Source organism: Phaeodactylibacter luteus (genome assembly GCF_007993045.1).
Lineage (GTDB): Bacteria > Bacteroidota > Bacteroidia > Chitinophagales > Saprospiraceae > Phaeodactylibacter > Phaeodactylibacter luteus.
Genome location: NZ_VOOR01000016.1, coordinates 1 through 57,671 on the forward strand (window position 1 = coordinate 1; position 57,671 = coordinate 57,671).

Here is a 57,671-nt window from a genome sequence, read left to right on the forward strand (position 1 = left end):
AGAAAAACCAGAACACCAAAACACCGGAATAAAGGATAAAGCTTCCAAGGTTAAAGTACCAACGCCAGGAAAACCATAACACCAAAAAATCCCCTCCTACCGGTTACGAATCGCTTCCAGGTAGCTCTGCAAATGATCGGTACGATTGAGGCCCAGCTTTTGACGGACCCGATAGCGGGCATTATCAATAGCCCGGACAGACTTATCAAGAAGAGCAGCTATATCTTTGGTTGTATAGCCCGACCGGATGAGCGCAGCCACCGCCTTTTCGTAGGGCGTGAGGGGCTCCTGAGCACGCTCGTTGAGCCGTGCCATGAATACCGGCAGTTGCTCATTGAGCTCAGTTTCCATATCCTGGCTTTGGCGGAGGGCACGGAGACGCTCCTGCTCCACCTGAAGATGGTTGAGGAAGCGCTCCTGATCTTGCTCCACGGACGAGTTTTGTGCAAAGGCCACCGCCTCCTCAAACAATTGACGGATGTGCAATTGCTGGGTAAGGGTAAAGTGCAGCTTCTCCTCTTTTTTGGACAGCTCATCCTCCAGCAATGCCATTTTTTGGGCAGCAACCTGTTTACTTTCTTCCCGAAGGGCCTTTTCCTCAATAGCCAGCTTCCTGGCTTTGCGGAGATTAAACAGAAACAGGAACCCAACGCCCAGGCTCCCCAGCAACAACCCGAAAAGGGTAAAGGTAATGATCCGGTTGCTGCGCAGCTCGTTCGTCCTATCGAGTAAGTCTTCCGACAAAGACACGACCTCTTTTTTCAAACTGCTGCTGCGATATTGCTCTGCAAAATCCGCAAACTGTGAATTTCGGAGGCTGTCTTGCCAAATCGCCCCCACCTGATCAGCCTCCCGAAGCCATTTATGAGCTTTTTCCCAATCGCTTTGCCGGGCAGCAATTTCACTCTTCAGGTGCAGCAGTTCATAGAGCTGCCGGGGTGTTTTACGGTCTGTATTTCGCTCCACACAGCGGTTGATCAGTTGTGTATCCAGCAAGAGCACGCCCTGCTCCGTGAAGTAAGCCTCGAATTCCGGCAAAGCATGGATATAGCGGACATCAGGGTCTTCCGCCGCAGCAGCAGCGATTTGAGCCAGTTGCTCCCTTACCAACGGCCAGTCAGCAAACGCAACGCCTCCTTCAGCAATAATTTGCAGCGTATGACCCGTCAGCTGTCCGTCCTCATAAACATAAAGCGAGTCGAGATAGCGGTAAAACTGTGTTTTTTCTTCTCGTGCCCCTCCTATGGCAAGCAGGTTCGCATAAACCAGGGACTTCAGGTAGGGGTTTTCTGCTTCTGCCTCCAGCTCGCGAAGGATTTGCCAGGCATAGTCATAAGCCTCCATATGCTGAAGCGCTACGGCTATGTTCAGGCGGGTAATGCCCAATTGAAAAGGAGTGGCATCCGGTTCGTCTTTTAGAATTTCATAAGCCCGGCTCAGGTGCTTAAAAGCGGACTGAGCATACTGTACAGCAATGTACCCCGCTCCTAAATTAGCACGGATACGCCCTTCGGCGGAAGGGCTCAACGCTGCTGCTCCGGTAAGCGACAGGGCTTTCTTCCATACCGAAACCGCTTTATGATAGTCGCCTTTGAAATAAGGTATTTTCCCTTGTTCCATGTAAGCCCTAAACAGTAACTGCGTATCCCGGCTGCGGCCGGCCTTAACTATAGCTTCCTGATAGGCTGCTTCTGCACGGTCGAATTCCCGCAGCACTCGTGCACTATCGCCTTCTTCTAAATCGGACCAACCAGGGGAGCGATGCTCCTTATCCAGTGTAACTTGTAGCCTTGTGGAATCCGCCAACTCTTCACCGTAGTATTCCGGGCGATTAGCACAAGGGGTACCGTAGGTGGTTTGTAAAGGGAGGAACAACGTACCAAGCAATAGCAGTAAAATCACGTAAAACCGAATGGCATGCTTATTGAGTTTCTGCCTGTTGCAGGGCAGGCTTACGTTACCTGATGTCCGCCTTTGCGAAGCCACACTTACCGGAGCAAGGCTGGAATCTGAAGATAGCTGCCCAACCCTATTATGTCTAAAAGGGCACATACAAATGATGTTAGTTGGTAAATAAGGTTTAGAGCGTGCTAGGACTTTAGTAATCGGTCTGTCCCAATAGACAGCAGGACACTTTTTCGCTTATACTTCGCCCCGGAAATCCTCCCCGCTTTTGTGCGTAAAAAGCGGGACTTGGCTAAACTCCGGTTTTCGGGCCTCGGCTAATCAAAAAATTGCTAGTGGTCTGTCAAGGCTAAAACTAGGGGTTGCCTGCGGCGACTTTTGAGGCTACTCTTCGTTGGACAACCCCTTACGTAGCGCTGCTATGCGCGGGAACATCCGCCTTGATTTAGCCTCAAAATCCGCTCCCACTCAACCCATAAATTAACACTTGACAAACCACTAGTGCCTTAAGTCATAAATATCTGATACTTAAGTTGAAGTTGTTTTCCGACTAATCAAGGCGAAGGTTCGCGACTTTAGCCCGAGGTTCTTCAACGAAGAGTAGGCGGAAAAGAACGAAACTTGGGGTGTCAAGGATTTATGGCTTGAGGCACTAATTTTCGGCTAGAAGACCAAAATCCCAACACGCTCTTATAGTCCGCCAACCCAAGATTTGTGATTTTTGACTGGCTCTTTTTCCATCTCGCTGCGCCTGCTTGCGCACCGCAGACAAGTTCAAAAGCTTCGCCGACTGCATCGTGGAACCTCTTATCCCCACGCTTCGTGGAGGCGTCGCCTACGTTTTTCGCCTTGCGAGCCGAAAAAATAGCTGCACCATAATTTCACACCACGCAGTAGACGCGGAGCGAAACCTTAAGTTGTTGGACTATGAAGGTGTACCTGCCGGTTAATCGTAAAAGTATACTAAAGTAGTAGGACAGAGAAAATATCCTAAACGGAGTTTGCAACTTTTTACTTGACCCTCACATTCCCAACCGGTTACAGCGGGCCCCGGCATATCTGAAGATCAACGATGTATGCCACAAGAACGGATACCCCTACCCTGCCAGCGTGCTACCGGCTACCCTTCGGCCGGATCGCCAAACGCAAAGAAATGATATGCGAATAAGTGCTCTCCTCACTGCCCAAGTCCGTATAGGCGTAATCCACCACAAACTTGGATATGCGGAAGCCCACGCCCAAGCTGGGGCGCATCCGCAGCTGTTCGCTGCCTTCAAAATCGGTGAACTGCTGGAATTGGCTAACGCCAGCACGCAGGAAGAGAAAGTTTTTGTAATCGGCCTCTACCCCTCCGGCCAGGTCCATGCTGACGGGGTCGGCTGAAACCAGGGTATTGCGCTGCCCATCCGTGGTCAGGATGAAGTTCACCTCTGGCGTTAAGCCGATATTTTTTACAGCAAAGCGGCGCGCAGCCCCTAGTACCACTTGCGGGCGGGTAATCTCTACGCTATTGATGGGCACCTCGTTGTTGGTCAGGGCCAGAGTCTCTTTCTCCGCTTCGGTAAAGCTGAACGACCAGGCGTTGAAAGTAGAGGTGATGTCCTTTGCAACCAGGCCAAAGCTCCAACCTTTGATATGGTACTGCAGCCCGGCATCTAGCCCGAAGCCCCATGAATTGGCAAAAGGGCCGATCCGGCGGTGGATGACCTTGACGCTGCCGCCTGCCAGGAGCTCCCCTTTTTTCACCTTCAATGGCTTGGCATAGCTGACCAGGAAAGCGTAGTCGGCAGCTGAGAACTCCGTGACTTGATCGAAGTTGACGGTGCCATCGCTGTTGTAGAGGGATAAGGTATTCGGGATGCCATCTATGCCAAAACGCACCAGGGAAAAGCCCAGACGGGCACCATTGCCTAGCGGTGGGGTAAAGCCCAAATAGTCAAATTTGGAAACCCCGGCAAACCACTCAGCGTGCATCGCACCAAGCTGCAGCCCCTCAGCAGTATCAATTTGGGCCAGCCCTGCAGGGTTCCACAGCCCAGCAGTGACATCGCCTACGGTGGCGGCCACGGCAGTGCCCATGCCGTGTGCCCTTGCACCTACACCTATGGTCAAAAACTCGTTGCTGTATTTCTGAGCCTTGCCGGCTATGCTCGCACCAAGCACCATCAGTACAGCCCACAGCAAGCGTAATCGTCCAAACATAAATTCCTTTTTTTCCGCAGCCGCATGAGGCTCACGCCGCCGCTGTTCAGGTTTGATAACGCAAGTATACGGCTTTCCGTATTCCCTGCCCATTTCCTAACACCTGCAGCAGTCATTCTCGCTCTTCTGTCTGCCTACTGACGCACCACGGGGAAGGCCTGCCCAGCAAGCGCCCCACTGCCCTGCAAGTAGTACAGCCCAGGGGAAAGCGCCCGCATATCAATTGGCCAGCTGTTCCATCCGGCTTGTACGCCCACCTCTTTTTCCCAAACCACCTGCCCCCTGATATCCAACAGGGACAGCTGCCCACGCCCTGCCTGATGCGAACGGCACCGCAACTGCAAAGTGCCCGAAACGGGGTTGGGGAAAACCGCCCCTTCTAGGCGAGCCGTATCTTCCTCGGGCGCAGCGGTCACAAAGCCGCTCGTTTCTGTGAAACGGTAAGATTGATCTGCAGCCAGGCCTTCATAGGCTTCTACCTCGCCCGAAGGCCAAAAAATTTCCAACCGGTCTATGACAGCTGCCGCCCCTAGCCCAAAGTGGAGCGCAAAACTATTTTGGGAAGCATAGCCCGAGCCTGCACAGACCTCATCCATCTGACGGTGCCCGCCTGCCTCCACTACCACCCGTGCACCTATTGCAGAGCGGTTGCTGAGCGTGCCCTCCAATTGCACCTTGACGAAATGATTGTTGCCTTGTGCCATATTCAGCAAAAGCTGATTGCCATCGTTTGACCCGGCATTGGCCAGCACCAGGTCTGGGAAACCGTCTGCATTCACATCCCCTGCTGCAACGCCATACCCCGCTAGCGGGCTTTCCACAGGGCTTCCAGCACCCACTGCCTCAAAAGTGCCCCCACCAGTATTCCGGTAAAGCACATTGTAAAAGGGAGCAAAATAATAGTCGTTGACCGCGTACAGGTCCGTCCAGCCGTCGTTGTCGTAATCAAGGAATACGGTGCCCCAGCCCATGCCTAAATCGCCTACCCCCGCTTGGGCGGTAGCCAGGGAGAAGGTGCCGTCCCCATCATTGAGCAAAAGCTCATTGCTGTAAAGGTTGGTAATGTAAAGGTCAAAATAGCCGTCGTTGTTGACATCGGCAAAGTCTACGCCCATGCCCTGAGCAGCAATATTGGCCCCAGAATAGGCAGAGGTGTTCTCAAAATGGCCGCTCCCGTCGTTACGGTACAAAATATTGGGCTGATTGGCATCATGCGTAAGGTAGAGGTCAAGATCGCCATCGTTGTCGTAGTCAAAAAACAAGGAGCCCATCGCTACGCCATAATCCTGAGCATTGGCTTGCTCGACTATATTGGTAAAGGTACCGTCCGCGTTGTTGTGGTAAAGGAAATTGGGAGCGTTCATATTGGCCACGTAAAGATCAACCCAACCATCGCGGTCCACATCCCCAAAGAGCACTGCCCGGGTGCGGAAACCGCTATTGACCCCAGCCACAGCGCTGATATCCGTGAAAGTGCCGTCACCATTATTCCGGTAAAGGATGTTGTCCTCGTCTCGGTTGCCCAGGTAGAGGTCGAGGTCGCCGTCGTTGTCTATGTCCGCAAAAGTGCTCACGGTCGTAGTGCCGGCATGAGCTACCCCGGCAGCCTGCGCCACCTCTTCAAACCTGCCCTGCCCTACTGCCCGGTAGAGCAGGTTGGGGGCATTGTGGCGGGAGATGTAAATATCCTCTCCCCCGTCCCCGTCAAAATCCCCGAAAGCCACGCCATAGTTCCGCCCAGGGTGGCCTATGCCGGCAGCAGTGGAGCCATCTGAGAATGGGGGCTGTGCAGAAAGGCTAGATGCTGGCCACAAGGCGAGCAGCAATAGCTTAGCGCAAAATTGCTTCATTGTGCCTACTTGTTTTGTGCCTTTAAAAATACGAAGTTCTGTGCTCATCCGGCTGCCGGCTGCCAGCAAGTTTTTTATGGGCCTCCCCCTGCCTAACGGCACGGGGCCGCTATGCTACGGGGCTCGCTCCTCGCTCGGCCCTACCGGGCTTGCACCCCTCCGCAGCGCTAGTCCGATGCTGCCGCCGAAAAAGCATTTCAAAGTTATAGGGCTCAAGGCCAAAACAAGATGAGGGGCGCTTCGAGCGTGTTGGGACTTTAGCAATCGGTCTGTCCCGCTAGACAGCGGGACACTTTTTCGCTTATACTTTACCCCGAAACTTTGGCTAAATTCCGGTTTTCGGGCCTCGTCTAATCAAAAATCTGATACTTAAATTGCTAGTGCCTCAAGTCATAAATCGTTGAAGTTATCTTCCGGCTAATCAAGGCGAAGGTTCGCGACTTTAGCCCGAGCTAAAGGAGCGGTTCTTTAACGAAGAGTAGGCGGAAAAGAACGAAACTTGGGGTGGCAAGGATTTATGGCTTCAGGCATTAGTTCTCGACTAGAAGACCAAAATCCCAATACGCGCTTAGTTGGCATATTTGCTGATCTGCCGGCTGATGCCGAGGTAGTCGTCGTCGGCTTTCCCATCGCCGTCCCAATCTAGCTGTGCCCTGAATTCTGCCAAGCCATTGCCGGGCAGGGAGACCACGTATTGGTAGGTCGTATTTTCTTCGATCATCATGAGCGTATCGCTGAAGGTGTTCCATATCCCTCGCGTAGTGCTCAGTTCTTCATTGGTCAGGCTTGTATATACCTGCCGATATTTGTTGTCGGCCTCATAAAACGTTTTGACCGGCAGGACGCCCAGTTTTTGCACCCATAGCTCTTCGGGCACATCAAAGACATAGGAGGAGTCAGTATCCATAGCGGAGTTCACCTTTACATTGATCGAAACGGCTTCCCAAGTGCCGGGGAGGACTTCCTTTAGCGGCGGCTGCTCTTTTTCTTGTGGGGCTGCGGGCTGGCAGGCGGTCAAAAATAGGCCGGTGGCGGCCAGGAACAATAGGATAGTCCTCATTTTATAAGGTATTGATGATGCAATAGCCCGCAAATTTAGAGCTTGTCCAAGTTAATTTGCTAAGCGGGCCTCAGTTATTTTATGGCAGGTTGGGCTAGGTGGGGGAGCGCTCAGCGGCGCAAAGGCACGGTGATGGCAGAGAGCTGATGGGCGCGGCAGTGCGCCCATCAGCTGTGCGTAGGCCAAAGAATGGCAAGTTATCCGCTGTTTTATCATGGGGTTGGACTAGCGCTGCGCAGGGGTGGCAAGCCCGTCAGGGCCGAGCGGATAGCGAGCCCCGGAGCATAGCGACCCTTGCCGCGTCAGGCAAGGGGAGGCCCCAAAAACAACAGGTTTTATGGCTTTTACGGTTAAGCAGTGGCCAGTTCTTCCTGTTTTCTGGGCGGGGATTTCTGGATAGCCCGGTTGGCTCTTCTAAAGGTTTCCGCTTTTTTCCATGCGAACCAACGCTTGCCAAAGAGGTAGCGGAGGGCTTCATCGAGGTGCGTGATGAGCCCGACGTTCAGCAGGCCCCGCAGGTAGCGTTGGGTGTGTGGGCTCCAAGAGCGGAGCGCCATAGCGAAGCCGCCTTCGAGGTAAACGATATGGTGCCAATAACCGGAGGGGATGAAGAGGGTATCCCCGTTGTTGATTTCGGTCTCGTAGCCTTTCACATGGTGGAGGCCAGGGTAGGTCTCATAGTCTGGGTGTTCTACATCGACCGAACTGTGCACGCCGAAGGGGTAGCGATAGAGCAGGTCGGAGTAGCTGGGGTCGAACAAGATAACGCGCTTGGCGCCGTGGAACTGGGTGAGGAAGACATTGGCCATGTCCATGTCCTGATGAATGCGCACCACAGAGTCTTTTCCTCCAAAGAAAGTGAACCTGAAGTTTTTGTTCCAGTTTTTGACGATGTCCGGGAAGACGACGTCCTTTTTCAGCTCCGGGCGGTGCTTGAATAGGTTGAAGAGGAAGATGCGCTTGTTGGTCGGTTCCCGTTCGATAAGGTCCAGGTATTCTCCAAACTTCATGTGGAGGTCGGGAGATTTGAAGGAGCGGTCTTCTTTGCCGGGGATGTCATCGAAGATGCCGACCTGTAGCTCTCCCATTTCCTTGCGGAAAAAATCCATGGACCATTTGTGGTAAGCGGCGGACCCTTTGAGCAGCCCTTCGATGACCACTGGGCGGTTGGGAAGGAGGAACTCCTGCTCGAAACGTTCGCGGGTAAGGTCTTCTGCTTTTACACGTGGGACGGGCCTGCTGTAATCTATAGGCATGGTTTCTAGTGTTTTGTTGAAGGTAATAGGGCACGGGAGCGTACACATGCGTGGACAGCGTGCCCACTTTATAAAGCTATTGTATTCAGATTTTAGGTGTAACGCATGGAAGCACGGTGCAGTTCTTGTTGCTGTGCCAACTTTTTTGATTTTTAACTTTTGTTTAATGTACTTACAGGGGCAATGATAGCACGTAAGGCGATAACGCCTTAACTTTACCGGCCAAAAGCCCTGATTATGAGATGTACCCGCTTATGCTCTACCCTTATGCTGCTTGCCCTTTTTTTGCTGTCCTGTAGTTCCGGAACAGACACCTTGCAGCAGCCTTTGCCGGGAACGCTGCCGGCCTTGCAGGGGGAGTGGGTTAATATGGTTGTGGAAATCCCAGCCGGGACCAACAAGAAGATAGAATATGATAAGGCTTCCGGGCAGTTTAGGGCAGATCAGCGCAACGGTGCCGACCGCATCATCGATTTTCTCCCTTATCCGGGCAACTACGGCTTCATACCGGGCACAGCTCTGCCCGTTGCTGATGGTGGAGATGGGGATGCCGTGGATGTGCTGCTCATTTCAGAATCCCTGCCCACGGGTACTCAGATCGTGGTGCGCCCGGTAGGTGCCCTCCGGCTGCTAGACGAAGGCCAGGTGGATGTGAAAGTGATTGCTATCCCTGCTGACAGCGCACTGCAGGTCATTTCGCCAGCAGACTTTACGGACTTCAGTATCCGTTATGATGGGGCGAGGCACCTGATCGAATCTTGGTTTTTGCAATACGACGGCCTAGGGGCACACCAATTGCAAGGGTGGGTAGATGAGGAGCGGGCTTTGGCCTTCATAAAAGCTTCGGTGGCAGAATAAACCGGGAGATGGCTTTATCCCTATAAAACTATGTTGGGCAAACCTCTGTTTTGCCCTTGAACGTTCAGAACTTTCCTTTTATGAAATATGCTACTGCTGAAAAGCGAGCGAAGTGCCCATTGTACCACTCGGTGCAACAGTGGGTAGCACCCTCCTCTATTTGCGATTCCGCACCTGCCCCTCAGGCTTCCGCTAAAGGCAGCCTGTTGTCTTGGCAGTTGCAAGACCCTGGCTTTCAACTTCACTTGTATGAGAGCGCTGAAGCCCTTCCTGCCGTTTGGGATACGCTGTTGGAGGAAGGGCAGGTTTTTCTGAGCCGTGCCTACCTGATGGCTTTTGAGGCAGCAATGCCGAGGGGTGTTTCTCCAATTTATTTGGTGTTGAAGGAAAAGGGCAAGCCGGCTGGTGTGATGATGTACCAGTTGGTTGATTTTGTAGTTGGGCAGCAGGTACAGAGCTTAGGGCAGGCCCCTGCTGGCAGCGGCTGGCGGGAGCGGCTCTGGCACAGGCTGCTGAAGGCCGTGCTTAGGCCGGCTTCATTCCGGCTGCTCATTGGGGGGGCGGCGCAGGCAACTGGGGAGTATGCCTATAGTATGCCGGGCTACGCTCGGGCAGCCGCTTGCCGTTTGTACCAGGAGAGCACCAGCCTGCTTTGCAGGCACCTTTACCTTTCTGGCCGCAAAGCAGCCGCTATCATGGCCAAGGATTTCCATGCTGGGGATGAGGAAGCTGCTGCCCACTTTAGGGCGGAGGGTTTCCATCCTTTCTACTTCGAGCCGGAGATGTTGCTCCCTATCGACCGCGGCTGGGCCTCATTTGATGATTATCTGGGCGCTATGACTTCCAAGTATAGGGTCCGTGCCCGGCGGGCGTTCAAAAAAGCGGAAGGGCTGTTCCGGCATGAACTGTCTTTGGAGGCGATCGAGCGGGAGGAGCCTGTTTTGCACGGGCTGTACGAGAAAATCGCAGAGGGGGCAGATTTCAGTATGATACGTTTGCCAGAGGGGTATTTCAGTGCATTGAAAGCTGCCTTTGGCGCGGGCTTTAAAGTCATTGGGTATTATACAGCAGAAGGTGAGCTGGCTGGATTTTGTACGGCTTTGAAAAATGGGGCTGTCACAGAAGCCCATTTCTTGGGGATGGAAGAACGGTACAACAGTTCCCATCAGCTGTACCTGAATATGCTCTACGATATGGTCCGGATAGGTATTGAGGATTGGGGGAGCAGGGAAGTCAATTTTGCCAGGACGGCCACGGAGATCAAAAGCTCAGTAGGAGCGGTAGCAGTTGAGCGGCCGGTGTATGTCCGGGCGCGCAATCCATTGCTCAATCGCATGCTACCTTATATCATCCGGCAGGTGAGCCAGCGGCAGGCCTACCGTATACGCCACCCCTTCAGCAAGCAAACGCAGTAGGGTAAAGCATTGGGCAAGGCAGTGGCTAGTGGTCTGTCAAGTGTTAATTTATGGGTTGAGTGGGAGCGGATTTTGAGGCTAATCAAGGCGGATGTTCCCGCGCATAGCAGCGCTACGTAAGGGGTTGTCCAACGAAGAGTAGCCTCAAAAGTCGCCGCAGGCAACCCCTAGTTTTAGCCTTGACAGACCACTAGGCGAGCTAAGCAAACTTAGGCATCCACAAGGTGATGGAAAAGCCTTTGCTGTCTTTGTCCACTTTCACTTTGGCCCCCAGCCTTTGTGCCCTCATTTCCATATTGGCAAGCCCCTGCCCTGTTTTTTGCCTTTTCTTGCCCTGCCCATAGTTCAGCTTAGATTGGCCCCTGTCGGTGAGCGAAGCGCCGGCCTCGGCGAGGGATTCCTGCCGCTGCCGAAGGATTTCTAGGCCGTTGTCCTCAACTTGGAGGATACATTGGTTGCCAATATTCCGGAAAGTGATGTTCACTTCCGTTGCCCAAGAGTGCTTCGCTACATTGTTGATGGCCTCTTTGAAAATAAAGTAGAGGTTCTGGCGCAGGGTCACGCTGATTTTCTTATTCCGGTCCAGCTTGCCAGCTTGGAAACGGTATTGGATATTGAGGGGGGCAAGGACCTCTTCGGTATGCTCCCGCATTCGGAGCAGCAAGTCTTCGACACGGTCTTTTCTGGAGTCGATAGACCAGATGACATCGCTCATTTTAGACATGGCTGTCCGGCTCACTTCCCCCATTTTTTTGAGTTTCTCCTTGCTGTTGTCGTCTTTGACCATCAGCTGCAGCAAGTCCGTTTGCATAGCAATGCCGGCGAGCAGCCCGCTGACCTCATCGTGGAGGTCGCTGGACAGCTTGGTGCGGATGCGCTCCACTTCGAGGCGGCGTTCGAGCCGGTGGTGGAAGTAGGCATAGAGGAGTGCCGCTATGGCCAGGGCGCAGAGCAGGAAAAAAAACGGTGTCCGGTAGAAAGGAGGGTTTACGGTCAGGGGGATTGAGAGGGCTTGCTCGCTCCAGTTGCCGTTGGCGTCTGCCCCTTTAATGTGGAGTACGTACTGCCCAGGCGGCAGGCTGTTAAAGCGAGTAGATGCTGCGGTGCCCTGGTATATCCAATCTTTATCATACCCTTCCAGCCAAGTCTTGAACTGGTTCCGCCTTGGGCTTGCATAGTTGGGGATGGTGTAGGAAAGTGAGATATAAGTATCGTAAGGGGAGATGGAGAGCTCTTGAATGCCATTAAGCCCGGCATACTGTACCATGGTGCTGTCCAGCCTGCTGTTGAAGCGGGTGATGCTGGTCAGGATAGGGGGTGGGGTTTGGTAGTTGACGAGAAGGTCTTCTGTGCGGAAGACGTTCATACCGTTGACGCCCCCCATGTAAATGTTGCCATAGGAGTCTTTGTAGTAAGAGAACCGGTTGAACTCGTCGTGGCTCAGCCCGTCTTTTTGGTAGAAATTCCGGAAGTTGCCTACAGCGGCATTGAAATAAGACAAGCCATTGAAGGTACTGATCCAGTAGTTGCCGTTTTGGTCTGGCACAAAACCGCAGACGATATTGCTGGCCAGCCCGTTCTGCTGGTTGAAGTGCCTGAAAGATTCAGTGGCGGGGTCAAAGATATTGAACCCGTTGGTAGTGCCGAGCCACAGCTGTTTGTTCTCATCTTCGTGGATGGTATAAAGGATATTGCTGGCCAGGCCGGAGGCCTGCCCGGTCCGGGCACGATAGACTTTTGACGAACGCTTGGCGGGGTCCACTGCGTAGAGCCCGTTTTCGGTGCCTATCCAAAGCAGCCCTTCTGAGCTTTCCAAAATGAAACGGGGGCTTGCTTCCCGGAGGGGGTTTTGCCCTTCGGAGTCATTGAAAACGGAAAAGGTTTCTTGAGCAGTATCAAAGTAGACGAGCATTCCGCTCGGGTTGGGCGGCTCGGCGACCAGCCATATCCCGCCATGCTGCCCGGGGGTGAATGCTGTGAACTGGAAGTCGAAGGTGTAGGTTTTCACCGTACAGTTTTGGGGGTCATAACGGTGCAGGCGGCCATTGCGCTGATTGAGGCAGGAGATGCCCCATAGATAGCCATCGCTCCAGGCGATATTGCGCCCACAGCTTAGCGCGACCGGCTCACCTGTTGCTTCCTCTAGCAGCTGCAGGGTGTCCAAGAGCCCGGTAGAGGGGTCAAAGGCATACCATGCGTCTACTTCCCGGGCAAAGTAGACCTGTCCGTTTTCATCTCCAGTTACCCCACGCATCACGGCCCCCCGCCGGTCGGCCCCTACATTCTCGGCCAAGTACTTTTTGATGGAGGAGTGTTTGTTCTGTACGATTTTGAGCCCGGTGTCAATCCCAAGTATCAGGTTTTCGAAAAAGTCATTGCTAAAGGCACTGACAATCCAGCGGCTTATGCCGAGGATTTCATCAAACTGTACCACCTTATAGTCGGGCTGAATGCAGACTATCCCTTGCAAAGGGTACACTTCGCTATGGTTTTTGGAATTGCACAGCAGGAGCTGCCCGGATTCGTCTTCCCAGAGGCGGGTGAAATACTGCCATCGGGGCAGCCCTTCTGCGTAGGACAGCAGGTGTTGGTTGGGGTCGTAATGGCACATCCCCCTTTGCCCTTGCAAGGCGACCCAGACCCGGCCATTGGCATCTTGGTGCAGTATGCTGCATATGCCAGGATAGTTGTTGCTATGCTCCAGCCCAGGGAAGGATGCGGCATCCGCTTTCCAGAGCAGCTGGCCTGAAGCATCGAAGTGCCTAAGCCCCAGCTCACTGTCGTTGATGAGGAAGGTGCCATCGTTGAGGGGGAGGAGGCTGACGGAAGCACTGAGCTGCCCATGCGCTTCAGGGCGGGCAAATAGGAGTTCGAAATTGCCGTCAGGCCTATACCCGAACAGGTAGGTTGTGTCTCTGCTTACCGAAAGGGCTACGATATCCCCCTGAGGGGTTGCCGCAATATCACGTGGTATGCCCCTCACGCCGGTACCGGGCAGCAGCCGCACCACTTCCCGCTCATGCGTATGAGGGTCGAGCCGGTCAAAAAGGGCATAGCTGCTGTTAAAGACAATAATGATGTGGCCCGCCTGGTCGAGGAACAACTCCCTGATGTTGGAATCTGACAGCTGATGCGAGTTGCTGGGGTGGCTGTCAAAGACGAGGAAATTGTACCCGTCGAAGCGGTTCAGCCCGTTGACGGTGCCCATCCAAAGCAGCCCGTCAGGTGTCTTTAGGATATCTGTTATGGCGCGGTCTGAGAGCCCGTCGTTGACGGAGAAGTATTCTGAAGGGAGTGTGCCTTGCGCCCAATTGGGAGCGGTAGGCAGTAGGGCGAGGAGCCCGGCTGTGAGGAAGAGCGCAGCCTTACGAAGATGGCAAATTTCTAGAAGCATATTGGGTGGACTGCAAGTATTGATCCGGGTTAGATTTCTCCGCTCATCCGTTTCCGGATCACTTCCGCTTTGCTGTTGACATGCAGCTTGCGGTAAATTTTTTTGATATGGTCTCGGACGGTTTCCACCGAAATGGTGTACTTGTCCGCAATCATTTTGTAGCTAAGGCCCTCTACCAGGCCTTCCACAATTTGTTCTTGGCGCGGGGTAAGGGCTTCTTCCGCTTGGCCGTTGTGTTTGCGAGCGGCCTGGGGCGCAAAAAAGTCAAACACTTTACGGGCTATGCTTGGCGACATGAAAGACCCGCCGTTGTGCACGGTAACAACGGCTTCTTTGATCGCCTGCAAAGTAGAGCGTTTGACGAGGTAAGCGTCTGCTCCGGCATGAAGGGCCCGGAAGATTTTGTCAGGGTCTTCGTAAGAAGTAAGCATAATGATGCTGACCCCTTCAAATTGTTGTTTGAGCATGCGTATGCCATCAATACCCGATATGCCCGGCAGGCCGATATCTAGCAGCAGGATATCAATAGCGCCGGCAGGCACTTCGGTTAGGAACTCCTGTACAGAGGCGGCTACGTAGACGAGGTGTGTATTGGGCAGGGCATCGAAAAAGACGCTCAGGTTTTCTTGTACCAAAGGCTCGTCTTCAATAATCCCCAATTTTATGATTTGCATGGGCAAAGCAGGGTTTTCAAGGAAGTTAGCAACGTTATCAATTTCGGTGTTGGGACAGACGGGCGCAAACCAGATTGTCGTTTTTTTGGTGGCCTGCCCCTACCGTTAGGATGAGGGGGCCTGCCCCTGCCTAAAGGGCAGGTGCCGCTATGCTACGGGGCTCGCTGTCCGCTCGGCCCCTCGCCCTACAGGCGTCGGGTCTGGCCTTCAGCCACCCCTTCGCAGCGCTAGGCCAATGCCAGGCTAAAGCCCGGAAAGATTAAACGCCTGCGGCATTTTGGTCCATGCCAGGACAGGCTGGTAGGCAGTAGTAAGCTGGTGCTTTTTATCAACTGGGGCAAGGCACTAAAGATAGGGATTGCGAGCTAGAGGGGCAAACGAAAGGCTTTGAAATTGCGGAAGGGCCATTCCGTCTCCGGGGCAGCCGGCAAAATGCATTTGGGGAATTGCAATAAAATTTCGATTTTCACAGCATGCTATAAAGGATTATCTTTTCAGTCCTGATCAACCAAATTTCCATAAAGATCAAATCAAAATATGCTGCGTTCAAAGATTGGAGGTATAGGGTACTATGTGCCTGAGAAAGTAGTCACCAATGACGACTTGTCTAAAGTCATGGATACCAATGACGAATGGATACAGGAGCGGACAGGGATAAAAGAGCGCCGCTACGGGAAAAAGCACGAGGAGACTACGGCCACTATGGGCGCCCGGGCTGCTGAAATTGCGATAGCGCGGGCGGGCATCGCCAAAGAGGATGTCGACTTTATCATTTTTGCCACCCTTAGCCCTGATTATTACTTCCCTGGCTGTGGCGTGCTGCTGCAGCGCGAGCTGGGGATCACTGGCAATGAGGCTGGTGCGCTCGACATCCGCAATCAGTGCAGCGGCTTCTTATACGGCCTTTCTGTAGCCGATCAGTTTGTGCGTACCGGGATGTACAAGAACGTGCTCTTAGTCGGTGCGGAGATGCATTCTATGGGGCTCGATTATACTACACGCGGCCGCAACGTTACCGTTATTTTCGGGGATGGTGCAGGGGCTGTGGTCTTGCAGCCCACCGAAAAGGAAGGGCAGGGCGTACTGAACACCTGCCTGCACTCTGATGGCACTTATGCGGAGAAGCTGGCGTTCATCAACCCCGGCTCCCACGGCGGTTATCACCAACGGCATACTGGCGAAACGCCGGACTACGGCTACAGCGATGCGGAGTATGGGGATATCTTCCTCAACAGCCACATGCTAGAGCACGGGCAGATTTTCCCGAATATGGAAGGGCAGTTCGTTTTTAAAATGGCGGTGCAAAAGTTCCCGCAGGTCATCATGGAATCTTTGGGCAAAGCAGGGCTTCAGCCTTCAGATATTGATATGCTCATCCCACATCAGGCCAATTTGCGCATCAGCGCTTTCGTGCAGAAGAAGCTGGGCTTAAAGGATGAGCAGGTTTGGAATAACATTCAAAAGTTCGGCAATACCACAGCCGCATCTGTGCCCATTGCGCTTTGCGAAGCATGGGAGGCAGGTAAAATCAAGGAGGGCGACCTCGTGTGCCTGGCTGCGTTTGGCAGTGGGTTTACTTGGGGCGCCGGGCTCATACGCTGGTAGGCCTCCTCATCCAAGGAAGTTGTATTAACTTTTTCATAGCACATTTATTTTGAGGTCCCCACAGGTTGCTGTGGGGATTTTTTTTTGGGGATTGGGTATACTTGCAGGGCCAACTCTTGCATTTATAGTCTTACAGCCCCTGACTCCTCGCCCCTGTATGCTAAAATTGGCCGTGTGCGGAGCGCGCGGGCTGTTGAATGGCGGTTTTGCCGCCGATAAGGAAAACGGAACCTATGTACAAGCAATTATTATTCCTAGCCCTCGGATTGGCTTTTAGCCTTAGCCTTACTGCACAGCGGCCCCCGGAGACAGCCCAAGAGTATGACAAAAATTACCGCCGCCGCATTCAGCAGGAGTATATCTATGGGGTGTACATCCCCTCAGACCTTGGCGATGCCTTCAATCAGCTGAATCAGCTCACCGACCGGGAGTCTGTACAGAAATTCAGGCAGGCTGATGAAGAAATGGCGGTGCGGAAGCTCCACTTCAGCCTTGGGCGCTGGATCATCCACAATTGGGGCTTTTACGAGGGGTCTAGGCTTTCTCACAGCCTGAAGCAGATGGGGCTGCACCACCCTGATGATATGGCCAGGTTTATCATCCGGTCTTACCACCGCAGCCTGAATAAAAAACCGATAGGGGCGAAAGAGCAAGTGGAGGCACTTGCTGAAGCCCGGCAGGCTGCTCATTTGCAGCGGCTAACGCAGGGGAAGGTCTTGCAGGAGGAGCGAAAGCCCGGAAAAGATTCTACCCTGCAAGGGCAGTAGGGCCACCGCTGAGCATTGGGCCGGACGGTCTACTTAGCGCAACAGGCCTGTCCTCAGTTGGGAGCAGCCGGTGCAAGGCCAATCCGCTAGCTCAGATTAAGAGATGCTATGTTAACATCCAAGCAGTTCTTTGAAAAAATTGCAGTTTGCAGACCGATTGCTAAAGTCCCAACACGCTCTACGCCCTCCCGCAAAGCATGACGCAAAAGGCCCGCAAGCGCATACGTGCTCGCGGGCCTTTTACAGCTGGCGTTTGTTAGGTAGCTTAAGGAGGCCCTTAGGCCACCCCTGCTGTGCCGTGTAAAACCTCGCGCTGTGCTTTGATTTTATCCGACCGCAGATAGTCGTCGTAATCCATCAGGCTGTCAATGACCCCGCTAGGCGTCACCTCCACAATCCGGTTGGCCACAGTCTCCGTAAGCTTGTGGTCATGGCTGGTAAAGATCATATTGCCTTCAAAATCGCGCATAGCATTGTTGAGCGCAGTGATCGACTCGAGGTCAAGGTGGTTGGTCGGCTCGTCCATCAGGATGAAGTTGGGGTGTGCCAGCATCACCTTAGACAACATGCAGCGCACCTTCTCCCCTCCGGAAAGTACAGAGGCTTTTTTCTGGACCTCTTCCCCTGAGAAAAGCATACGCCCGAGGAAGCTGCGGATGAACTGCTCATCTGGGTTTTCAGAATATTGCCGCAGCCAGTTGATGAGGTCAATATCGCCCTGCCCGGAGAAGTACTCGTCATTTTCATTAGGCAGATAGCCGGAAGTGATGGTCTGCCCAAATTCTATCTCACCAGAATCAGGCGCAATTTTGCCGGCCAGCACATTGAACAAAGCCGTGAGAGCGGTGGCGTCCCGCCCAATCAGGGCTATCTTATCGCCACGGTTCATCGTAAAGCTCACATTGGAGAAAAGCAGTTGCCCATCGGTATTGCGAAGGCTTAGGTTCTCTACCCTGAGTATTTGGTCGCCGGGCTCCCGCTCCATCTTAAAGTGGATGTAAGGATACTTCCGGCTCGAAGGCTGAATGTCTTCCAAGTTGAGCTTATCCAAGGCTTTCTTGCGGGCGGTGGCCTGCTTGCTCTTAGACGCGTTGGCGCTGAAGCGCTGAATAAACTCCATCATCTCCTTACGCTTCTGCTCTACCTTTTTGTTCTTGTTGGCCAGCTGCTGTGCCATCAGCTGGCTAGACTCATACCAGAAACTGTAGTTGCCTGTAAAGACCTTAATGCGCTTGAAGTCGATATCCACAATATGGGTACAGACCATGTCCAGGAAATAACGGTCGTGGGAAACGACGATGACCAAGTTCTTGAAGTCCGCCAGAAAATCAGCCAGCCAGGTGACCGTCTCCGCGTCAAGGTCATTGGTAGGCTCATCGAGCAACAGTATATCCGGGTTGCTGAACAGGGCTTGCGCCAACAGTACTTTCACTTTCTCAGCCCCGGAGAGGTCTTTCATCTGCCGATAGTGCAGGTCTTCGGTTACCCCCAGGTTGCTGAGCAGCTCCGCGGCATCGCTTTCCGCATTCCAACCGCCCATTTCCCCAAACTGGTTTTCGAGCTCCGCGGCCAGCAGCCCATCTTCTTCAGAAGCCTCAGGGTCCATATAGATGGCATTCTTGCGGACCATGATATCGTACATTTCCTTATGGCCCATGATGACCGTATCCAGCACCTGCTCTTCTTCGTATTCAAAGTGGTTCTGCTTGAGCACAGCCATACGGTTGCCAGGCTCTATCTCTATCCCTCCTCGGTTGGGGGCGATTTCACCAGACAATATTTTTAGGAAGGTAGACTTCCCTGCGCCATTGGCGCCAATTACACCGTAACAATTGCCACGGGTGAACTTGAGGTTGACTTCATCGAAAAGAATGCGCTTGCCATACTGCAAGCCCAGGCCATTGACTGTGAGCATGTGACTCCGATTGTGCCGCCGGTGAGGGCCGGCTTTTGAAACAAAGCCGCAAAGGTAGGCAAGCCTTTGGTCTAATGCCAGTTTTTCCCCTTTAAAGTTGAACGTCAATCGGTTGTTCTTCTGCTCATGAAGGCCCTTGGCTAATCATTCAGCTGGCAAGTCCAAATGGTGATGCTCTGCTCTCCCCGGTTCACCACTACCGGCAGGTCGTCTTGTGCCGTTGCACTGACCAGCACCCCGACATTATCGAACCCCTTGAACAGGTAAAGCTCCAAGCGGCCTTCCCATACCGGGTAATAGTTCAAATAGCGCTCCGTCTCTGCCCTTACCCGCTCGAAGGTAAACCAGTTGTCTGCATCAAACTGGTAGAACCAGAAAGCCAGGGCATAAGCTCCGTAGTGGGGGTCGGGAAAGTGCTCTACATAACACTTGGACAAAAGCGCCCCCGCCAGCTCAGCGGCCTTGCTGTTGCTGTACTTTTCGACAGAAATCTGTTCGACCTGGCCCGCCACCCAGTTGGCCAGGGCATGCGCGGAGGCAGTCACTGCCTCAAATGCGGCCGCATCTTCGAAGGGCGTCACAAAGTATTCCAGCTCCCAATTATCTAAGATCACCCCATTGTACATCGCCTGGTGGAAGGCAAAATCAGCAGGAGGCACCAGCCCTGCCAACAAATCCTGAAGGGTATCTTTGCCGAGGCCCGGAATACCGAGCACCTGCTTGACATTGCTGAACCTCCTATTGGGCTGCTCGTCCCGGGCTTGCAGCAATTGTGCTGCCAATTTGGGCGAAAGCCCACGCCCGCGCCCCCCCCCTGCGGTCGGGCACCTGCGCAACAAGGCTTTCTGGCGAATCACAAGCATTGAGGACAGCAAGCAGCTTGTGCAACTGTATTAGGTTGTTATCAGGCTCCATATCAAGTTTTTGCTTTAAGTTAAAGCAAACCCCCGACATCCGCCCTCTCTACGGCCGAAATTCACCTAAGCTTAACCTTGGGCGGTGCCTACAGGCGAGGTATGGGGCGCCGCAGCCGCTCTGATCCAATGACGTACGCGCTTCTGATACGTAAAAAGTTTAAGAAAAGCTTTCGCCGTCTGAAGATGGGTCATGACCGGCACACCCGCTTTCCGCTGCCGGCGGGCGATCCTCGAGATGATGCCCCAATGCCTGGCAATATCCCGCAAGGCTGAAAAGTAAGTCCCCTTGGCGGGGTCATAAATGTGAGTGGGCTCCGAACATACACCGTTAAGCTCGATAATCTTCAACCCTTCCCCGGTGTGCAGAGATGCTGGATGGGAGTACTTCAAGTCGAACCGGCCATAGTAGAAACCCGGGATCTGAAGCGCGAGCTCATCAAAAAAGCCATTCAGCTCCGGACCGATCAGCCCATTGCTGTTGATGAAACGGGTCCCCTTAGCGTGATTCCCCACAATGCCCAAGCTGACCAGCTCCCCCTGCCCAGGCACCTGCGCGAGCTTATCGGGGTACTGCTGCCGGATGCGCTCCAGCTGCAGCAGTGCCCGCGGGTGCCGATGGATCAGGTCAAGGACCGTGGATGCCCCATCCCCGCATACAGACAAGAACTCTTTCGTTGTTACAGAAGTGACCTGCCCTTTATGTTCCCCGGGCATGCGGTGATAAAGCACCCCTGCCTCGAAGGGGTGGGGCAGCCATTCCTGCGCAATAAAATCCACGGGGAAACGGTCTAGGTAAGCATTCATTTCATCTGGTGTAGACACCAACTGCACCAATAGCCCCCTAAAGCCAAGGTCTGGCTTCACGATAAGAGGGTACGCCATCCCAGCGCGCTGAATGCGGCTTTGCCGTTCCTGATGCCCGGTGCCTGCCGGCAAAAGCGCGGACAAAGGGCGGTAAGCTTCTGGCAGGAGCTCCAATGTTTTGAACTTAGACTCCATACCCATGCCGGAAGTGTAAATACTAGGGTTGACGGCAGACCAGAAGCACATGTGCCGGGACCGCAGCATCAGCCAAATTATCCAGGGCGCTACCGGGTAATAAAAAGCTTTGGAAGGCCAAAATTCCCAATTTGCCAGCTTGATTCCCAAGGGGCTTCTCATAGCAGTACAGAATGAGGTTTGGAGAGGCGGGCAGCAGCGCCGTAGCTCTGTTTGTTGTAATTAAGGATGATCAAAATCAATACTTACAGATTTTTCCAGCCCGCCGAGCAGGTCAAAATATGCCAGATCGCCCGAGGACTGGCCAACGGCCACCGAGGTGATGCTTACTGTACGGACCTGATTGCCACGGTTCATGACCACATCGTTCTCTGGGTCTCCATCGCCTGCGGTGCGGTGCCAGTGCAGGGCATCTTCCCGCCGTGGTGCCCCGGCCCCAGCGAGCCAGCGCCGAAACCACCCCTCTCGTTTCTGCTGTACGGATGGAGAGTAAAGCGTGGAAGAAGACCAAAGGTGGGGCTGCCCCGTATCGAGCCTTTCCAGATCGGTGCATTGCCCGTCCCACCGCAGGACCTGCAAAGCGTACCGCTGTGCAATGACCATGGTGAAGGGCTCCATACCTTCAAAGGTATAAGCTTTTGCAAATGCAGAAGGGCCAGAAAACGCGAAGTAGTCCAACGCCATAAGGCCACGGCTCCGGCGGTAAGGAGGCCGGTGGGCGTGCTTTTCTCTCGCGCCATTTAGGATACAGACAGTAACCCCCGCCCCGCTCAGGGCGACCCAAGTGCCCCCTGCCCCTTCGTCCTGAGGGTATATCAGCCTAGCCTGGCCAAGCTGCCGCTCGTGCAGGGATTTAGCATTGCGCCCCGGTGCCTCATCCCGGTTAGAGGTCAACAGATAACCGCCCTCCTTATGGGGCAGGTAAGTAACCGTACACATTCGCTTTAGTCTTTTGGGGCAGCATAATGAAATAAGACTTCCTCTTTGGGCTTCCGCTCCAAGTCCGGGATATGGACTACATCGGCAGGGTAGCCCACAGGTATCAGCAGGAACGGGCGCTCATTTTCTGGCCGGCCCAGTATTTTCTGGAGGAAGTTCATCGGGCTTGGGGTATGAGTTACTGCGACCAGGCCCGCGTTGTGGATAGCCGACAAGAGGAAGCCTGCGGCCAAGCCAACCGATTCGTTGACGTAGTAATTTTTCTTCTGTACGCCATCCACCAGATCATAGGGCTTCTTAAAAACCACAATCAGATAAGGCGCCACATCGAGAAAAGGCTTTTCCCAATCTGTGCCGAAAGGCTGAAGATCTTCCAGCCATTCCTCAGACATACGCCCGTGGTAATTCTCATATTCCTCTTTCTCCGCAGCCTCCCTGATCTGATGCTTAAGGGCAGGGTCCGAAACCACACAGAAAGACCAAGGCTGCTTGTGCGCCCCGGAAGGTGCGGTGGATGCCGTCATGACGATATGCTCAATCACTTCGTAAGGCACCTCTTTGTCCGAAAACTCCCGTACGGTCCGCCTGCGCTCCATAAACTGATGAAGTTCGCGGCTTCGTTTTAGCATCTCCGCCTTGGGGTAGCGCATGCATTTGTAGGTCGTAAACCCTGGCTTTTTCTCTGCCATCTGAAATAATTATTCGTTATCGCTTTTCGGGGCATGCCGTGCCGGTGTCACAGTCTTATAGTCCAACAACTCAGGATTTATGAGATTATGGCGAAGCCATTTTTTAGCTCGCAAGGCGAAAAACGCAGGCGATGCCGACACAAAGCGTGGGGAAAAGGGGCCCTACGATGAAGCCGGCGAGGCTTTTCAACTTGCCTGCGGTGCGCAAGCAGGCGCTGCGAGGTGGAAAAGGGCTAGTCAGCAATCACAAATCTTGGGTTGGCGGACTATAAAAGGCCACTATGCTCAATATAGCCCGGGCAACTGCCTGTTTTCTAGGAGTGAGCAGGCTAAAACAGTGCCATTGCAGCCCATCTAGCACCCTATGCTCCCGGAATAATGCACAAAACTAATGAAATGGAACGGAGTATGCATACTTTGCCCATAGGCGGCCACACTGAAAAACAATGCCATGTCACAAACAATATTTTATTATATGAAAAAAATAACGTAAATTGAATCATATTGGGTTATAGAAGTGCTAAACTGTTCCTTGCTCAAGCTCCTGCCTTAAACGCCAAGCCTTCAAAACCATATTGCTGCACATGCAGCTTCCATCGGCAATTGGCGGCACTATTGAAACAACCATCGTTCATCTACCATTACCATCTGTTTTGCCAATGCTGGCCATGAGCAGTATACCGCATAGTAATCCTTGAACATTTCCTTAGCCCGGCCGGCTCAGAGCAACCTCCCTTCATCTGTAGCTGGCCGGCTACTTTGAAAGCTATCTAGTGTGTGTTTCTTAAATGGGGTAAGCAGCAACCTGTGCTTACCTCTTTTTTATTGGTGCCCGCATTGCAACCCTTGACGCGGCCGCCTGTCTGTAAGGGTGAAGGTGCAGCGACAGGTGCTCAATCCCAAAAGCAGGGCTGTTCATCGAAAGGAATGGCGCCTGAGGGGGATGCCGAATAGCTTTGTACCCGAATGAATCACCCAGCCGGCACAGCCCGGCTAAATTAATCACCGGGCTTAATACAGCCCCAAACCCGACTGTTATGTTTAAACGGACTGCCTTCACGGCTTTTCTAGCCACTGTATTGACGTTTTCCGCTTTCCACCTCACTGCAGCACCTGCAGCTTCCAACCCTGTAAAACTGAAGGGGGATATTGTAGCCTCCGGCCTGCTCGATGTGCAGCTGACCAACCTCATGCAGCAGCCTACCCGTGTATTGCTCGAATCCTATTCCGGGGTTGCGTATTTCCAAGATTATGTAAAGGGGCACAACGGCTACCGTAAGCTCCTGAACCTTAGCAATATCCCGGAAGGGACCTACCTGCTGAAAGTGCAGCAGGGCGAAGCGATCATCACTATGGTCGTCAAACATGAAGCCGCAGGCAGGTTCTTGGTCTCTGATGCAGTGAAAAGCTAGCGCAAAATGTATTTCCTGGCCATTCGGCCCATGTTCTTTACAAGTGTATCCGGCCTGCTTTTGCATGACATGCAGGCTGCAGCCCGGCAAGCAACTACTGTTTGCCGGGTTTTTTATTTCAATGATGATCAAAACCTGACATCCGTAGGGCCGCAACGGTGTTTACATAAACATCGGTCTGTAATTTGTGAATACTGAGCTGCATGCCGATACCGTTTAACAGCACAACAGAATCCCTATAATGTACCATGCCGATTGGCAAAAACCCTTTACCTTTGCCCTGTGAAGCAAAAGCATTTGGCAATCCTTTTCATGGCTCTTTACCTGGCCACATGGCTACAACCGTGGTGGCCGTTGGCGCAGTATTGGCTGCAGCAAGAACACATTATCGCTGAAAAGTGCCAACAGCGCATCCCCATGTGCCAAGGGCGTTGTTTCCTGGCCGACGAAATCGGCAAAGCTGCATCTGCTCAAAGCGCTTCCCTCGAAGCCTCTTCTGTTCAAATGGCTTACCCGCATCTGCCCGCCGGGCAGCATGCGTTCCGTTTCTTCTTAAGCCCATATTTGCACCTCCCGCCACAGGGCAATGACTGGGCGCTCCCGCCCCCGCCCTGCACGTTGGGCATTGAACACCCGCCGCCTTTTGCCAGCCATATCACCTGCTGTTGATGTTCAAATCATTATTAACTGCCTAGCATTTGCCCTCTGAGGCCTACGCAGGCCGATAAGTATATGGGGCTGTTGAGCTCCATCTATCCAAATCCAACAACCATGAAAATTCAACTTTTCAATATCCTACTCCTTTCCATTTTCACCTTCAGCAGCTGCACCTCCGAAAACGGGAGCGAGCAAGCGAGTACCGCTGATGAAGCCGCAGCGCTGAGCCCAGAGGAAGCGGCCGAGCGCGATGCATGGGAGGCCATGATGGTCATACATGATGATGTAATGCCAAAAATGAGCGAACTCAATCGTACAGCCCGGGCGCTCAAAGAGCAGGCACAATCCGTTTCCGAAGATGAAGCCCAAGCTGAGATAGCTGCTGCTGTTCAAAAAATCGAAGCTGCATCGGAAGGCATGATGTCATGGATGGCTGATATCAAGCACCCGGATAAGCTCCGCGATTCTCTGAGCCATACGGCAGTCATGGAGTATATGGAAAAAGAGACAGCTAAAATTGCTCAGGTCCGGGAAGACATGCTCCACAGCCTTGAAAACGGGCAGTCGCTCATTAGCAAATTCTCGCCTGCTGTAGATCAGTAACATTACCAAAACCCCGCCCCCAGCCTGGCGCTGTGGGGCGGCAACTCCATACGCCATGCGATATTTAATGATATGGGCAGTACTCTTGGCGGGGCTGTCCTCTTGCACGACTGCTCCCAAAGGCCCTCAGCCTCTCCCTTTCTTGGGCAACCATGAGATCAATGGGCAGGATACCGTCTACCATACCATACCGCCGTTCAGCTTTATCAGCCAAGATAGCCTGGCGGTGACCAACGGGACATTCGAAGGCAAGGCCTATGTAGCTGACTTTTTCTTCATCAGCTGCCCGACCATCTGCCCCAAAGTCAAAAAGAACATGCTCCGCATTTATGACAAGTACCAAGGCAACGATGACCTGTTGTTGCTCAGCCACACCATAGACCCCAAACGGGACACCGTGGGAAGGCTGAAGCAGTACGCTGACAACCTCGGCGTAGCCTCTCAAAAGTGGTTCTTTGTCACAGGGGAAAAAGACGACATCTACGCCATTGCCGATGACTATATGAGCATTGCAAAAGAAGACCCAGAAGCACCAGGCGGTTTTGACCACAGTGGCTGGGTGCTCCTTATCGACAAACAAGGGCACATCCGCTCTTTTGCCGACGGCACAGACGCCGCCAAAGTGGACCAGTTCATGCAAGACATCGACTGGCTGCTTGCCAATGAATAAAGGGCTGCCCTACAGCAGCCCCCCCTGCTGTAGGGCACCTTCCTTTGGGCTGTAAACATTGAAGTTACAGTTAGTTTACCTTTCAAAATAACTAATATTTTCGTTTGGAGTTGGGCGAAAGGCGCGTACCTTTGGTGCCCTATGGAAGAATGGAAAAAAATAGGCGAGCAATATACCTTCCGCGGATGGCGGAACATGATCCGGCGCACTTTTGAAATGCCGGATGGCCGCCATGCCGACTTCGACGTCATCGGTAACAACACTTATGTGACCATTGCTGCATTTACTGCAGACCAGGCGGCAGTGCTCGTCCGGCAATTCCGCCCTGGCCCGGAGTGCATACTCACCAGTTTCCCGCAAGGGTATGTAGACCCTACAGAATCCCCCGAAGAAGCGGCAAGAAGGGAACTGCTAGAAGAGACCGGATATGAAGCAGGCGACATTAGGCTATTGAAAGAAATCCGGTCTGCTTATTCCACGGAGCGGCACCTCTGCATGCTCGCCACCAACTGCCAACAGGTCGCACAACAACAACTCGATGAAGATGAATTTATAGAGGTCTTTACCCTGCCCCGCGCTTCCTTCCGTTCCCTGCTCAATACTCCTGCTGATACTAATTTTGCCAATATCGATGCAGGCTACCTTGCGCTCGATTTTTTAGGATGGCTATAACCCACAAAGTAGCGCGGCTGAGCTGCTGCAGGTCATTTCCAAGATTTCATCCTTGCTGCCGGCCAGGTTCACTAAAAATGGCCCCACCACTGAGCCGCTATCTGCTAGCAGCTTAGAGCCTGAGCACATGCTGGGAGCTCGTTCCTACATCTGAGCAAGGAACTTGGCAGGGAAAGCCCCTACCTCAATCTCAGAAGAACAGCTTGAGCCCCAGCCATTCTGACGGCTGGGCTGTCCGTTTTTTCTTCATCTTCTGCCTCAGCTCCTGCCCTGCCCAGTGCGCAAGCTCCTGATAGGTACCTGCCCCGGGAAGAGCGCCATCCCAGCCCACCAGGTGGGCCACCCCAATTTGCACTGGCGGAAGCGCCACTCCATTATCTGCTTTCAAACGGAACACCTGCTCCGGTAAACGAGGCTGGTACAGGTGGCGCAAATAAGCTACATCGGTTGTACGGCCCAGGTATGGCAGGCGGTGGAATGCGCCCCGGGCTTCCTTTCCGACTGGAAGCCCGGCAAAAGGGATCCCTGCAGTTTCCCCTCCGGCGTACACCAAAAGGCGGCGCTGCCCTTCCCAAAGGCTCTTGGATGGAGCCAGCCACTGTTCAAACAACAACTGCCCCATCTCCATATATTCAGAGGGAGAGCTTGCCTGATACAAGCTTTCCAAGCAGGCCTCCCACTGCGGGAGGGAAGTGCTGTAAATAAAAGCCTCTGTGCGGGTAAGGGCAATCGCCAGCTGAACCCGCCCACTGCTGTAGGCTGCAAGAAGGGCATCTTCTTCCCCCAGCTGTGCCTGCCAGTTTTCCAATTCCGATTCAGGGAAGCCTGCAGCTGCAGCAGGGTGGAGCCGCTGCAAAAGGAGCCAACCTGCCTCCGCCTGTTCTTGCCCTCCTGTTTCAGCGCACGCCAAAAGCGCGTATTCTGTCAGAGCGCTGCCCAGCGTATCCGGCAGGATGTGCCCAGCCTCTTCTGTCCAACCTAGCCCCTGCAGTGCGTACTGATATACCTGCCCCCAATCTGGTGCTGACTCTTGCAGTATGGCCTCGGCCATCAGCTTGGCATACCGGGCTTTTTCCTGGGCTGAGACCCCAGGCTTCCCCTCCTCTGATTTTTGCTGAAAAGCCAATTCGGAAACTTGCTGCGCCCGGCTGAGATATCTACGGGCCTGTCCGGGGTTGCCCTCTGCCAATTCAATGGCTGCCTGAAAAGCAATCTGCTGATCATCTGACTCCAAAAGGGGCTCCCAAACGGACCTTGCGCCCTGATACCGGCCCTGCTCTTCCAGTACTTTCCCAAGGGAAAGCAGGGCAGCGTCATCACCTGCGGGAGAGACCGCCAGCACTTGACGATAAGCAAGCTCTGCGTCACCCCAATTATGGTTTTCATAAGCCAGGGCTGCTTTTTCCTTCCAATAGGCCGACTGCAGCCGATACCCTTCCCCCTCGATAGCCCCATAAATGTCCATGACACCTTCAGCATAGAGGATAGCGGCCTCAGCTTGCTTCAGCTGCATACCGACGCGGAAAGCCCCAGCCTGCAGAATACTGATTTCGGCGGGGATCAGAGGGTCATCAATATAGGGATACTCCCAAGCCCGGTCTGCCGCCAGCAGGGCATCCTGCCACCTTCCTTCCGCCAGCGCAATCCGGCCGTCCTGCAGGTCGTTGAGGCCTAGCATTTCCGGCATAATACGAAACCGGATGTTACGGGAAGCCTCATTGGCAGCTGCCGCTTTGTAAAGCTCCCCCTGCATCAAATGATTATAACTCTCCAGCTCATACGCAATGCTGAGGTCGTAATACCGGTTCGGGAAAGCAGCATACAAGGCGGATAGCTGCTCGTTCGATTCGTCATACTTTCCCCCAGCAGTAAGCTGTTCTGCAAGGTTCAGCAGATCCTGAGCGGATTGTGCCGCAGCGGAAGCAAAAACAAAAGGCACTAGTAAGAGAAGGACAGTTTTTTTTGTCAAGCGCATAAGAAGGGGGTTTCAATGATTGGTTGTACCGGACGTAGCCGGGGCAAGTGGATAGATGCCGCAAGATAAGGGAAGTGAGAGAGAATAACGTCCCTGCCACTTCCCATAAACGTTGCAGCAACCTGCTCTTATTGCCTGCCAATGCTTACTTGGGCCCTATCGGGCCAGAACAATTTTCTGGCTTGCACTCCTCCCCTGCTGTTCTACCCATACCACGTAAGGCCCGTTGGGCAGAAAAGACACATCCAAACGGATAGCGGTGCCTGGCCAGTACAGCTGACGGCTCAGCTGCTCCCGCCCAAGCAGGTCGAACACCCGGATATGGGTAGCTGTGCCCGCAGCCGAAGCCAGATCAAGCCATACTGCAGAGGTTGCGGGGTTCGGGAACACTTTTACACCTTCCAGCCCAGGCCCGGCCTCGCTGGCAGAAGTGGGCACAGTGGTATCGATCACCGTAGCTTGTGCAACGGCTCCCGCTGCACAACCTCCGGCTTGTTCTGCAACAGCAGATACTGTATAAACACCTGTCCCTGCAAAGGTGTGTGAGACTTCTGCCCCAGATGCCAACGCACCATCGCCAAAGTTCCACTCCACTGAGCTAAGCCCCTGCCCTTCTGCAGAAAAAGCAAAAGTAGCCGAGCCAGCGTTCAAATCAAGAGTATCGGCCGAAGATACTATAGAGATGCCAGCGCTCTGTGAGGAGGAAACAGGCACATCAATAGCCTGCCTGCCACAACGCTCCACGTATTCAATTTCCCAATCGTAAAAATAGAAGTAATGAAATGCACCAAGGGTAGACCCTGTGATCTCCGCTACGCCAGGCACTACAAAAGGGAACCCATGCTGTCCGCCAGTGTTCATGCCCAGAGCGCCGCCCCCAAACAAGCGAAGCCGGTAGCCTTCACCTGGCTCGATAGTCAGCCCCAGCTCCACTCGCTGCGCTCCAGCCTCAGGGATCTGTATGACCCGGTTCAAAATGGACCCATCGGGGCGTACCAGCTGTACCAGGCGCCCGCCGGGCTGCTCTGCGTAAACGAGGACCGAACGGATGCGGAAAGGATGAAAAGCGTTGAAACGGATGCCTTGCTGCTGGCTCAGATACTGGAAACTGCCATTTTCCTGGTTTTGCCGGCCGATGTGAGCTATAGGCGACACCTCACTGTATACCCGCTGGGCTGTAGCGATTTCAGGCAGAGACAGTACAGGGCCTTCCCCTATAAGGTTGCCGCCTTCTAAAGCATCAAACCAGCGGACTTCGCCCTCCCCCTGAAATAGCGTCCGCACAATAGCATCTGCCCCTACGCAGGCGGTGTCCGTCTCCACTGTCGCACTTGAGACGGTTTCCTCCAGGACAATGACCCTTGTCTTCAGCTGATTGTCCAGGAAGCGGTCATCCCAAAGGCCATTTACACTATCGATAGCGATGCGTGCTTCGTAAACCCCAGCTGGGACAGGCTGCTGAGGAAGCACTACTTCCAGCCGTTCACCTGGGAGCAGCTCCCCTTCCCATGGATAAGCAAAAACCTGCCCTGCGATTTCATAAGAGAAGGCTAAAGCACGGACCGTATCCTGCCCTGGGTTATCCACCACAGCCACAAATTGCACACTTTCGCCACAGTTATACGCTGGCGTCTCCACAGAAAGCAGTGTCACATCTCGGGCCCGGGAAACGGGCGGTACAGGAGTATGCCCCTGCCCCACTAGGTAATCAAATGCAGCAGGCACGTTGATGAGGCCCATGCCATAATTGTTATCCTCCCCCTCTTCCCCTAGGTCGGTGGCAGAGAAGTACAAAGCAAGCATCAGCTCCTCTCCGGGCAGGTAAGGGAAAGCCTCCTTGAGCAATAGAATTGCGCCAGAAGTATGGGGAGCCGCCATAGAAGTGCCTGATAGGAACTGGTACGCTCCGTCCAAATAAGAAGAGCGTACGCTTGACCCGGGAGCAGACACCTCCGGCTTAATGAGCAATGAGCCTTCCCCCCCACAAATGGAAGGGCCCCGGCTAGAGCTGTTGGCAATGGGGAAATTGGGGTTGTTGCCATCAAGGTTGCCCACCGAAAAAAGGCGGACCAAATCCCAATTATTGAACTTTGGCGGGGTGATGGTGGAAACGCCCGGGCCATCGTTGCCAGCAGAAAAGACCACAGCGATGCCCGCTGCGTACAGGGCGTCGTACACTTCGAACAGACCGCTGTCGTCACAGAAATTGGCACCGCTGCGCCATGAGTTGTTGATCACATCTGGGATATCTTCAGTCGTAGCAGGGTCGTCGTCTGGGTTCAATGCCCACTCGAACAGCCCGAAAATACCTGCTACGTCTGTGCCATTTCCACAATCCCCCCCAAGGGCGATGCCACTGACCCATTGTGCATCAAAAGCCACACCTATGGTATCCCGGTTGAGCCGGTCGAGCCCAACCATAGTGCCTGCAACGTGGGTCCCGTGCCCATCACAGTCAACGGGCTCAGTATCTCCAGACCAAGAGGATGAGACATCGCGCAAGTGGTAAGCAAACTGCCGGTGGAGGGCAGGGTGGGCAGGGTCGGTCCCTGTATCCGAGATGAGGGCAGTCCGGCCGTAGCCAGTATAGCCCATCGCCCACATTTCAGGGGCGCCAATGGCAATCAGCCCCGGCTCTACGCCGTCGGGAGCGAGCGGCGGGGCCGCCTCTCCGCAAATGCTTTCCACAAGTTCGACAGGGGCGTTGTAGCCCAGCTGCGCTACCTCAGCCCAGCCCTGTACCTTGGCAATGGCTCCGGGGGTAGCCTCCAAGAAGATTAGATTGGTTATCCAAAACGGCTTTAAAGAAGATGCCTCTACACCTTTGAGCCCTTGCAGGCGGCGCAGCAGCTCTGGCTGCACCTCACGGGCTTTTTCCTGCAAGCGGGGCACCAACTCCCTTGCCCGCTCTTCTACGGTTATGCCCTCGGCGCGCCACCGGTCTTCCAAAGCCCGCACGTCCAAGCGGTCTTTCAACAACAGGTAAACGGGAATGTGGTGCTCTGCATTAGCCGCTGATATAGCCTGCTGCAGCTCCAGCGTGAGTGGAGCCTCCTGTGCTATACCATAGCTCCAGCCTGACAAAAGGGCTGCGGCCAAAAATATGATCCATCGTTTGTTCATACGTTCTCTAAAATTGGGTGCTCCGGAAGCAGGCATCCCTGCTGTCCGTGTAAATAATGATTCTTAAAGATAGCGGGAAAAACAGTATACTAAGGCCCCGCAGGTGTCTCCTAATTGTCAAAGGTGGCTTAAGCGCCTTCCCGGGCCTGCTCTATGGCCTCTACTACAATCTGTAGGCAGCGGCTAAAGTCGTCTTTCAGCCTTTTTTCCCAAAACCTGATGACCATCCACCCTTCGCGCTGTAAGCGCAATGTGTTTTCCCTGTCGCGGGCCATGTTCCGTTCTATTTTGGGGACCCAATAAGCCCGGTTGCGCTTAATGCGGTATTTTTTTTCCTCCCAATTGTAACCGTGCCAAAACTCCCCGTCCACAAAAACGGCAACTTTGTACTTTCGGATGGCGATATCAGGAGTGCCGGGCAGGCCTTTCACATTTTTCCGGTACCGGTAGCCCCTTTGCCAAAGGGCACGCCTCAGCATCACTTCGGCCCGGGTATCTTTCCCCCGGATGCGGCTCATCGTTCGGGAGCGCTGCGGGCTGGTATAGTGTGTCTGCAGCTCTTCGAACCGTGGTGTTTTGGAGTTGTTTTCAGCATCCATGTTAGGCCGTTTGACCAATGAAGAAAAGGTTGAACGAAAAAAAAGGCCGGCTGTTGGATAGACATCGGGCAAGTCCGCCTGAAAAAACGATGACCATGTACAAGACTTTTTCTGTAGATGACTTACTGGCCATGGAACGCTTTTACCGCCGGGACTTCATCAACACCCTCTCGGGCGTGCGCAATGCCCATCTGCTTGGCACCCTAAGTTACAAAAAGGTGCCCAACTTGGGGTTGTTCAACTCTGTTACCCACATTGGGGCCACCCCGCCTCACCTAGGATTCATCATGCGGCCCCTTACCGTGCCGCGTCAGACCTACCACAACATCAAGGCGCAGGGGCATTTCACCCTAAACCAAGTGACCTTAGGCACCTACCAACAAGCCCATCAGGCCTCGGCAAAGTACGAGGTGGACGAGCCGGAATTCGAAGCCGTTGGGCTTACGCCTTACTTTAGCGAAACACACCGTGCGCCTTATGTAGCAGAAAGTCCCATCCAAATCGGATTGGAGCTTGCAGAGGAACACCATATCAAAGCTAACGGGGCATTGTTCATTGTTGGAAAAGTCGTCGAGATCCGTTTACAAAGCCACCTGATCGCAGATGATGGGCATATCCGGATGGATGCCGCACAGGCGGTAGGCGTAGCGGGGCTCGACCATTATTACCGGCCGGAGCCCATAGCGCAATTGCCTTACCCGCGCCCTGGGCAGGAAGACAAGATCCTGAAGCCGAAAAACAACTAATCGGCCTGCTTTCCTGTTTTTTAATTATTGTTTATTTTGAAGCGCTCCGCAGCCAAACCTGCCAAGCTGTACACCCCAAAAAGCTCAACAGGTCCTGCTATAAGGAGCGTTCTTGATCAGCTTCACTAACCAAAAATATACAATGAGCAGAAAAAAAGGATTTTTCCAATCTCGCAACCCCGTAATGAGCGACCGCGCTTACCACAAGGCAGCTTCCGAGGTTCTTGATGCAGGAATGGCCCAAAGCGGCCAGGCAGTAGAACGGATGACCGTATCTGGGGCGGTCAACAAATCATTGCTACTAGGCGCCCTGATGCTGGCCACGGCGGTGTTCAGCTATGCCAACCCCAACCCACTATTTATGTACGGAGGCGCTATCGGCGGCCTCATTGTGGTCTTGATCGCCTCTTTCCGGCCCAAAAGCAGCCCGATCACCGCTCCCATTTACGCAGCATTGGAAGGCTTGTTCGTTGGAGGTATCTCAGCCTACTACGCAACGGCCTATAGCGGCATTGTCTTCCAAGCCGTAACCCTCACTATGGGCGTTTTTTTCACCATGCTCTTCTTGTACAAGTCTGGCACCATAAAAGTAACCAACAAGCTGCGCAGCGGCATCATGATGGCCACCGGAGCCGTTTTCTTGGTGTATCTGCTGAACTTCATCCTTGGCTTCTTTGGCATACAAGTCCCTTTTCTACACCAATCTGGCATGGTCGGCATCGGCATCAGCCTGCTGATTATCGGCGTAGCGGCGCTGAACCTACTGCTTGATTTTGACAATTTCGACAAGGGCGAGCAATACGGCGCCCCCAAATACATGGAGTGGTTCTCTGCTATGGGGCTGATTATTACTTTAGTCTGGCTGTACATCGAAATCCTGAGGCTGATTGCCCTCTTCTCTTCCAATGACTAAATGAAAATGGCATTGCTATCAACGCTGCCCCTGCGCGGGCACCGCAGGCCCGCGGTGCCCGCGTTTTTGTAGGGCTATCCCCCTTGCTTGAACTGAAAATACCATCTTATGGGTGCGGATAGCCGAGCTGAACAAAAAGGAAAAACAAAAGCGGCTCTATAGAAACCCGGTTTGGACATCGAGCGGTTAGAGATTGCCGCCCGCCCAATCGCCCCGGAAAATGCCATTGGCCGGATCAGCCGCATGCATGCCATTAACAATAAGAGGGGGCTGAAGCAGCACTCAGGGCTCTAGAGCGAAAGCTGCGCTTGCTAAGGTAGACTCGCTTGGCTTCGAGAACGATAGCTGGTGTGGGCAGCCTACCGCCGCTGGCCGGCTCTTATTCATATTTATGCTGGGGAGCAACTAGTGTGTACGGTGTGCAGCAAGGGGCTAAAAAAACCAGGGCTGCTGCACCGAAGTGCAGCGCCCTGTATAACCCCAAAAAACCAAATGAAAACAATCTACATATATCTTGACAATTCTTGTCTGCCTCAAAGGAGGAACAAAGGTTGTGCTGGTTCGTCAGAAATTAACTTTACGCTAAATTAACCCATATTTTGAAAACTCCTAGCGAGTACTTTATTAAACTTTAGCGCAATTGCTCCTATGGGTTACAAAATTAAATACATTTGACCTAGCTACCAAATACAAACAAAGGTCAAACATCAAAATTTAACAGCTTTTGGCAAAAGTCAAGACAATTTACGCTTGTACCAGTTGTGGGGCAACCTCACCAAAGTGGGTAGGGAAATGTAACCACTGCGGCGAATGGAATACTTACATAGAAGAAGTCATCTCCAAGGACACGGCCACTGAAGCCAAAGACAAAGCTTGGCGAGCGCCCGAAACAGCATCTGGAAATAGGCCCGTGCCCCTCCCCGAGATCAAAGCAGGCGACATGGCCCGGCTGGTTGCACCGGACGAAGAGCTCAACCGGGTCCTCGGCGGCGGGATAGTGCCGGGCTCCCTTGTGCTCATTGGCGGGCAGCCGGGCATCGGTAAATCCACCCTTCTTTTACAGCTAGCCCTCCACATACCGGTCAAAATACTGTACGTCTCCGGAGAAGAGAGCGAAGAGCAGATCAAAATGCGGGCCGACCGTATTGGCGGGCAAGCCTCCAACTGCTACATCCTTGCAGAAACCAATACGAGCAAGCTACTCAAACACGCCCAAAACCTCAAGCCGGACCTGCTGATCATTGATTCCATTCAGACCCTGTCCAGTCCACATATCGATTCCATGCCGGGCAGCGTCTCCCAAGTAAGGGAGTGTGCTGGAGAACTGCAGCGCTTCGCCAAGGAGAGCCACATCCCAGTGTTCATCATTGGCCATATCACCAAAGAAGGCTCTATTGCCGGCCCAAAGCTACTGGAGCACATCGTGGATGCGGTGCTGCAGTTTGAAGGCGACCGCAACTATACCTACCGCATTCTCCGCACCATCAAAAACCGCTTTGGCAGCACAGACGAGCTCGGCATTTACGAAATGCAGGCCAATGGGCTCAGAGAAGTGTCCAACCCTTCAGAACTACTGCTTTCGCAAAATGAGGAAGACCTCAGTGGCAGCGCCATTGCTGCAACAATTGAAGGCATGCGCCCCATGCTCATCGAGACTCAGGCCCTGGTGAGCACTTCCGTCTACAGCAGCCCGCAGCGCTCTGCTACCGGCTTCGATCTCCGCCGCCTGAACATGCTGCTCGCTGTGCTCGAAAAGCGCGTAGGCCTGCCTTTCGCACAAAACGACGTTTTCCTGAACATCGCCGGCGGCCTTAGGGTAGACGATCCCGCCATAGACCTTGCCATCGTCTCCGCTCTGATTTCCTCGCTTGAGGACGTAGGGGTACCAACCGATGTCTGTTTTGCCGGAGAAGTAGGCCTCTCAGGCGAAATCAGGACGGTCAACCGCATCGAACAGCGCATACAGGAAGCCGACCGGCTGGGCTTTAAAGAGATTTACATCTCAAAGTACAACACTAAAGGGCTCGACCGGGGCCGCTATGAGATTGAAGTCAAAACGGTAGCCAAGGTGCAAGAGCTTTATTTTGCCCTCTTCAAATAAAGCGGTTGGGGGCGATCAATCCCATACCCTTTCTACCCGTATCGAGCTGATGCGGTCGTTCCACCAGGTTTCCCCTCTTGGCGCTGACCAATGGCTTTCCAGTACCAGCCGCCGGCCACGGAAGTAGCTGTGCTCGTACAGTATGACCCGGTACCCTTCGGGCACATAAACAGAGCTGATGCGGTCGTTCCAGAAATCATAGCCGCGCTCTGCTGTCCACTCCCCATATATGCGCATAGACGCGCCTTCGAAGTGCACATCCTGGAAAACCGTTACCGGCACCCGGTTCTCGATAACCGGCGGGCGGTAAGGGCGGTTCGGGCGGTCTGGACGGACTACCCGTATAGACGAGATCCTGCCGCACCAAAAACGCTCCCGCCTTCCGTCCCAACTGCCCCTGAAAACTTCCCGCCGCCCTCGGAAATAGCTGTCTTCGTATACCCAAACTTCCCAGCCTTCCGGTACGCCAATTGAAGCGACCCCATCGTTCCAAGGGTCTTGACGGTCCCTGGCAGACCATTCTTGGGCAATTTCCAGATAATCCCCACGGAAGCCTGGCTGAGAGAACAAACGTACGACTGGCTGAGCATTGGCCGTGTGCCACGCCCCCGCAGCTAAAAGCCAACACCATAAAAAATACTTCGGCATCATCTTTTTTTATGACAAGATGCAGGAAGCCCACGCCTACCCCCAAGCATCCCGCTCCGCTTAACGGTGTTTTAACGGCATGCTCGCTTCTTTAGGTTTTCATAACAAGCCCAACCTCTCCTTGCTATATCTGTTAATATGGAAGATAAAGGAAAAACATGCCCACTCAACACCCGGTTTTGTTATTTGATGGCGTTTGCAACCTCTGCAACGGTTCCGTGCAGTTCATCATCAAGAGGGATCCGGAAGGCCATTTCCATTTTGCCGCCCTGCAGTCGGAAGAGGGGCAGGCACTACTATCCCAATTCCCAGAGCGCCCAAAAGAGCTCAGCTCGGTAGCCCTTGTCGAGGATGGGCGGCTCTTCCTGCGCTCTGATGCAGCCCTGCGCGTCGCTAGAAAACTAGGCGGCGGCTGGCCGCTCCTTTACGGGTTCATCATCCTGCCACGCGCCCTAAGGGACGGGGTATACAACTTCATTGCCCGCAACCGCTACCGGTGGTTCGGCAAACAGGAATCCTGTATGCTCCCCCGCCCCGAATGGAAACAGCGTTTCCTCTAATTTGGACCTATGCCTTCACTCCCACTTGAAAGCCATCGAGTACCTGATGATATCCCGCCCATGAGGCTGAGCGACTACCTGCCGGGCGTCTTCCAGTCCACTCCATCCCGCAAGGGCATAAAAAAGGCTATCGACCGTGGGGAAGTGTGGGTAAACGGCGAAGCCCAGGCTACTGCTTACCGGGTACAGCCAGGAGATGAAATCCTGCTCATGCCGCGCAAAGGGGCTGCCCCTAAACCGCTCAACCTGCCTATCCCTATCCTTTATGCTGATGCACACCTCGCTGTAGCAATCAAGCCAGCTGGCCTGCCTGTGAGCGGCAACCAATACCAGACCTTGGTCAATGCCCTATCGGGCAAGCTGCTGCCTACAGTTGCACCTGACGCACTCCCCTGGGCTATGCCGGTCCACAGGCTAGACGCGCCCACCCACGGGCTCATCCTGCTTGCGCGGAGCCGGCAGGCACAACACACCCTTTCGGCAGCCTTTGCCAACCGGGAAGTAGAAAAAACTTATGAAGCTATCGTGAGCGGCAGGCTGCAGGAAAAAGCGGGAGCGCTGGATACCCCTTTGGAAGGCAAACCTGCCTGTACCCGTTACCGAGTGCTGCGCACTACGCCCGACCTCCACTCTGGGCAGCTCTCCTGGGTAGAAGCCTATCCGGAAACCGGGCGTACCCACCAGATCCGCAAACACTTATCTATGGCGGGAGCGCCCATACTTGGCGACGCCGCATATACGCCCGAAGGGCAACCTCTCTTGAAGCATAAAGGGCTCTTCCTTGCCGCGACAGGGCTAAAGCTTCAGCACCCTGCCACTCGGGCTCCCCTGCAATTCAGCGCAGCGCCACCCGATAAATTCGAATCGGTATTCAAACGGGCTGGAGCGCGCTGGCAGAAATTCCACAAGTGACTTGTGCCCAGGGCCTAAAGCCCGTAAAAGGCTGCCACCCTAGTGTTTTCAGGGGCCTCCCCCGCCTCACGGCAGGGGCGCTACGTTCCGGGGCTCGCTATCCGCTCGGCCTTATCAGGCCTGCCGCCCCTGCACATCGCTAGGCCGATGCCCAGCAGCTATGGGCTTGTAGGCTGTAGCCCAATACTTGTGGCAGGCTACAAGGCCCAAGGACTGCAAATGGCTGGCAAAGCCTGGCATTTGCCCGTGCAAAAGCCCTCCCTGATCCAACTCAGAAAGGGCTTTTCCAAAACCATCAGGCCATTTAAGCAGCCTGCTGTATCAGCCGGCCACCACTTCTCCAAAAGAATCGTATTCGGCAGCTTTTCTTATGCAGACATCGGCAAAGCCGCCAACCTGAGCATAATAGTGGCATCCGGCAGGTACGGACGGGCGTACAGGATTCAGTTCCCGTCTATCCGATCGCGTACGGAAGGGGGCAATGTAGATCTTGAGGACGTTGAATCTGCTGCAGGGCGGGCCACCCTCGGAGGAGAAAGCGGCCGCGGTGCCAACTTTTGCGCCATTTCAGCTACCATTTGCTGAAAGTCTATACTGACATCAAGGTCCCAATTAGCCCTGAGCTGCTCTAAGTCTCGCTGATATAAAAATTCAGCCTGCTGCCCGGTATTGTACTCACCGGGGTCCCAACGTCCGTTCCGGTTGGAATCGGCAGTAATGCGAAGCGTGTAGACGCCGGGGGGCATCAGTTCGAAGGCATGAGAAAAAGAGGCAGTATCTGCCACACGGAATGCCGCTTTCAGCTCCTCCTTGTCCAATAGCTCCACCAAGTAAGCCTCTCCTTGGTCAAGGCTGTCTATGGACAGAAAAAGGTTGCCGTAATCTTTCGCCTCGCCGGCCGCAAAAGCGGTAGACAAGGAGTCATTGGATAGGCCAAATATATCCACCAAAGCGCCGGGGAGCAGCAGCAGCTCATAGGGGCGCCCCTCCTTCCAACGGTAATCAATCGAAAGCACCCGCTGCCCATTGGTATCCACCTGAATGCCCCGAAGAGGCACACGTGCACGGGAGGTATCTTCCAGCAAGCGGACAAAAGCGGTATCCACAAAGCTGATAGGATGGTTAAAAACGAATTGAGCAGGCTGCACAGGATGCTGTTTTTGCCCGCCTTCCATCCGCAGCAGCTTAAGGGCGGCCTTCTCCAAAAACGCATCCCGCTTGGTGGCCCGCACAGCCACCGTATCCATGAACAGCGTGTCCTGCTGTAAGAAAATATCCCAGGTTGCAGCTGCAGGATACTCATACCAGACGCGGGTTGTATCCGGGGCCCTTTCCAGCAAAACTTCCCGCTGCCCCACATCTTCCCAACTGATGTCGACTTCCTCCGCAGAACGATTAAAGGAGAGGCGCACCTGCCCATATTCCCGGCTGTTGTCTTCCAAAAGCAGCAGCGGCGGCCGCTCCGTGAACAGGCGGACGACGACTGTAGGCTCCTGGCCTTCTGCTACCGTAAGCAAGGTATCAGGGAAAGCAATCGCTTCCGTAGCCTGATCAAACAAGTAGTTGAGGTTGTTGTCCAACAGGGCGAAACCTTTGAACTGCCCCGCTTTCACATTCTCGATCAGAAAGGCGCCGTCTTTTCCGCTTCGGGCAAAGTAGAAAGGGCGCTCTGTCCGGACCACGCTGTCCGCCGTATTTTCATAAAGCATAAACAGCACATCCTCTACCGGTGCTCCGGTACGAGCATCTACGATCAGCCCGCCTACACGGAGGGAATCAATGTATTCGCCTGTAGAAAAAACGTAGCGCAGGTTTTCTGCAGGGTTGCGCTCAGTAATATCCTGAATAGCCGTACCGAAATTGATGGTATAGGTAGCATTTTCGCGCAGCTCCTCCCGCTCGTCAAATTCAAAAATGACCGTTTTGCCTTTTATGGAAAGCTCATAGCGGTATTCCAAAGGAGGAGAAATGACGACCTGATTGAAGGCATCCCGTATCTCTACCCACTCCGTGAAGGTCAGTTCAATTGGGGACTTGACGTAACGGGTACGCTCATTGGGAGAAGACTTCTCTCGAACAAGACGGGGAGGGTCTTCGTCTTTAGGCCCGCCTTCCGGTCGGACCGGGTTGGCACATTGCCACAGAGCAAAGGCAAGCAAAGCTGCGAGCAGCACGCGCATATCTGGCATTTTCTTAAGTCTATGAACAAAGCCCTGCCGGGCAGCAAGGGCGTTTCTTTCCGTAAAGGGGGTATTGGCACCGGGCTATCGGTCTTCCTCTACCTGCACAACATCTGTCAGGGCGTAGATCAACCGGTTGATGTCCGTTGCGTTGAGCTCCAGCTTCCCACGGATGGTAATGGGCTCTGCGGTATACTCAATCGGCTCATTGGCAAAAACCTCCATGACGGTTTCGGGGCCGGCACCGCCGCAGAAAAAGCACATGCTGTACGGATAGGCAGAAAAGATAAACTCTTTGTGGCCTTTGTAGCCCTCCACGGGGATGATGTAGCCCCGGATACTGACCTCCTGGCCTTCCAGGTTTTTGACCTCCTCACTGAAGACGGGCACATCCACTTTAAAGCCCATAGCCTCGTTGAACTCCTTTTTAAAGGTGATTTTTGAGAGGGTTTTCCAAGCTTTGTCCTGGGCTTGTGCCGGATGTGCAGCAGCCAGGAAGAACAATAGTGCGGCGGTTGCGAAAAGCCAATTTTTCATAATCTCCTCGAGGTATAGGGTTAACAACTGATTCTGTGCAAAGGTAACGTTTTGCAAGGGCTTATTGGTTTAAGGTAAAGTTATTGTTAGCCCGCCACTGTAAAGGGCTGTTAAATTAAGGCACCTAGAGGCCATAAATGGATAGCAGCCGTTTAGGTTATATTGAGGACTCGCTTTTGGAGCACCTCCCAACACAGCTTTAGTTTAGGACCATTTTCCTTGCCGGCTGGCCCATTGGCCCGGCGCATCAAGTACAATCAACACCATCCCGTTCTATGAGAAACCTGCTACTGCCTATCTCCCTCCTCTTCTTCTCTGCAGCCCTTTCCGGGCAAAAACTACAGGTTGGCATCATTGCGGGTGCTAATCTGAGCGAAGCCCACTGGTACCGTACTGAAAGCCTCTCTGATAAAAGCAAGCTGCTCTCAGAGAACAGCCTGCTGACGGGCTGGCAGGCAGGGCTCACGGCCAGCTTTGCCTTAAACGATCAACTTACCTTGCAGGCGAGCCCTATGTTTGTGCGGCGCGGCACTGAAAGCTACGCTGAGTTTGCGCTCCCCCCCAGGGTTCAGGTCAAGCTAGACTACCTAGACTTGCCCCTGCTGCTCCGTTATCACCCCGTTGAGGAAATCTTTGTTGAAGCTGGCCCTTATCTGGGGTATCGCCTTGCCGCCAACTCCTACTACGGAGGGGAAGCCATCGCAACGGAGGAAACCCTCGGGGAGTATTACTGCAAATGGGATGCCGGCGCCATATTGGGGCTTGGGTACCAGGTTGCGCCCTACCTCGCTATACAGCTGAGGGCGGCCCATGGGCTGCTCGGATTGCTGACTGATGAGGTCTACTTTACAAATGCCGAGGGGGAGACTATCCCCAGAGGAGAGGCCCCGCTCTACCTCAACCGTAGCATTCAGCTATCTGCCTGCTACAGTTTTAGCCTTTAGCCGTTGTATAATGCTTGCCAATGGTTGTGAAAAGCCGTACTTTCGCGCCTGATTTTTTCGCTCCCATAAAATTGAACGCATGAGCAAGCGCACGGAAATCAAGACGGTTCTAACGGATTTTGACAGCCGGATCGGCCAGGAAATCACCGTGATGGGGTGGGTCCGGGCATTCCGGTCCAACCGTTTCATCGCCCTCAACGATGGGACGAGCATGAACAACCTGCAAGTCGTAGTCGATTTTGAACAGCTAGACGAACAACTGCTGAAGCAGGTGCACTTCCATGCCTGTATCAAAGTAACGGGGCAGCTTGTCGCCTCTCAAGGCGCTGGGCAGGATGTGGAGCTGCTTGCCGCAAAGCTCGAAATCCTCGGCGGGGCCAACCCTGAAGAATACCCTATGCAGCCTAAGGCACAGAGCATGGAGTTCCTGAGGGAAAAAGCCCATTTCCGGATGCGGACGAACACTTTCAGCGCTGTTTTCCGTATCCGCCACGGCATAGCCTATGCGGTACACAAGTACTTCAATGACAACGGCTATTTCTACCTGCATACCCCCATCATCACCGGCAGTGATGCAGAGGGCGCTGGAGAAATGTTCCATGTAACGACCCTCGACCCTGCCAACCCGCCACGTACTGAGGATGGTGCAGTGGACTACAGCCAAGATTTCTTCGAAAAGCCGACTAACCTGACGGTCTCTGGGCAGCTGCAAGCAGAGATCGGTGCGCTGGCGCTGGGCAAGGTCTACACTTTTGGCCCTACTTTCCGGGCTGAAAACTCCAACACTTCCCGCCACTTAGCTGAGTTTTGGATGATAGAACCGGAGGTAGCCTTCTACGACATCTTTGACAATATGGACTTGGCAGAAGACTTCTGCAAGTACCTCATCAACCATATCTTAGAGCACTACCCAGCCGAGCTAGAGTTCCTCGATAGCCGGATACAGAAGCTGGAGCAGAATATGCCCAAAGAGCAGCGCCGCGCAATGGGGCTGATCGAGACCCTACGATTTGTAGTGGACAACGACTTCGAGCGCATTACTTATACCGAAGCGGTCAACATCCTGCGCAGCTCTAAGCCTTACAAAAAAGGCAAGTTCGAGTATGAGGTGGAATGGGGCAAGGACCTGCAGGCAGAGCACGAGCGTTTCTTGGTAGAGAAAAAATTCAAGAAGCCAGTCATTGTGAGGGACTACCCTGCAGAGATCAAGGCCTTCTACATGCGCATGAACGAAGAGCAGGAGCAGATCCCTGGCAGGACTGTAGCAGCGATGGACGTCCTCTTCCCCGGCATAGGGGAGGTAATCGGCGGCTCACAGCGCGAAGAGCGCCTCGATGTCCTGAAAGCCCGTATGGCCGATATGAACGTGCCCGAAGAGGAGCTTTGGTGGTACCTGGAGCTGCGCAAATTTGGGGGCTGCCCGCACGCGGGCTTTGGGCTTGGCTTCGAGCGTATGGTACAGTTCATCACAGGCATGGGCAATATCCGCGATGTGATTGCTTTCCCGAGGACGCCCGGCAACGCCGAGTTCTAAATGCTAAAAAAGGCTTCTACATGAAAAGGCGGCAGGCTTCATTCCTGCCGCCTTTCTTTTTCTCAAGCCCAACCTGCACCTAGAGGCCTCAGGAGCTTGTCGGGGGCTTTAGCAATCGGGCTGCCCTGCTAAGCCAGCGGGGCCATCTCCTGCTTGTACTCCGTCCAGAAATCCGTATCCCACTTTATACACGAAAAGCGGAGTGCGGTTTTCGGGGCCCGTCTAAAGCCAAAAATATTATTTGCAACTGGAAAGCCAACAGGCGCTAAACCAAAATGCTGGGACCGGACTAGCGCTGCGGAGGGGTGGGAAGCCCGGCAGGGCCGAGCGGATAGCGAGCCCCGTAGCATAGCGCCCCCTGCCCTCAGGCAGGGGGAGGCCCCAAAATCATAAGCTGGCTTGCGCCCTATCTAGGATGGCCTGCTCCTCAGAAAGAGCGGGACGATGGCAGAAGTGAGCAGCCCCATGACCATTCCACCGATGGCCCCTTGCAGCATATAAGACTGTAAGTTGAAAAAAGCTGCCGCTGCGGCTTCGGTCTCGTAGTACCCTTGTGCTACGCTATAGGCGATGACGTTGGGGAAATACTCAGGCGAGATGACCGTATGGGTGAGCCATTGGGCGAGCGGGCTCAACACAGCCACTACCAAGCTGATGAGGGCACCGGAAAAGAAGCCTTGCCTCCATGTCATGTGCCCGCCATAATCACGGTGCTTCTTGTCGCGCAGAGCGAACACAAAAACCGCTATGGCCAAGACAGCAAATAGATTGGTGTAAGTGGGGTGCTGTTCGATATTGGGACCATGCCAGCCCATGGCTTTTTCGAAGTACATCCAGCCCATAGCTACGAGGCTGAAGATGAGCCCCCATTTAATTTCAGTCGAGTAGTTTTTCATAAGTGCAATGGTTTTAGTCCAAAACTTGGTGGTGACAGTATGCCCCCTAAAAATAAAGAATTCCTAAAACCTTTGCCCTACGCTTATCCGGCCAAGCACTCGAGGATTTTATCTGCAAGCTCCTTCAGCATCTCTTCTACCCATTCTTCCTCATCAGGATCCTCGTCTGCTTCATATTCGCGTATCTCCTCCGGCACGGCCCGTTTGTCTCCTGTGATTTCATAGCTGACCTGTTCGTACGTTCTAGAAGCTTCAAAGGCGCACTCATCAAGGCTGCAATCTCTGCTCCGGGTGCGGATGTCGACCTCCACCTCCAGCTCATACACCCAAGTCGTGATGACTTTGGACACAGTCGCTTTGACCGTCTCATAAACTGGTTTTTCTTCCTTTCTGCCAGCAGCGTTGGTAACTGTGGCGTAGCGGGCAATCACTTCTTCCTCAAACTCTAGGCGCTCGGTCTGTTCATTTTTATCTATATCGGGGTTATCGAAGTCGATGCGCGCCAAGCAATCGGCCTGAGCTTCGGGGATATTGGTGCTAAGCACACGGAACCCTCGGGAGAGATCTTCCAGCCCGCGCAGGGCACGGTTGACCTCATAGCGGTAGCCAAAGGGGTGGTCAATATCGATTCGGACCCACACCGTGCCGGCCCTGCGGGCAGCGATAGCCAGCGGCTCTAGGTTGATCCGTTCTTCAGCATTGCTGTACTGCAATGCAGCTTCGTAGTGGAAGGCCGCTTTTTGAGCAAAAGCTTTTTGGGGATCGCGCTGAAAGGCGGCCATTTGGCGGTCGCCTTGTGCCCAGTGGTGGCGCACCAGGCGCTCTTTCTGCTGATCAGCTTCCCGCTGCAGGCGGCCAAGGCGGGCGGTGGTACCGGAAGGCAGGAAGGCCGCCCCTGCTATCATTTTTTCCTGAAGGGCCTCGTTCATCTGCACTCCCCGCTCCCAATCCTGAGGGCTCCGGCTTTGGTAGAGCACCTGCCGCTGCGCTCCTTCCTGCGCCTCAATTTTTTCGAGGGCCCGGCCCAGGGTAAGCTCATCCTGCCGGCTACCTTTGCCACGCTCCAAGCGATCGAGCGCCTTGCGGAAGGCAAGGTTGTAGTTGCCAGATTCCAAGGCTTCCTGTGGGCTTTTGCAAGCTGGCAGAACAGCAAGCAGCAAGGCTAGCATCCAGAAAAGTGAGGTTCTCATTGTTAAAGGGTTTCGTGCTCAATAATTTTTAGGCGGAAGCCAAATCCGGCCGCTCGGGCCAAAGCAGGTGCAATAGGTAGGCCAGTGCCATGACAATCAGGCAGCCAATGAGGTTGAGCCACAGATAGGCAATCTCGATGACCTCCATAGCGTTGAGCGCGAAGATAATCAGCACCAAGGCTTCCCCTATCAAGGCAGCAAGAAAGACAGAGCGCCCTTTTATCTGCTTCATGAAAAAAGCCACCAGAAAGATGCCTAAGATAGCCCCGTAAAACAAAGATCCAATGATGTTCACGGCTTGTATCAGGTTTTCGAACAGGCTGGCCGTTGAGGCAAAGATAAGGGCGACTACGCCCCAGCCAGCAGTAAACAGTTTGGAAGCATTGAGGTAGTGGCGGTCGCTCTTGCCAGTCACCCAGCTGCGGCGGTACAAGTCCACCACCGTCGTTGTGGCCAGCGCATTGAGCTCGGAGGAGGTAGAAGACATGGCTGCCGAAAAAATCACTGCCAGCAGCAGCCCGACCAGCCCGACCGGCAAATAATTGGTGACAAAGGTGATGAAGACGTAATCCGTATCTTTTACCTTGGCGATAGGGTCGGCCTGCAAGATCAAGCCCTTAGCTTCCTCCCGCAGCTCCCGGTCCGTTTGGCGAAACTCCTGCAGGCGCTGCTGTGCCTGGGAAATGGCCGCTTCGTCTTCCTGCTCGATCGCCTGCATCAGAGAATAGACTTCCCCCTGCTGATTCAGGAAAAGCGTATTGTGCTGTGCTTGCAAGTTTGCAAAATCTTCCGCGTAGGCAGACTCCTCCACCTTCTCTACATTGGCAGAATTGAAGTGTAAGGGCGGCTGTTGAAACTGGAAAAAGACAAAGACCAATATACCTACGAAAAGCACCAAAAACTGCATAGGTACTTTGAGCAGGCCATTGAACAACAGCCCCAATCGGCTTTCGGTCAGCGATTTGCCGCTCAGGTAGCGCTGAACCTGCGACTGATCGGTGCCAAAGTAAGATAGGAATAAGAATACCCCTCCTATCATACCGGACCAAAAGTTGTAACGGTTGGAGGGGTCAAACTTGAAGTCGACCACGTTCAGCTTGCCCATCTTTCCAGCTATGCCCACCGCATCGCTAAACCCTACCTCGGGCGGCAGCTGCAAGACCAAAATAACGGCAGCAATGAACATGCCAGACAAAATGATGATCATCTGCTGCTTTTGGGTAACGCTCACGGCTTTAGTACCGCCAGCTACCGTATAGAAAATGACGAGCACACCGATGAACAATACCGTCCAGCGCAGGCTCCAGCCCAATATAGTAGACAGGATAATGGCGGGGGCGTAAATGGTAAGCCCGGCGGCCAGGCCACGCTGTATCAGAAAAAGGACGGCGGTGAGCGTGCGGGTCCGCAAATCGAAACGCCCCTCCAGGTACTCGTATGCTGTATAGACCTTAAGGCGGTAATAAATGGGCAGGACGAAGATACAAAGGATGACCATAGCGACAGGCAGCCCGAAATAAAACTGTGCAAAGCGCATGCCGTCGTCGTAGGCTTGCCCCGGGGTAGACAGAAAAGTAATAGCACTAGCCTGTGTAGCCATGACCGAGAGCCCGATAGTCCACCAAGGCAGATCACGATCGCCCAGCAGATAACTTTGTACGTTGTTCACTTTGCGGGTATGATAGACACCATAGGCTACAATACCTAAAAGTGTGCCCAGCATGATGGTCCAGTCGAGTGTCTCCATGAATGTTGCTTGCTTAAAGAGGTATGGCTAAATAGAATTGAGCAGCCTACGAATAGGCTTTTGTAAACCAGTAAAAGATGGCTATGATCAACGCGTGGAAGAGGAGCACAAACCAGTACATATCGCGCCAGGAAGAAAAGATTGGTGGCCGGCTGTCGTCCGGTTCAGTTGGCGTTTTTGGTTGGGTATCCGGCATACGTCTTTGTTTTTTTAGCCTCGCGGCTGGCTAAAATAGCAGGTTCCCAGCGATTCCCACAGTTTTTAACGAATCTTTAGGTGGGCTTTGCTCAAAACCTCCCTGCCTTGCCCATTTGGGCAAAACGTCCAACTTTTGCGTACTTTAGCTTTTGCACAACCCTTAAACCAATGGCCCGCAACTTCATCCTGTACCTTTTTTGCCTGCTGCCCCTCTTCGCCATAGGGCAAAAAACCTACACCATCGAATCGGCACCTAACCCCAAATCCTCAGGCAATGGGTATGTCAGTGACCCCGACAATTTCCTCTCGGCCGAAGACGAAGCTACGCTCAACCGATTGTGCGCAGAACTGGAACAGAGCAGCACCGCACAAGTGGCTATTGTTGTACTTGGCTCTATTGGCTCCGAAAACCCCAAAGATTTCGGCACCCGGCTTTTCAACCATTGGGGCATTGGGCAGGCCGATGTTGACAACGGGCTGCTCATCCTTTCGGTGATGGACCAAAGGCGTACTGAGTTTGAAACTGGCTATGGGATGGAGGCCGTCCTGCCAGATATCTTGTGCTACCGCATCGGTATGCAAGAGCTGGTGCCTTATTTCCGAGAAGGCCAGTACGGGCAGGGGCTTATTGCGGCTACTGCCGAAATTAAAAGGCTACTGGAAAACCCCGATGCCTTAGCGGAGATCCGCAGTCAGCCAAGCCGCAGGAAATCTTATTCCCAACGGATGGGGTTCTTGGCACTATGGCTGGCCATCAACCTTATCTTCCACCTTTTCCTTACTGGCTACCTGATCTATTCCCGATTCAGCAAACAGCGCATCTACGACCGGCACCAAATGGTCTACAAGATGTACCGGTGGTGGCTGATCATCCCTTTCCCCCTACCCTATCTCCTCTTTTATCTGGGCATGCGGTACTGGCTCAGAAAACTCCGGGACATGCCACGATATAGCCCAAAAAATGGCAAGCTGATGCACAAGCTCACCGAGGAGGAAGAAGATCAGTACCTTGAGCTGGGGCAAGTAGTGGAGGAAGCGATAAGGTCTATCGACTATGATGTCTGGGCTACCGAAAACTATGACGACATCCTCATCCTGCCTTATCAGCGCCGGTGGAGCGGTTATTCGGCTTGCCCCAAGTGCAGCTACCGCACTTATAGCAAAACCGATACCGTGGTGCTCAGGCACGCCACCACCTCGAGCACTGGCTTACGCCAAAACACCTACGTGTGCAAGAACTGCAACTACTCCCGTAAAGAGACCGTTGTCATCCCCAAAGTCAGCACTTCCTCAGGGGGCAGCAGCTCCGGGGGCGGAGGCGGTGGCAGCTCCTTTGGGGGCGGCAGCTCAGGTGGCGGCGGTGGCGGTGTGAGCTGGTAAAATCGCTACAGAAACGCTGAGCTGCTCGCCCAAACGGGAAAAGGCAGCTTGCCACTCAGCATTTGGGAATGCTTTCTCACCATCTTGGAAAGCTTGCAAAAGCGAAAAATAGAGGTTCTGGCTCTTCCAAAACTGCATGCCCAAGTCGAGCTCGTTGATGGTTTCCAAAACAGCCGCCAAGGTTTGCAAGTGCTCAAGCTCTGGCGCTTCCACCCGCAATTCCTGCAAAGCTTGGAAAATCCGTTCTTCCACTACCAGCCGGAAGGCCTGCCGGTTGCTTAGGCGCACCTCCCAACGGCGGAACTCTGCATACAAGCGCCGCAGCTCCCTCCTGCTCAGTACCGGCTTGCGGAAAGCCTCTAACAGATCGTGGTTGATCACATAACTGACTGCGCTGCGGTAATACTCTGGCACAGGGATTTCCGATAGGACAAACCCGGTCATCAGCTGGTAATTGCTCTCATAAATAGTGCGCAGCGAACGCTCTACCTGCTCTTGGCTGCTTTCGGTGATCTGTTGCAGGATTTTGCGCTTCTCGTCCAAGAAAAGGTGCCAAATTGAAAACTTCTCCGGCCCGAAGTAGGCCTGCATATGGCCTATGACTTCCCCAAGGTTAGTACTCCGGAAAGCAGCCTTGGCCAAGCCTGCCATTTCATCGAATGCTTCTCTAGGCAGATCAAGAGAAATATTGCCGATGATGTTCTGCTGCCCTAGGTAAAGCACGGCAAAGCTGAAATGCTTTTCAGAAAACGTAGTTTTAGACCTGACTGTTGTCCGCCCCAGAGCAAGCCGTTGCTTGCCGGCAGAAAAACGCAAGAAAACTTCGCTGTCTGCGATATAGTTAAAAAACTCCAAGTGCTCCGGGTACTCCTCAAAAATAGAAGAAGCCGCATAGTGCATCCCTACCCGGACCAAGTCTACCCGTGCAGGTTCGACATACTTTTGGTAACTCTCCGCAGCACTCTCAAATAAGTTGCTGGGCACCTGCCGGAGCCGGCTGAGAAAGGGCTCTTGCAAATCTGGGCCGCCCACCTGCATCGCATAGTGTATAGCCCGGTTGGCATATTGCAGGATCTGATTGGTCTCTATGCCCGATACCTCATCAAAAAACCAGCCACAACTGGTGAACATCAACATAGCATGGCGCTGCATCTCCATGAGGCGGAGCAACTGTGTGCGCGCCGCGCCGTCGAGCGGCTCCAAGGCATGCTCTTGTATAAAAGCCTCCACCTTGTCCTCTCCCCTTCCCAGCAGCACCTTGATGTAATCGTTGCGGGCAGCCCAAGGGCTCTTCAGCAATTTGCCAGCTTCTGATTCGTAAAGAGGGATCAGCTCATCGCGCAGCCAGTTCAGGGCATCTCGCAGCGGCCCGCGCCAAGATTGGGACCAGCCGGGGTTTCCGCCAGTGCAACAGCCACAGTCCGAGCGCCAGCGCTCTACCCCGTGCACGCAGCTCCATGAGCTGTCCTCATGAATTTCTACCTCCCACTCCGGCGGGAACAGCTCCAGGTACTCGCCATAGTTGGTGATGCGGGCAGTGGTGTGCTCACGCAGATGCCTTAGGCAAGCCGCCAGTGCCATCTCGCCGTTGCGGTGGTGGTGCCCATAGCTCTCCCCATCTGTCGCAATATGAGCAAGCTGAGGCGTATCATCGCCATCAAATGCTTCGGTGAAACGGTTGGCAAAAGCAGCGCCATTGTTCAGCAGGCCTTCAAAAGCTACCCCTTGGGAAATACCTCCATGGTAAAAAAACAGGGCGATCTTTTTGCCGGAGGGCAGCTTGCACCAGTAGGGGCGGCGGGAATCGACAGCCGCATGCCCAAGCCCTGCCCATTCTGCCTCTCCCAGCTTGCGTATCGCCTTGGCCTGACGGGGCGCGAGAATGGTAAACGCTATGCCTTGTTCTGCCAAAACCTCGAGTGTCTCTGTATCTACAGCGGTCTCCGCCAGCCATATCCCCTCAGGCTTGCGCCCAAAACGGTGTACAAAGTCTTCTATGCCCCATTTCACCTGTGTCTCTTTATCCTGCCGGTTGCAAAGGGGAAGGATAAGATGGGAGTGCACCTGTGCCAAAGCAGAGCCGTGCCCTCCAAACCGCGCCTTGCTCTGCTCGTCAGCTTCCAGTATGCGGGCGTAAGTATCCGGATCAGCTGCTTCCAGCCAAGAAAGCAGCGTAGGGCCAAAGTTGAAACTGATATGGGCATAATTGTTGACGATGTCGATGATCCGCTGCTGATCGTTCAGTATCCGGGCAGTCGCATTGGGGGCATAACACTCAAAGTTGATCCGCTCGTTCCAGTCATGGAAAGGCGCTGCCGAATCCTGTACCTCCACTGTCTCCAGCCAAGGGTTTTCACGTGGCGGTTGATAAAAATGGCCGTGGATGCAGACATATTTGTTGGAATGGCTCATGTCGATTTCTATTTTAGGGCTTAGCAATTGGGGCGGCAAGACACCCTCCTTAGTACTTGTCTGAAGCGGTTTCGTAATGAAAATCAGGGATGTATGATCCTGTCGAAGTCACTAAGAGTGTATTGGGATTTTGGTCCTCTAGTCGGAAAATAGTGAAGAAGCCCGGTCCATAAAACATTAATTTGCAATAGGGACAAGCTCCAAATACGCTCTTAGTGTAAAGATAACAATAAGAAAACAATCTAGGCTAAAATGGATAGGGTGAAAGGCCCGCATGCCAAGGAGGCATACCGCCTGTAGGGCATACCGCGCTGTTTTTCCCACCTTCAGTTCTAAGCCCTTACGGCCAAAAGCCCTACCTTTGGAAAGCAGCTGCCCCTGCCGTCAAGATGCCGCCACCGGCAATCAAGCAGCCAAGGCACAGCCCATCATGCAGGAGCAGCAGGCATACCCAATTGCAAAACGTACAGGTTAAACAGATCTCGATTATGCTAAAATCTGGTGCAAAGCCCTACCTACTGATGCTCGGGCTATCGCTCGCCTTGGGCTGCCAGCCCGGCACCTCCGCCGAGCAGGAGAAAGCCATTGAAGCCGTCAGCCAGGAATGGGACGGGCAGACCCTTCAGGTCACTACACAGGTAGCGGATATACTGGAGCTGCAAAAACGGGCTGCGAAGGCTGCCGCAGCGCTAGACTCGCTCAGTACTCAGGAGGCCAAAGAGCTGGCTGCCGCGCTTGGTGGGCAAAAGGCCAGGCTCGACAGCCTCTCGGAAGCGTCCTTTGCCTTTGTCAACCAATGGCAGGAAGGGGCTGAGCAGCTCTACGCCATCAAATCGGATGCAGAAGAAGGCAAAACGGCTAAACCGGTAGCCCCCTTGCAGGAACTCTTGCAGGAAGCAAAGGCCAAATCCAAAGCATGGGCCCCGGTGCTGCAAACTGCCCGGCAGGCGATTGCGGATGCTGAATCCTATCTCGATTCAGAACGATAGCATAGGCGCAAACTAAGTTGCTGTTTTTTGCGCGATGGGGCCTGCCCCCTCCGTAAGGATAGGGGCCTCCCCCTGCCCAACGGCAGGGGGCGCTATGCTACGGGGCTCGCTATCCGCTCGGCCCTAACGGGCTTACCACCCCTCCGCAGCGCTAGTCCGGTCACCGCCTGTAGCCGATCAAAGCTTAAACGGCTGCAGCATTTGGGTTCATGCCCGGCAGCATGAACTTTTGGAGCCGGCCGGCCTTACATTAGCCTTGTGTACTTTTTCAACCAACCAATGCCTGATCATGAAGCAGCCGTTGCCCATTTCCGCCATCAAGAAGGTATTCCTTAGCCTGGCTTTTCTGCACCTGGCTTTCGCCGGTTGTGCGCAAGCTGGCTTGCTGGACCGTTTCAACGCCAACCGCCTGCACAAGCAGAAAGTGAGCATGCTCATCCTGGGCAGCTGGGCAGCAGGCAATATCGCGCTGGGCGGGATCGCCGCATCACAGACTTCGGGGGAGGCTCGGTACTTCCACGGCATGAATGCAGGCTGGAACTTAGTCAACCTGGGCCTTGCCACCGCAGGATACCTGGCCGCCACTCGTACAGACCCGGCCAGCCTCGGGCTGTTCGAATCTATCGAAGAGCAGCACCGGATACAAAAGATATTCCTCTTCAACGCAGGGCTCGATGTCGGCTATATGGCCGGAGGGGCTTACCTCATGGAACGGGCACGCCGGGGGGGAGGACAAGCAGACCGGCTGCGGGGCTTTGGCAAGTCCATCATCCTACAGGGCGCATTCTTATTTGTTTTCGACCTTGGCGCTTACCTCTGGCAGGCCAATGGAAATGCTGAGCTCCAGCCCCTGCTGCAGGGGCTCTCCTTCTCCGGCCAGTCGGTTGGGCTAAAATGGGCTTTCTGACCCCGATCTGCCCCTATTCGAACATGACTATTTGGTTTTCAGTTATATAGAAAAACCAAAAGGATGAATAAAATAGCGATCAAATACGGGGTTTTCCTCTTTGCCAGTTTTGTGGGCCTTTTTCTGCTCATGCATGAAGTTGCTCAAATCCGGGATTACAACCTGAGGGCACTGAACGCTTTTGCCCACTTGGGGCTGATATACGGAGCCATACGGCAATACCGAAGGGAAAACCCTGATAGTGTGAACAATTACGTCTCCGGTGTAGTGGCAGGGATGTACGCATCGATAATCGGGGTACTTCCTTTTACAGCTTTTGTGATGTTCTACCTGATCGGCGATACCGCTTTTATGAATTATATCCAAGATACCATACCTATAGGCACTTACCTCAACCCCTTTACAGCAAGCCTTTTTGTGCTGACAGAGGGCATCGCCGTAAGCTTGATCGGCTCTTATATCGTCACCCGCGTTATTGACATGAACCTTGTGCGGTCCAATCCAGACTTGCAGGGGGAATACCACGATTAAGCTGCTGAGCATGAGTAAGCCCTGCAGGGATACAATCCTGCAGGGCTTTTTACCTGGCAAGCGCTAAGCATCAGGAACGTTTGCAGGTATTGATGCCCAAGGGGGCATAAAGCGGGCAGAAACTGACCAGGCTTGTCAGTACAAACACGCCTGCCAATACCAGCAGTACAATGCCCAATGTGCCAGAAACGGCTCCTGTAAAGTAAAGTGTGGCTACAATTGCCGCGATCACAATGCGTATGGTTTTGTCCATACTCCCCATATTCTTGGTCATAACTGGAATTTTTTGATTCCTAGCAAAGCTAAGGGATTCCGCACTCCCATGCAGGTGACCCAAGTCACCACACTACTATGGCTAGCCCGAGAAAAGATCAGTAGTTGCAGCAAGCATAATGCCCTTGTGCACAACCGATAGAGCAGCCTTGGGAATTGCCGCCGCCGCCACCTGTGCCCAACATGCTAGCTGCAGCAGAGGTACCGCTGCTCACCCCACAAGAAGTAGCGCTGGCCCCGCCTACATCACAGCCATCTGCGACAGCCGTGCCATTGGCCACACAAGCACAGCTGATGGCGGCCACCAGATCGTCTGCAGTAGCAGGGATGCCGAGCTCAAAAACACGGCCCAGCCCCAGGCCCAGCCCGATACCTTTCACTTCATAGCTCTCCATCGCTTCATACTCCCTCCCTTTGTACAAGCCCACTACATAATAGAGTACGGGCTTTTCCCCTGTTATCTTCAGGTACCCTGCCTCCGCATTGACCTCTACCGGATCTGAAATGGCTTTGTCCTCCTTCAGCTTGAGGACGTCACCAGGGTCATACACATAAGCAATATCGCCATTGGCCGCATCGTGCAGGACAAACATATTCCCCAGATCGCGCATCGTAAGCCTCCCTTTTTTAGCCGGCTGCCCATAGTTTGGGAAAGATACCACTGAGCCGCTGACCGCGGCCAGCAACATAAAAACCAAGGACAGGAACGCCCCTTGACCACCAAAATTTAGTGTTTTCATAAAGTCGTTGTTTTAGGTTATACAATGTTGCAAACCTATTACTTTTACTTTTACTTTTTAACTTTTTTTTAACACTTACTCCCCCATACAAGCATTGTTTAGTGAACTTACCCCTCACCGCTTCACCCATACCAACTGTTCATGCCTCGTCACCACCACACCGTAGCCCCCCTCGACATTAGAGGAGTACAGTTGCGGCCTGAACAATAATTTCTCTAGAGCATCTGCCGGCCGATCCAAACTACGGACACTTTCGTAAAAAAACTCATGGGCCGCTGCAATGGTAAAACTAATGCTATCCCAGCCTACTTCCTCTGCCGGCAGCACCATCAGCAATGGGAAAGTGAAACGATCATTGGAAAAACATAAGTCCGGCAGGATAAAGCCTGATCTAAAAAACAGTATACCACACTGCTGTTCAATCGACTCCTCAGTATCGATCGAGACAACAGGCTGTCTATTAGGAGCGTTTGTGGAAAAAGGTAAACGTAAATCGAATGGTATTCGAGGACGATAGGAAGAATAAAAATGAAAAAAATCAGCTGAAGGGTTATTGTCTGTTAAGCTGACCGTAAAGTAGGCAATTTCCGGCATGGACGGATTGTCCCCTTCTTCGATTGCAGCCAAAGTAGCTGAAATATCCATTTGCAACCTCGGGATAGCCATCAATTCAGAGCGCGCCTCGGGAAACCCCGCTGCATTTGCGACCAAGCGGAACGCTTTGCCTAATGGCAGTGGAGTGGAAAGGTCAAGCACGTAGTTGCCTTTCTCCACGTAAGGAACCTGATGCCAGACGCTATCAGCGGCATCCACTAATTCCACAGTCGCTTCATGCAGCGTATCCCTTCCGTAATACGAAAGCACTCCGTTGGGGTCTTGTGAACGCCCCACAAAGACTTCAATCCTATCTCTGGATATAAAACCGTTCAACACGATTTGATCGCCCGGGTAATCCAGCATTATGTCGGGCTCTATCACTTCGCAGCTAAGCAATAACCCTGCTAAAACGGAGGCCAGGTATGGGATAACAGACTTTACCATGATATATGATAGTTAAGTGCAGGTACAAACTGGAAAATGGCAAGCCGTTCAACTTCCAAAGCCGTATCAGTAGAGGTCCTTGATGTTATGCTCTGCGTACCAAAATTCAATGCTACAGCATTAGCCCTGCCGTATACATTGTAAAATCCGAAGACAAGCTTGGCGTCGCGGCCCTTGCGCTTAGTCGAAAAATGGTATACCACATTTAAATCTAAGCGGTGGTAATCCGGCAGGCGCCCATTATTCCGCTCTGTAAAAACGAAGCGTAACCGGTTCTCAATCGTACGTGTATAACTCTCCGGGAAGTTAACTGGCACACCGGTTTGGTACACAAAATTTGCTGTGAACTGCCAGTTTTTGCGCCAGGCATACTCCAGGCTCAGTTCCACATCGTGCGGGCGGTCAAAATCAAAGGGGAACCAGCTACCTGCGTTAATTTCCAGAAACTGCCTTTCACTCCGGCTGTAGGTATAGGCAACCCAGCCATTTAATTTGCCGATCTGCTTTTCCAGCCACAGTTCCACCCCGTAGGCCCGGCCTTTCCCGCCAACATAAACGTCTTGAAACCAGGTATTTTGCATGCTCCCGATGCCCAGCAAAGTGGTATTGTCCCTTTGCTCTACCTGATTGGACATTTGGCGCCAGAAGGCCTCCACACTCCATTGCCCACCTGACCATGGCCGGGCATGCCGAAGCGCGAAAGTGGAACCAACCTGCGGGCGGGTAAAAGCGGTAGCCGGCAGCCAGTATTCGTAGAACAACGCATTGCTGCCGCCTTGTGTAACAGCGCGGTGCAGGGGCTGCACCATTTTACTGTAGCTCAGCTGCCAGGTTTGCTTGTTGCGCTGCCAGGCGGCTGCTGCGCGGGGCTCCAGTGCAGGAAATAGCAAACTGGTAGTATAGTACGTACTAAAGCGGGCTCCTAACGTAAAATCGATAGCTTTGCTCACCGACCAGGTATCTTCTGCATAAACCGCAGCTTGTAAAGACCGTGTTGGCCCTCCGTCGAAGCGCTGAGCAGGCTCGCCTTCTTCGGTTATCTCCGTCTTTATGGGATTATTGGACTGGTAGATACCTTCCAGCCCCAGGGTAATCCGGTGCTGCGTTAGTTGCCAGTTGTACTCATGGCGGGCACCAAATTCATTGATCGCACCTTTGGTTTTCACCCTTGCGGCTATGTTATTCGTACTAGCATCGCGCAGGGAAGCACGGAGACTACTGGAAAAACTATTGAAATTGACCCTCGTACTTACAAAGCCCCGACTGCCCAGTGGCCGCATGTAGCGCAGCCCCAATGCCCGGTTCCCCCAATTCACCAGCGCATCACTGAATGCTCCGCTTTGCCTGGCCCGGCTGCCCCAGAAATCATCTCCTGCGAAAGCGCTAAGGCTCAGCTTAGCGTCCCGTTTGAGCTTCCAGGTTACCTTAGCATTGAAATCATACAAACCGGCAAAAAGTAAATTTTGCCCGCTCAAATACCTGGGCAGGGTAGCCAAAGTGAGAACACCTGAGTGAGCGAACCGCCCCGCAAGCAGAAAAGTGCCCTTATTTTCAGCAAGCGGCCCTTCCAATAATAAGCTGGAGTTGATCAGGCCTAAATTGGCTTCCCGCCTTAGCGCTGTGGCATCTCCATCCTTCATCGTTACATCAATGACAGAAGATAGTCGTCCGCCATACCGGGCGGGGAAAAAGCTTTTGTACGTATCCACCTGCTTGGTCACACCAGGATGGAAAGTAGAAATAAAGCCAAAAAGGTGTCCGCTGTTATAAATGGTACTGCCGTCAAGAGTGATCAGGTTTTGGTCCACGCTGCCACCACGCACGCTCAGGCCTGCCGTCCCTTCTGTGGTCGGGGCAAAGCCCGGTAAAAGCATTAAAGACTTGATCAAATCTGGCTCTCCCAGCATGACCGGTATACGCGCCAAAGTTTTGACCGGCATATTGATCTGCCCCGGCATCCGCTTTTGCAATTTTGCAGCCTTCACTTCCACCGCCGCCAATTCCAATACTTGCAGCGCTACGCTACAGCTACTGTCTCGGGTTAGCGCCAGCGTCAGCGTATCCGGCGAAAAGCCAATTTGATGAAAAACGACTTGCTGCTGGCTTCTACAAGGTAGGCTTAGGCTGTAATATCCG

The 57,671-nt window shown here is 53.5% G+C and carries 46 protein-coding genes (1 of these 46 running past the window's edge); 20 read left to right on the forward strand and 26 right to left on the reverse strand.

Features of this window, described 5'->3' with window-relative positions:
* Window positions 1–96 precede the first annotated feature (96 nt).
* The 5 genes from FRY97_RS09215 to FRY97_RS09235 form a co-directional block, all read right to left on the reverse strand.
* Window positions 97–1,902 (reverse strand): tetratricopeptide repeat protein, encoded by a 1,806-nt coding sequence (locus FRY97_RS09215; protein ID WP_170254563.1) that lies wholly within the window; start codon window positions 1,900–1,902, stop codon window positions 97–99.
* A 1,116-nt stretch (window positions 1,903–3,018) separates the two neighbouring features.
* Window positions 3,019–4,071 carry a putative type IX sorting system protein PorV2 gene (locus tag FRY97_RS09220; protein ID WP_147167263.1) on the reverse strand — a complete coding sequence of 351 codons (1,053 nt, stop codon included), beginning with the start codon at window positions 4,069–4,071 and terminating at the stop codon, window positions 3,019–3,021.
* 170 nt (window positions 4,072–4,241) lie between these two features.
* Window positions 4,242–5,957, reverse strand: a complete 1,716-nt coding sequence (locus tag FRY97_RS09225; RefSeq protein WP_170254564.1) for an FG-GAP-like repeat-containing protein — start codon at window positions 5,955–5,957, stop codon at window positions 4,242–4,244.
* Window positions 5,958–6,525: 568 nt separating this feature from the next.
* Window positions 6,526–7,017 carry a hypothetical protein gene (locus FRY97_RS09230; RefSeq protein WP_147167163.1) on the reverse strand — a complete coding sequence of 164 codons (492 nt, stop codon included), beginning with the start codon at window positions 7,015–7,017 and terminating at the stop codon, window positions 6,526–6,528.
* A gap of 350 nt (window positions 7,018–7,367) precedes the next feature.
* Entirely contained in the window at window positions 7,368–8,273 is a 906-nt protein-coding gene (locus tag FRY97_RS09235) for a cupin-like domain-containing protein (RefSeq protein ID WP_170254565.1), read from the reverse strand.
* Between the two features lie 237 nt (window positions 8,274–8,510).
* On the opposite strand from FRY97_RS09235, the gene FRY97_RS09240 reads away from it, so the two are divergent.
* Window positions 8,511–9,131, forward strand: a complete 621-nt coding sequence (locus FRY97_RS09240) for an inorganic diphosphatase (protein WP_147167165.1) — start codon at window positions 8,511–8,513, stop codon at window positions 9,129–9,131.
* A gap of 80 nt (window positions 9,132–9,211) precedes the next feature.
* On the forward strand, window positions 9,212–10,546 hold the full coding sequence (locus tag FRY97_RS09245; protein ID WP_147167166.1) for a GNAT family protein: 1,335 nt from the start codon (window positions 9,212–9,214) through the stop codon (window positions 10,544–10,546).
* A 199-nt stretch (window positions 10,547–10,745) separates the two neighbouring features.
* On the opposite strand, the gene FRY97_RS09250 is transcribed toward FRY97_RS09245, so the two are convergent.
* Window positions 10,746–13,940: a ligand-binding sensor domain-containing protein gene (locus FRY97_RS09250; protein ID WP_147167167.1), complete on the reverse strand. Its 3,195-nt coding sequence runs from the start codon at window positions 13,938–13,940 to the stop codon at window positions 10,746–10,748.
* Window positions 13,941–13,969: 29 nt separating this feature from the next.
* Entirely contained in the window at window positions 13,970–14,614 is a 645-nt protein-coding gene (locus FRY97_RS09255) for a response regulator (RefSeq protein ID WP_147167168.1), read from the reverse strand.
* A gap of 537 nt (window positions 14,615–15,151) precedes the next feature.
* On the opposite strand from FRY97_RS09255, the gene FRY97_RS09260 reads away from it, so the two are divergent.
* On the forward strand, window positions 15,152–16,219 hold the full coding sequence (locus FRY97_RS09260) for a 3-oxoacyl-ACP synthase III family protein (protein ID WP_147167169.1): 1,068 nt from the start codon (window positions 15,152–15,154) through the stop codon (window positions 16,217–16,219).
* Between the two features lie 233 nt (window positions 16,220–16,452).
* Window positions 16,453–16,986 carry a DUF6794 domain-containing protein gene (locus tag FRY97_RS09265; RefSeq protein ID WP_147167170.1) on the forward strand — a complete coding sequence of 178 codons (534 nt, stop codon included), beginning with the start codon at window positions 16,453–16,455 and terminating at the stop codon, window positions 16,984–16,986.
* Between the two features lie 277 nt (window positions 16,987–17,263).
* Here FRY97_RS09265 and FRY97_RS09270 read toward each other — a convergent pair whose 3' ends face one another.
* The 5 genes from FRY97_RS09270 to FRY97_RS09290 all read right to left on the reverse strand — a co-directional run bounded on the left by FRY97_RS09270 (window position 17,264) and on the right by FRY97_RS09290 (window position 22,445).
* Window positions 17,264–18,901, reverse strand: a complete 1,638-nt coding sequence (locus tag FRY97_RS09270) for an ABC-F family ATP-binding cassette domain-containing protein (protein WP_147167171.1) — start codon at window positions 18,899–18,901, stop codon at window positions 17,264–17,266.
* A gap of 140 nt (window positions 18,902–19,041) precedes the next feature.
* Entirely contained in the window at window positions 19,042–19,671 is a 630-nt protein-coding gene (locus FRY97_RS09275; RefSeq protein ID WP_170254566.1) for a hypothetical protein, read from the reverse strand.
* Window positions 19,672–19,887: 216 nt separating this feature from the next.
* Window positions 19,888–20,886: a hypothetical protein gene (locus FRY97_RS09280; protein ID WP_147167173.1), complete on the reverse strand. Its 999-nt coding sequence runs from the start codon at window positions 20,884–20,886 to the stop codon at window positions 19,888–19,890.
* Between the two features lie 153 nt (window positions 20,887–21,039).
* Window positions 21,040–21,756 (reverse strand): NRDE family protein, encoded by a 717-nt coding sequence (locus FRY97_RS09285; RefSeq protein ID WP_147167174.1) that lies wholly within the window; start codon window positions 21,754–21,756, stop codon window positions 21,040–21,042.
* A gap of 5 nt (window positions 21,757–21,761) precedes the next feature.
* Window positions 21,762–22,445, reverse strand: a complete 684-nt coding sequence (locus FRY97_RS09290; protein WP_147167175.1) for a nitroreductase family protein — start codon at window positions 22,443–22,445, stop codon at window positions 21,762–21,764.
* Window positions 22,446–23,482: 1,037 nt separating this feature from the next.
* Here FRY97_RS09290 and FRY97_RS09295 point away from each other — a divergent pair.
* The 5 genes from FRY97_RS09295 (at window position 23,483) to FRY97_RS09315 (ending at window position 26,459) form a co-directional block, all read left to right on the forward strand.
* Window positions 23,483–23,857, forward strand: coding sequence for a hypothetical protein (locus FRY97_RS09295; RefSeq protein ID WP_147167176.1), 375 nt, complete (start codon window positions 23,483–23,485; stop codon window positions 23,855–23,857).
* 312 nt (window positions 23,858–24,169) lie between these two features.
* Window positions 24,170–24,526, forward strand: a complete 357-nt coding sequence (locus FRY97_RS09300) for a hypothetical protein (RefSeq protein WP_147167177.1) — start codon at window positions 24,170–24,172, stop codon at window positions 24,524–24,526.
* Window positions 24,527–24,628: 102 nt separating this feature from the next.
* Entirely contained in the window at window positions 24,629–25,117 is a 489-nt protein-coding gene (locus tag FRY97_RS09305; RefSeq protein ID WP_147167178.1) for a hypothetical protein, read from the forward strand.
* A gap of 55 nt (window positions 25,118–25,172) precedes the next feature.
* Complete coding sequence (locus FRY97_RS09310; RefSeq protein ID WP_147167179.1) at window positions 25,173–25,787, forward strand: SCO family protein; 615 nt, start codon at window positions 25,173–25,175, stop codon at window positions 25,785–25,787.
* A 141-nt stretch (window positions 25,788–25,928) separates the two neighbouring features.
* The gene (locus FRY97_RS09315; protein ID WP_317131902.1) at window positions 25,929–26,459 is read left to right on the forward strand and encodes an NUDIX hydrolase; all 531 of its coding nucleotides are present in this window, start codon (window positions 25,929–25,931) and stop codon (window positions 26,457–26,459) included.
* A 190-nt stretch (window positions 26,460–26,649) separates the two neighbouring features.
* Here the strand turns inward: FRY97_RS09315 and FRY97_RS09320 are convergent, their stop codons facing one another.
* The 3 genes from FRY97_RS09320 to FRY97_RS09330 form a co-directional block, all read right to left on the reverse strand.
* Window positions 26,650–28,434, reverse strand: coding sequence for a tetratricopeptide repeat protein (locus FRY97_RS09320; protein WP_147167180.1), 1,785 nt, complete (start codon window positions 28,432–28,434; stop codon window positions 26,650–26,652).
* Between the two features lie 156 nt (window positions 28,435–28,590).
* Complete coding sequence (locus tag FRY97_RS09325; protein ID WP_170254567.1) at window positions 28,591–31,557, reverse strand: S8 family serine peptidase; 2,967 nt, start codon at window positions 31,555–31,557, stop codon at window positions 28,591–28,593.
* Window positions 31,558–31,685: 128 nt separating this feature from the next.
* A complete protein-coding gene (locus FRY97_RS09330) occupies window positions 31,686–32,156 on the reverse strand; it encodes a very short patch repair endonuclease (RefSeq protein ID WP_147167182.1) in 471 nt (156 codons plus the stop codon).
* A 95-nt stretch (window positions 32,157–32,251) separates the two neighbouring features.
* Between FRY97_RS09330 and FRY97_RS09335 the strand changes: the two genes are divergently transcribed.
* The 3 genes from FRY97_RS09335 (at window position 32,252) to radA (ending at window position 35,916) form a co-directional block, all read left to right on the forward strand.
* On the forward strand, window positions 32,252–32,902 hold the full coding sequence (locus tag FRY97_RS09335; RefSeq protein WP_170254568.1) for a flavin reductase family protein: 651 nt from the start codon (window positions 32,252–32,254) through the stop codon (window positions 32,900–32,902).
* A gap of 142 nt (window positions 32,903–33,044) precedes the next feature.
* Window positions 33,045–33,815, forward strand: coding sequence for a Bax inhibitor-1/YccA family protein (locus tag FRY97_RS09340; protein ID WP_147167183.1), 771 nt, complete (start codon window positions 33,045–33,047; stop codon window positions 33,813–33,815).
* A 724-nt stretch (window positions 33,816–34,539) separates the two neighbouring features.
* A complete protein-coding gene (radA, locus tag FRY97_RS09350; RefSeq protein WP_147167184.1) occupies window positions 34,540–35,916 on the forward strand; it encodes a DNA repair protein RadA in 1,377 nt (458 codons plus the stop codon).
* 15 nt (window positions 35,917–35,931) lie between these two features.
* Here the strand turns inward: radA and FRY97_RS09355 are convergent, their stop codons facing one another.
* Window positions 35,932–36,567 (reverse strand): beta/gamma crystallin-related protein, encoded by a 636-nt coding sequence (locus FRY97_RS09355; protein WP_147167185.1) that lies wholly within the window; start codon window positions 36,565–36,567, stop codon window positions 35,932–35,934.
* 155 nt (window positions 36,568–36,722) lie between these two features.
* On the opposite strand from FRY97_RS09355, the gene FRY97_RS09360 reads away from it, so the two are divergent.
* Complete coding sequence (locus FRY97_RS09360; RefSeq protein ID WP_147167186.1) at window positions 36,723–37,124, forward strand: thiol-disulfide oxidoreductase DCC family protein; 402 nt, start codon at window positions 36,723–36,725, stop codon at window positions 37,122–37,124.
* 9 nt (window positions 37,125–37,133) lie between these two features.
* Window positions 37,134–38,036, forward strand: coding sequence for an RluA family pseudouridine synthase (locus FRY97_RS09365; protein ID WP_147167187.1), 903 nt, complete (start codon window positions 37,134–37,136; stop codon window positions 38,034–38,036).
* A 443-nt stretch (window positions 38,037–38,479) separates the two neighbouring features.
* Here the strand turns inward: FRY97_RS09365 and FRY97_RS09370 are convergent, their stop codons facing one another.
* Both FRY97_RS09370 and FRY97_RS09375 read right to left on the reverse strand, forming a co-directional pair.
* The gene (locus FRY97_RS09370) at window positions 38,480–40,216 is read right to left on the reverse strand and encodes an Ig-like domain-containing protein (protein WP_170254569.1); all 1,737 of its coding nucleotides are present in this window, start codon (window positions 40,214–40,216) and stop codon (window positions 38,480–38,482) included.
* A gap of 84 nt (window positions 40,217–40,300) precedes the next feature.
* Window positions 40,301–40,753 carry a DUF3299 domain-containing protein gene (locus FRY97_RS09375; protein ID WP_147167189.1) on the reverse strand — a complete coding sequence of 151 codons (453 nt, stop codon included), beginning with the start codon at window positions 40,751–40,753 and terminating at the stop codon, window positions 40,301–40,303.
* A 275-nt stretch (window positions 40,754–41,028) separates the two neighbouring features.
* Here FRY97_RS09375 and FRY97_RS09380 point away from each other — a divergent pair, with 275 nt between their 5' ends.
* Both FRY97_RS09380 and asnS read left to right on the forward strand, forming a co-directional pair.
* Window positions 41,029–41,697 carry an outer membrane beta-barrel protein gene (locus FRY97_RS09380; protein ID WP_147167190.1) on the forward strand — a complete coding sequence of 223 codons (669 nt, stop codon included), beginning with the start codon at window positions 41,029–41,031 and terminating at the stop codon, window positions 41,695–41,697.
* Window positions 41,698–41,776: 79 nt separating this feature from the next.
* Window positions 41,777–43,231, forward strand: a complete 1,455-nt coding sequence (gene asnS / locus FRY97_RS09385) for an asparagine--tRNA ligase (protein ID WP_147167191.1) — start codon at window positions 41,777–41,779, stop codon at window positions 43,229–43,231.
* A 410-nt stretch (window positions 43,232–43,641) separates the two neighbouring features.
* On the opposite strand, the gene FRY97_RS09390 is transcribed toward asnS, so the two are convergent.
* The 3 genes from FRY97_RS09390 to FRY97_RS09400 form a co-directional block, all read right to left on the reverse strand.
* Entirely contained in the window at window positions 43,642–44,127 is a 486-nt protein-coding gene (locus FRY97_RS09390) for a DUF4199 domain-containing protein (protein WP_147167192.1), read from the reverse strand.
* An 83-nt stretch (window positions 44,128–44,210) separates the two neighbouring features.
* Window positions 44,211–45,317, reverse strand: a complete 1,107-nt coding sequence (locus FRY97_RS09395) for a hypothetical protein (protein ID WP_147167193.1) — start codon at window positions 45,315–45,317, stop codon at window positions 44,211–44,213.
* Between the two features lie 28 nt (window positions 45,318–45,345).
* Window positions 45,346–47,064: a sodium:solute symporter family transporter gene (locus FRY97_RS09400; RefSeq protein ID WP_147167194.1), complete on the reverse strand. Its 1,719-nt coding sequence runs from the start codon at window positions 47,062–47,064 to the stop codon at window positions 45,346–45,348.
* A gap of 366 nt (window positions 47,065–47,430) precedes the next feature.
* Here FRY97_RS09400 and FRY97_RS09405 point away from each other — a divergent pair, with 366 nt between their 5' ends.
* Window positions 47,431–48,642 (forward strand): TPM domain-containing protein, encoded by a 1,212-nt coding sequence (locus tag FRY97_RS09405; protein ID WP_147167195.1) that lies wholly within the window; start codon window positions 47,431–47,433, stop codon window positions 48,640–48,642.
* Here the strand turns inward: FRY97_RS09405 and FRY97_RS09410 are convergent.
* Window positions 48,610–51,054: a DUF3536 domain-containing protein gene (locus FRY97_RS09410; RefSeq protein WP_147167196.1), complete on the reverse strand. Its 2,445-nt coding sequence runs from the start codon at window positions 51,052–51,054 to the stop codon at window positions 48,610–48,612. The genes FRY97_RS09405 and FRY97_RS09410 overlap by 33 nt on opposite strands.
* Window positions 51,055–51,542: 488 nt before the next feature.
* Between FRY97_RS09410 and FRY97_RS09415 the strand changes: the two genes are divergently transcribed.
* The 3 genes from FRY97_RS09415 (at window position 51,543) to FRY97_RS09425 (ending at window position 53,481) form a co-directional block, all read left to right on the forward strand.
* Entirely contained in the window at window positions 51,543–52,043 is a 501-nt protein-coding gene (locus FRY97_RS09415; RefSeq protein ID WP_147167197.1) for a hypothetical protein, read from the forward strand.
* A gap of 289 nt (window positions 52,044–52,332) precedes the next feature.
* The gene (locus tag FRY97_RS09420) at window positions 52,333–52,950 is read left to right on the forward strand and encodes a DUF6992 family protein (RefSeq protein WP_211356837.1); all 618 of its coding nucleotides are present in this window, start codon (window positions 52,333–52,335) and stop codon (window positions 52,948–52,950) included.
* 63 nt (window positions 52,951–53,013) lie between these two features.
* On the forward strand, window positions 53,014–53,481 hold the full coding sequence (locus FRY97_RS09425; RefSeq protein WP_147167198.1) for a hypothetical protein: 468 nt from the start codon (window positions 53,014–53,016) through the stop codon (window positions 53,479–53,481).
* Window positions 53,482–53,551: 70 nt separating this feature from the next.
* On the opposite strand, the gene FRY97_RS09430 is transcribed toward FRY97_RS09425, so the two are convergent.
* From FRY97_RS09430 to FRY97_RS09445, 4 genes are all read right to left on the reverse strand, one after another.
* Entirely contained in the window at window positions 53,552–53,755 is a 204-nt protein-coding gene (locus tag FRY97_RS09430) for a YgaP family membrane protein (protein ID WP_147167199.1), read from the reverse strand.
* A 97-nt stretch (window positions 53,756–53,852) separates the two neighbouring features.
* Window positions 53,853–54,494, reverse strand: a complete 642-nt coding sequence (locus FRY97_RS09435; RefSeq protein ID WP_147167200.1) for a hypothetical protein — start codon at window positions 54,492–54,494, stop codon at window positions 53,853–53,855.
* Window positions 54,495–54,608: 114 nt separating this feature from the next.
* Window positions 54,609–55,535 (reverse strand): DUF4249 family protein, encoded by a 927-nt coding sequence (locus FRY97_RS09440; RefSeq protein WP_147167201.1) that lies wholly within the window; start codon window positions 55,533–55,535, stop codon window positions 54,609–54,611.
* A protein-coding gene (locus FRY97_RS09445; RefSeq protein ID WP_147167202.1) for a TonB-dependent receptor crosses the window boundary here: on the reverse strand, window positions 55,529–57,671 show its 3' portion. The gene runs 227 nt beyond the window's last position; the window shows 2,143 of its 2,370 coding nt (coding positions 228–2,370); the start codon falls outside the window, past its right edge — the gene reads right to left on this strand; it ends in the stop codon at window positions 55,529–55,531. The genes FRY97_RS09440 and FRY97_RS09445 overlap by 7 nt, the downstream gene beginning before the upstream one ends.

Bases quoted from the DNA above. Each gene is read 5' to 3' on its own strand.
- FRY97_RS09220 (WP_147167263.1), bottom strand. From the start codon at position 4,071: ATGGTGCTTGGTGCGAGCATAGCCGGCAAGGCTCAGAAATACAGCAAC.
- FRY97_RS09225 (WP_170254564.1), bottom strand. From the start codon at position 5,957: ATGAAGCAATTTTGCGCTAAGCTATTGCTGCTCGCCTTGTGGCCAGCA.
- FRY97_RS09230 (WP_147167163.1), bottom strand. From the start codon at position 7,017: ATGAGGACTATCCTATTGTTCCTGGCCGCCACCGGCCTATTTTTGACC.
- FRY97_RS09235 (WP_170254565.1), bottom strand. From the start codon at position 8,273: ATGCCTATAGATTACAGCAGGCCCGTCCCACGTGTAAAAGCAGAAGAC.
- FRY97_RS09240 (WP_147167165.1), top strand. From the start codon at position 8,511: ATGAGATGTACCCGCTTATGCTCTACCCTTATGCTGCTTGCCCTTTTT.
- FRY97_RS09245 (WP_147167166.1), top strand. From the start codon at position 9,212: ATGAAATATGCTACTGCTGAAAAGCGAGCGAAGTGCCCATTGTACCAC.
- FRY97_RS09250 (WP_147167167.1), bottom strand. From the start codon at position 13,940: ATGCTTCTAGAAATTTGCCATCTTCGTAAGGCTGCGCTCTTCCTCACA.
- FRY97_RS09255 (WP_147167168.1), bottom strand. From the start codon at position 14,614: ATGCAAATCATAAAATTGGGGATTATTGAAGACGAGCCTTTGGTACAA.
- FRY97_RS09260 (WP_147167169.1), top strand. From the start codon at position 15,152: ATGCTGCGTTCAAAGATTGGAGGTATAGGGTACTATGTGCCTGAGAAA.
- FRY97_RS09265 (WP_147167170.1), top strand. From the start codon at position 16,453: ATGTACAAGCAATTATTATTCCTAGCCCTCGGATTGGCTTTTAGCCTT.
- FRY97_RS09270 (WP_147167171.1), bottom strand. From the start codon at position 18,901: ATGCTCACAGTCAATGGCCTGGGCTTGCAGTATGGCAAGCGCATTCTT.
- FRY97_RS09280 (WP_147167173.1), bottom strand. From the start codon at position 20,886: ATGCTGCGGTCCCGGCACATGTGCTTCTGGTCTGCCGTCAACCCTAGT.
- FRY97_RS09285 (WP_147167174.1), bottom strand. From the start codon at position 21,756: ATGTGTACGGTTACTTACCTGCCCCATAAGGAGGGCGGTTATCTGTTG.
- FRY97_RS09290 (WP_147167175.1), bottom strand. From the start codon at position 22,445: ATGGCAGAGAAAAAGCCAGGGTTTACGACCTACAAATGCATGCGCTAC.
- FRY97_RS09295 (WP_147167176.1), top strand. From the start codon at position 23,483: ATGTTTAAACGGACTGCCTTCACGGCTTTTCTAGCCACTGTATTGACG.
- FRY97_RS09300 (WP_147167177.1), top strand. From the start codon at position 24,170: ATGGCTCTTTACCTGGCCACATGGCTACAACCGTGGTGGCCGTTGGCG.
- FRY97_RS09305 (WP_147167178.1), top strand. From the start codon at position 24,629: ATGAAAATTCAACTTTTCAATATCCTACTCCTTTCCATTTTCACCTTC.
- FRY97_RS09310 (WP_147167179.1), top strand. From the start codon at position 25,173: ATGCGATATTTAATGATATGGGCAGTACTCTTGGCGGGGCTGTCCTCT.
- FRY97_RS09315 (WP_317131902.1), top strand. From the start codon at position 25,929: ATGGAAGAATGGAAAAAAATAGGCGAGCAATATACCTTCCGCGGATGG.
- FRY97_RS09320 (WP_147167180.1), bottom strand. From the start codon at position 28,434: ATGCGCTTGACAAAAAAAACTGTCCTTCTCTTACTAGTGCCTTTTGTT.
- FRY97_RS09325 (WP_170254567.1), bottom strand. From the start codon at position 31,557: ATGAACAAACGATGGATCATATTTTTGGCCGCAGCCCTTTTGTCAGGC.
- FRY97_RS09330 (WP_147167182.1), bottom strand. From the start codon at position 32,156: ATGGATGCTGAAAACAACTCCAAAACACCACGGTTCGAAGAGCTGCAG.
- FRY97_RS09335 (WP_170254568.1), top strand. From the start codon at position 32,252: ATGTACAAGACTTTTTCTGTAGATGACTTACTGGCCATGGAACGCTTT.
- FRY97_RS09340 (WP_147167183.1), top strand. From the start codon at position 33,045: ATGAGCAGAAAAAAAGGATTTTTCCAATCTCGCAACCCCGTAATGAGC.
- FRY97_RS09355 (WP_147167185.1), bottom strand. From the start codon at position 36,567: ATGATGCCGAAGTATTTTTTATGGTGTTGGCTTTTAGCTGCGGGGGCG.
- FRY97_RS09360 (WP_147167186.1), top strand. From the start codon at position 36,723: ATGCCCACTCAACACCCGGTTTTGTTATTTGATGGCGTTTGCAACCTC.
- FRY97_RS09365 (WP_147167187.1), top strand. From the start codon at position 37,134: ATGCCTTCACTCCCACTTGAAAGCCATCGAGTACCTGATGATATCCCG.
- FRY97_RS09370 (WP_170254569.1), bottom strand. From the start codon at position 40,216: ATGCGCGTGCTGCTCGCAGCTTTGCTTGCCTTTGCTCTGTGGCAATGT.
- FRY97_RS09375 (WP_147167189.1), bottom strand. From the start codon at position 40,753: ATGAAAAATTGGCTTTTCGCAACCGCCGCACTATTGTTCTTCCTGGCT.
- FRY97_RS09380 (WP_147167190.1), top strand. From the start codon at position 41,029: ATGAGAAACCTGCTACTGCCTATCTCCCTCCTCTTCTTCTCTGCAGCC.
- asnS (WP_147167191.1), top strand. From the start codon at position 41,777: ATGAGCAAGCGCACGGAAATCAAGACGGTTCTAACGGATTTTGACAGC.
- FRY97_RS09390 (WP_147167192.1), bottom strand. From the start codon at position 44,127: ATGAAAAACTACTCGACTGAAATTAAATGGGGGCTCATCTTCAGCCTC.
- FRY97_RS09395 (WP_147167193.1), bottom strand. From the start codon at position 45,317: ATGAGAACCTCACTTTTCTGGATGCTAGCCTTGCTGCTTGCTGTTCTG.
- FRY97_RS09400 (WP_147167194.1), bottom strand. From the start codon at position 47,064: ATGGAGACACTCGACTGGACCATCATGCTGGGCACACTTTTAGGTATT.
- FRY97_RS09405 (WP_147167195.1), top strand. From the start codon at position 47,431: ATGGCCCGCAACTTCATCCTGTACCTTTTTTGCCTGCTGCCCCTCTTC.
- FRY97_RS09410 (WP_147167196.1), bottom strand. From the start codon at position 51,054: ATGAGCCATTCCAACAAATATGTCTGCATCCACGGCCATTTTTATCAA.
- FRY97_RS09415 (WP_147167197.1), top strand. From the start codon at position 51,543: ATGCTAAAATCTGGTGCAAAGCCCTACCTACTGATGCTCGGGCTATCG.
- FRY97_RS09420 (WP_211356837.1), top strand. From the start codon at position 52,333: ATGAAGCAGCCGTTGCCCATTTCCGCCATCAAGAAGGTATTCCTTAGC.
- FRY97_RS09425 (WP_147167198.1), top strand. From the start codon at position 53,014: ATGAATAAAATAGCGATCAAATACGGGGTTTTCCTCTTTGCCAGTTTT.
- FRY97_RS09430 (WP_147167199.1), bottom strand. From the start codon at position 53,755: ATGACCAAGAATATGGGGAGTATGGACAAAACCATACGCATTGTGATC.
- FRY97_RS09435 (WP_147167200.1), bottom strand. From the start codon at position 54,494: ATGAAAACACTAAATTTTGGTGGTCAAGGGGCGTTCCTGTCCTTGGTT.
- FRY97_RS09440 (WP_147167201.1), bottom strand. From the start codon at position 55,535: ATGGTAAAGTCTGTTATCCCATACCTGGCCTCCGTTTTAGCAGGGTTA.